Origin of the sequence: Sporosarcina sp. E16_3 (assembly GCF_017347125.1) — a bacterium.
Classification (GTDB): domain Bacteria; phylum Bacillota; class Bacilli; order Bacillales_A; family Planococcaceae; genus Sporosarcina.
Genome location: NZ_JADPRX010000006.1, coordinates 1 through 57,671 on the forward strand (window position 1 = coordinate 1; position 57,671 = coordinate 57,671).

Below are 57,671 nucleotides of genomic sequence, written 5' to 3' on the forward strand. Positions count from 1 at the left end.
CTTGCTAAAATTAGGGGCGAAGGAAGTTGAACGCTTGAAACAAGAAGCGCTCACTAATGAAGAGTGGGATGACCGTGAAAAGTCACTTCGCATCGTCGACAGCCTGATGATTGGGTGCCAGGAACTTGCGCCTGCGACTGTCCTTCTATACGCTCCACCGTATTATCCAGCCATTAACTCATCGGATAACCCACTTGTAATCGAGTCGATTAAGTTGATGAAGAAAGCGGCGGAAAAGTTCGACAATACAGTTGAGCAGATTCACTATTTCAATGGCATCTGCGATCTAAGCTATGTTAACTACGATGATGACGCAAATGGCTGGGCTGCATTTGAAAGTAACACGCCGGTATGGGGCGACACATATAGTATTCCGTTCGCTGAGATGGCTCAGTTGAAAGCACCGGTGCTTAATGTAGGGCCGTTTGGGAAGGATCCGCATCAACGGACAGAGCGTTTACACGTCGACAGCGCTTTCGTTGAAATGCCTGTCATGCTGGAAACGCTCGTGAAGAGCATGTATATCAAGAATGAAAGTCTGGAAACATGCACAGTCTAATGTAACTGAAAAGTGGGGACCTTCACAAATGGTGAAGGTCTCTATTTTTTGTCTGAATCTGTTAAAATGAAAGGAAATGTGGCAGGTGACTCGAATGAAAGAGCAAATCTTAATTATAGAAGACGAAGAAAATATCGCACGTGTTCTTCAGCTTGAACTTGAGTTCGAGGGATATGGAACGGGTATTGCCCACACAGGGCCTGATGGGCTTATTAAATATCGTGAACAACAATGGGATCTTGTTCTGTTAGATCTTATGTTACCTGGTTTGAATGGGTTAGACGTATTACGACGGATTCGAGCAACAGAAGCAGACACGCCTGTCATTTTATTGACAGCGAAAAGCGATGTTGAAGATAAGGTAGCGGGGCTTGACCTCGGGGCAAACGATTATGTGACGAAACCTTTTGAAATCGATGAATTACTCGCAAGGATTCGTTCGGCGCTCAGATTCTCGAAGCCTGCAGAGCCTGTAGAAACTAAGGACGAATACCTTCTCGAGTTCGCTGGATTGTCACTTCACGAACAGACACGTGACGTGACGAGAAATGGCCGTTCCATTGAATTAACACCGCGGGAGTATGATCTTTTACTTCATCTGCTGAAACACCCAAACCAAGTGTTGTCACGTGAACAGTTGCTAGACGCTGTTTGGGGATTCGATTATTACGGAGATACAAACGTCGTAGATGTGTATATCCGATATGTCCGTAAGAAAATCGAACAAGGGGAAAAAAGTACGCTTATTCAGACGGTAAGAGGTGTTGGTTATGTTTTAAAGGAGCAGAATAATGAAGCTTAAAACGAAAATCCACTTGTTTTCTACGCTTTTGATGCTCGTTATCTTAACGTTGACGAATACTGGAATCTATTTTGTGTACAAAAAATTGGCGTTTGACACAGAGTACCACCAACTGAATACGCAATCGCAAGATCTTATTGCTTCGCTCAGCCGAATGACCGGACAAACCGATCCAGCGACAGTGCTCCGCGCCTACATTCCGCCGCAAGGTGTAGTCCGTATTGTCGATCCAACTGGCAAGGTGAAGGTTGCAGTCCAATCGGCGGAAGGAATCGAGAACTACAGTCCTGAAATAATGCCAGGCGATCAATATTCAATTGGCCAATACTTAGGGACACCGGTGTTGACAATGCAGGTGCCGGTCATCTGGACAGACGGAAAAGTGGTAGAGCTGCAAATGATTCAACTACTGGGCGATGTAAAACATACCTTAGGTTTGCTTATGCTCATCCTATTAGGGGTGACTCTAATTGCCATGATTCCAATAGCGGCTTCTAGTATTGCGCTTGGTCGAATTGTAATTCAACCAATTGACAATCTCATTAAAACGATGTCCCAAAGTAGACAAACAGGCAAGTATGAAAAAATCGATGTCTTGGCTGAAGGGAAAGACGAAATGACACAGATGGGGCGCGAGTTCAATGATATGATGGGGCAACTTGAAAGTAACTATAAAAAACAAGAACAGTTCGTTTCCAACGCCTCGCATGAATTAAAAACACCGCTTACTGTCGTAGAAAGCTACGCCCGCCTCCTAACACGCCGCGGTTTCGATGATCGTTCGGTAGCGGAAGAGGCAGTTGGGGCAATTCTGGGTGAATCCATTAGGATGAAGGATATGATTGAGCAAATGCTCCATCTTGCAAGAAACCAGGAACAGGTCGCATTTAACTTTGTGGAAACTGATATCAATGCGTTTGTCGAAAAGACCTTGCAGCCAATGCGCCAAGCATATACAAGAAATTTTATTCATGAAGGGAATGGTTCTGCGGTCGCAATGACAGATACGGACAAGCTTAGGCAACTTCTATTTATTCTTCTCGATAATGCGCGAAAATACAGCGAGCGGGAAATTAGAACAACGATATCCAAAACTGAAACCGCAATTTCCATCGCCGTCACCGATTACGGAAATGGTATCCCAGAAGAAGCCCTCCCACATCTTTTCGATCGTTTCTACCGAGTCCATGAAGACCGAAACCGTAAAACAGGCGGAACAGGACTTGGACTTGCAATTGCAAAGGAACTTGCAGACGGTCTTGGGGCTGAATTGAAAATAGAAAGTATCGTTGGAATGGGGACAACCTTCCGGATTATCATTCCGAAAAGCCAGCTTCTCATCGATTTTTAATGTTTCCATCGTATGATGAACGAAAGGAGGCAACTACAATGCATTTTTTAAAAAAGCCATGGTTCATCCCGACCCTTTTTACTTTAATCATTCTAACTGTGGGTGGATTTTTTATAGGAAGTTTAATCAACAAGAAAGAGCCAATTGCGGCTGACGATATCCGGTCTCGGCTTGAAAGCATGTACGGCGGGACCGTTGACCGTATTTCACTAGCGGGGGGCGTATATAAAGCTGAAATGACGCGAGGTGGAGCGGATTATTCTGCTGAAATCGACGCGACGACGGGGAGCGTACTATCACTGTTTCAAACTGGTGAAGTTAAGAAAGAGATCCCAAATATACTTTCTGAAGCAAAGGTCAAGGAAATTATTGCAGGGAAATATAGTGGCATAGCTGAACGTATTTCATTGAATACAAGTGGGAAGACCCCTGTTTACGAAGTGAAAATGAAGAAAGACCCGAAATTCACAAATCTAACCATTGATGCAATCGGTGGAAAAATAATTTCTGAAACTGTGAAGGAAACAACGGGTAAAAATGCACTTATTACGCAAGAACAGGCAATTAAAATTGCGCTTGGGCAAATTAAACGTGAAATAGTAGATGAAGTAGACGACTTTTCTTACGTAAAGACGGATGATGGAGGCTATTACCTAATCGAAATAGATACAAAAGATAATCGCGAGGCAACCTTTCAAATCCATGCCATTTCAGGGAAAATAATGACTGTCTCCTGGGCCGGGGATTAATCTCTCATCAAATTCTAATAATCTTCACAATGTCCTCTCATGTTCGCCGAGTAATATGAAGGTAACAACAAAAGGAGGAGATGCAAGATGAAGAAATGGATGATGATTCCAGCATTAGCTGGCGTACTTATAATAGGTGGAGTTGCAGTGGCTGGGAACGCAGGACATAGTTTCGCGGCGACGTCAAAAGGTTTAGTGACGATGGATGAAGCAAAAGCAATTGCTGTGAAATCAGTAGGTGGAACAGTGACTGGCATTGAATTGGATCGTGAAGCGTCAGGTGACATTTATGAGGTTGAAGTTAAATCAAAGGGCTTTGAATATGATCTTGATATCGATGCGAAAACAGGTAAAATATTGCGCACGGATAAAGACGATAATGACGATGACGACTTTGATAACGATGATTCAGACGATAAAGTAATTGTTGCTGATGGGAAGTTTATTACAGAAAAAGCTGCTGTCGAAATTGCACTGAAACAAGCAAAAGGTACAGTGACGGAAGTGAAATTGGATGAAGATGATGGCCGCGTAGTCTATGAAATCGAAATTCAAGATGGCAAATATGACTACGACTTCGATATAGATGCAATTTCAGGTAAAGTGTTGAAGTTTGAAAAAGATCTCGATGATAACGATAATGATAACGATTAATTGAACAAGTAAATGGACTGTTCCGAAGAAGTATCGGGCAGTCCATTTTTTATATGAAAGAACGAGTGTGGAGGATAGAAACAGTATCTACCTATTAAGAAATTCCATATACTTTTCCTACTTTGGCGATTTCTACGGGGCCGTTATAGTTCTGCACAGCCGCTTCAAGAATTTCTTCAATATTTCCGTGCAAAGGCAAGTGGGTCAACACAAGCTGTCTCGCTCCCGCCAGTTGGGCCAGTCTTCCAGCTTCACTGCCGCCCATATGTCCTGGCGCTTTGCCAACATGTTTTTCGTACAAATTCGCTTCGCTAATTAAAAGATTCGCCTCGCTTGCGAAATCAATCAGTTCATCCCGCCATTCTGTATCTGCGGTGAGTACGATGGAATGGCCACCAACACTAAATTTCATTGCCAGGCAATAGACGGGATGTACCGTCCGGCAAAAAGTCACATTAAATGGACCGATTTGAACGACATCATCTTCTGAAATTGCGATGCCCACTGTTTGATCTTTATACGAGAGTTTCTCAAAATTCTCTTGATCCTTCGTATGTCCGTAAATTGGTAATGGACGAGCATGATTGCCTAAATAAAAATTAATAATCCTGCTAAATTGTAGACTTCCGACATCAGCAATATGGTCCGCATGATAATGGCTAATAACAACGGCATCTAGTTTTTCTAAAGATAAATAGTTTTGCAATGAGGATAGCACGCCACTGCCACAATCAATGAGGCAATGAAAGCCATCATGTTCAATTAAAAAGGATGATGTGGCACTATTTGCTTTTGGGTAACCACCCCAAATACCGATCGGTGTTATTTTCATTTAGATTTCCTCCATTACTACTCGGCACCGATTTCGTTCTGAGAAATGGGCACCGTTACTTTATTAACTTTTTCAAGAAACGCAAACTCAATATTTTCACGGATCATTTCTATCTTATATTGTTCATAGCCAAGGGACTTATACAGACGAATATTACCTGTGCTTAAAGCGCCAGTATACAGGTCAAAACGGTCACAGGTCGGGAAATATTCTTCGAGTCCCAGCATTAAGCTTTTGCCGATACCCTTTTTTTGAAAATCGGGGTGAACCATTAATCTTTGGACATAACAAATACCCTTTTCTTCATATCCCCTAACAGAACCAACTATTTTACCGTTAAAGACAGCTTTTAATACGGTCTTTTCCCCGAAATCTTTTCTCGCCTCATCAAGCGTTTCCAAGAGCGGGGCGATTTGATAATTATTATACGCTGCAGCCTCGCTCAAATAAGCTACTTTTTGAATGTCTAAAATCGTTTGTGCATCTTCTAGAATTGCTTTTAATACTTTCATGAAAACTCATATCCCCCTATAGATAACTTTTTTATGTTTTTAACTATCTTTACGCGCAAAACATACTATTAAGACTAACATATCTTAAGGAATTGGCTCCTATATAGGGACATGATTTTTTGGAACCCACCACCTATTCCGAAAAACTCATTAATTTGCACACGAAGTGTTGGTAGATGTGACTCGAAAGTAAGGAAAAAATGAAATCATAAACAAAAAACGCACCTCTTTTACCAACAAGAGGTGCGTTTCCGCATTTATTTCTTTTCAATTAACCCAGATTCGATAAGGAAGTCTTCCGCTACTTTTTCAACCATCATACCGTCATTGTCGACTTTAGCGTTCATCTTCTGCATCGCTTCTTCATTAATCATTCCTTCTAGCATAATGAGTACCTCTTCAATTTCAGGATACTCCACTAGTGTTTCTTTCCGCACAATCGGAAGTGCGTGGTACGGTGGGAAATAGGACTTATCATCCTCGAGGACACGCAAATCGTAATCTTGCAACTGACCGTCTGTCGTATATGAGTTGATAACGTCAACTTCTTTCGCACCAATGGAACGGTACATGATACCGTGGTCCATTCCTTTAACGTCTTTGAATTTCAGTCCGTATTCTTTCTGGAAGCCTGGCAATCCATCCGGACGGTCGATGAATTCGAAGACGGCACCTAGTATGAAGTCCTCAGAAACTTTAGCGAAGTCACTGAATGTCACAACACCGAGTTCTTCGGCTCTAGATTCATCAAGGGCGAGTGTATACGTATTGTTGAAACCAAACGTATTGAACGCAATCATGCCGTCAGCATCAACGAGTCGTTTCGTAGTTTCCAATGTTTCTTCAGCTGTGCCGGGATCTTCATGGTAATAGTTGACGACGATTGTTCCTGTATAGTCGGGGATAACGTCAATCAGGCCGTTTAACATTGCGTTCCAAACGACGTTTGAGCCACCAAGATTTTCTTTGTAAATGACTTCAATATCCGTTTTATCTTCTATCAATTGCCCCATGACGTGTGACAATATTATACTTTCGGTATTGTTCCGTGAACCAAGTGTCAGTGATTCTTTTTCGATGAAAATACAACCTGATAACATACTCGCGACAAGTACTGTCGAGATAAGAACGAGTAATTTCTTTTTCATACTTACTTCAATCCTTTCGGCGTTGTCCAGCGTTCAATCCCACTGAAGAGTGTTTCTAGGATAATCGCAAGGATTGCTGCCGGGATTGCCCCAAGTAAAATCAAACCATCAATTCCGCGAGTAATTCCTAGGAAGATGAAATCACCGAGCCCACCCGCCCCGATAAAGGCCGCAAGTGTTGCTGTACCGACGTTAATAACTGCCGCTGTACGAATACCGGCCATAATGACGGGAATCGCAAGCGGTAGCTCTACTTTAAACAGGACCTGCATGCTCGTCATACCCATGCCTTTTGCTGCCTCGGTCGTTGCTTTGTCGACGTCTTTAATACCTGTATACGTATTTCGGATAATCGGTAACAAAGAATAGAGGAATAGCGCAGCAATTGCTGTTTTTACACCGATTCCAAAAATCGGGATCATGAAACCGAGCAATGCAAGACTTGGAATTGTCTGCATGACGCCCGCGCCGCCAAGCACGATTGTCGTGAGCTTCGGAACGCGTGTAATAAGAATACCAAGACCAATGCCAAGAACAATCGCGATAAGCATTGAGAAAAAGACAAGTTGAATATGGACGGATGTCGCTTCAAGAACTTCTTTCCATCGCATTTGCGATTGTTGAGCAAGTTGTTGCCAAATCGTTAAGTTATTCATTAGATCTCCTCCGTTTCTGTCCACTGGCTGGACATGGCGGATAACAGTGAACCTCGTGTAACTACGCCTAATAATTTTTGAGTTTTATCAACAATCGGGATGATGCCGTAAGGTGCTTCATCCATCATGACAATAGCGTCTTTAGCCGTCGCAGTATCATAAAGGAATGGCTCTCGGGACATCATAATTTCTTCAATTGTTTTAATATTATCCAGTTTCTTAATCAAATCATATGCAGAAACGATTCCAATCAATTTTTTGTCGTCGTCGACAACAATCAAGTTCGTAATTTTTCGTTGGCGGATAAGCGTGAGCGCTTTCTCCGGAGACCATTGAGGGGTAGTGGTAATAACCGATTCTGACATAATATCGATAACGGGCATAAGTTCAGGGTTTTGGATAATCCGATGTTTCCCTATGAACTCCTCTACAAAGCCGTGGGCTGGTTCGTGAAGTAATTTTTCTGGGGTGTCCAACTGTAGTAGTTTACCGTCTTTCATAATAGCAATGCGATCGCCCATTTTTAGCGCTTCATCCATATCATGTGTAACGAAAACAATGGTTTTTTCCAACTTTTTGTGTAAGGTAAGCAATTCGTTTTGAAGTTGTTCCCGTGTAAGTGGATCGAGTGCGCTGAACGGTTCATCCATCAAAATAACGTCTGGATCTGCTGCAAGTGCTCTTGCGATACCGACACGCTGTTGTTGGCCACCGGAAAGTTCCTTTGGATAACGTGTTGCATAAATTTCAGGATCAAGACCGACTAATTCGAGAAGTTCATTGACGCGGGCTTTAATTTCTTTGTCATTCCAACCCTTAAGTTGGGGTACAATCGCTATGTTTTTTTCGATTGTATAGTGGGGGAAAAGGCCAATTTGTTGAATGACATACCCGATGTTCCGGCGTAATTCAGAGGCGTTGTAAGAGTTCGTATCTTTACCGTTGATTGTGATTTTACCACTTGTGTGTGGTTCCATCCTGTTAATCATTTTCATTGTTGTCGATTTCCCGGAACCACTTGGTCCAATTAGTACAAGAAATTCGCCTTTAGGAATATCAAAACTGACAGATTTCACTGCTTGGAATCCGCCATCGAACACTTTACTTACGTTTTCAAATTTTAGCATGTGTACCTCCCATGGTTTTTTTACAACGAATTTGTTTTCAAATAATAGATTAAAAAATCATTCGTAGTTAATAAAAAAGAAGACGTATTTGCATCCTGATTGTTCAGGCGCGAAGTCTCTCTCAAATAGTATACCATATTACGATTGAATTTGCAGGAATTAGGCGTTTTTATTTACTGAAGTGTCTGAATTACCTGCTCATTACGCGTTCCTTTAGAAAGGAAGGGACGGGGCTGTCGCAGTACGTGACAGGGAAATTGTACTGAATATGCATATGAAACAAACAGCCCCGGCCATCATCGCAGAACTTACTGGAGCGGAGCTTGATCATGTTTTGAGGATTATTGAATCGAATGTATATTGAATGCGTGTAGGCCTCCTTGTGCTAAAAAAGGTACATTTCACTGAACTGCAAAATTAATACCAGAACATAATGGTGAAACGCTGAACGTATATGTTTAGCGTTTTATTAATCGTATACATTATCTACTCTTGTAGATGTCTCCACGAAAAATAGGGCTAAAAACCAATATGGTTTTTAGCCCTATTTATAGACAGAAGACGTTTCCACCAAAGTAGGTGTCACTAGTACCCAATTACATCTCCTCAGGTGCCTTCATACCTAATAATCTCAGAGCCTCTTTCAAAACAATCGCGGTACTTGTGATCAGCGCAATTCTGTACGACAGATGATCTGCATCTGAAAGCACTTTGACATTACCATAAAATGAGCTGAATGTTTGAGAAAGGTCGATTGCGTACTTTGCTATAACGGAAGGGTCTAAGTCATCCGCAGCGCGCTTGACTGTCTGTGGGAATAGCTCCAATGCTTTAATGATTTCCCATTCAAAATCATTGACGTCATCCACGCTATACGGCTGTATGTCGCCAGCTTTTCTTAGCACTGATTTGGCCCGTGCGAAAGCATATTGGACGTAAGGACCGGTTTCCCCTTCAGTCTGGAGCATTATCTCTAAGTTGAATTCGATGTCGTGTTTGCGGTGCTGCTTTAGGTCGCCGAAAATAATGGCTCCGACGCCGACTGCTTCAGCAACTTTTGCTTTATTAGCCAAGTTTGGATTTTTCGCTTCAATTGTCGTCTGTGCGAGCGAAATCGCCTCATTCAGAACCTGTTCCAGCAAGACGATTTTTCCTTTGCGGGTCGACATCTTTTTTCCAGCTTTCAATATAAGCCCGAAAGGAATGTGTTGGATATCGTCTGCCCATCCGTAGCCCATTTTAGTAAGTACTTTTTTGAATTGTGCGAAGTGTAGGCTTTGTTCATTCCCAACGACGTAAAGGGATTTCACGAAATCATACGTTTCTTTTCTATCGATTGCAGCAGTTAAATCGCGTGTGGCATATAATGTTGCGCCATCTGACTTCATAATCAAACAAGGCGGCATATCTTCATCGAGTTCAACGACAAGCGCGCCATTCGATTCTTTTAAAAGTCCTTTATCCGCCAACTCTTTAACGATTGGTTCCATCTTGTCATTGTAGTAGGCCTCGCCGTTATAGGAATCAAAGGTAATACCCAGCAAATCATAAATGCGTTGAAATTCCTTGAGGGATTCGGTTTTGAACCACTTCCATAATGCTAGTGCTTCAGTATCTCCGTCTTCCAGGTCTTTGAATGCCGCTCTGCCTTCGTCGTTTAGCGAGTCGTTATGTTCCGCTTCTTCGTGGAAACGGATGTACAGCTTTAACAGCGTCTGGATTGGCGCTCGCCGCACTTCTTGTTCGTCGCCCCATTTCCGGTAGGCTGTCAGCAACTTGCCGAACTGCGTACCCCAATCGCCGATGTAATTGATTTTTGCTGTCTTGAAACCATTTTTTTCAAGAAGTAGTGCAATTGAATTCCCGATGACAGTGGAGCGCAGATGCCCCATGGAAAACGGTTTCGCAATATTGGGGGAGGACAAATCGATGGTGACAACCCCGTTATTACCTTCATTTGATGAACCATAGGATACTGATTGATCTAGAATTTTTTGCAGTAGGGCACTGGTAATCGTAGAACGATTCAGAAAGATATTCACATACCCGTTGACGGCTTCTGCTTTATGGATTAGCGGGTGATTGATTGTCAGGGCAATTTCATCGGCAATAACAACAGGTGATTTTCTAAGTTCTTTTGCGAACGGGAAGCATGGTAGAGCCAAATCGCCTAAATGAGCATGGACAGGCCTTTCAAGCATGTTTTCATTCAATGGAATCGAACTAAATTGTTGCAGTACTTGCAAGATATCCATTTTCATTGTCAACTCTCCTTTTGGTTGGTGGCATTAAAAAAAACGTAAAAAAAAGCCCTCATCTCAAATTAATGAGACGAAAGCTTACTTCCGCGGTACCACTCAAATTGCCCGTATAGGGGCCACTTCCTCATAACGGCGAGACACCGGCTTTTCCTAAAACGTTCAGAAAAGCATCTCCGAAGTGCGGTTCACAAGCATTCTTCACTGGGCTCCCACCGCCCCCAGTTCGCTGAAAAAGAATCGATTGCTACTCTCTTCATCACAGATATTGTAATTGAATGTAGCAAATGAAGGGTTAAGTGTCAACTGAAAGACAGATATTACTGGTGATTTAGAATAGTTCGGAAGTGTATTTATGTTTCTGTGTAGAACACATTATATAGTATTGAACGACATGATAGATCTGCTTGATCTATCGGAGAGGCATTATGCAAAAAAAATGGATTTTAAAAAACTGTTCATAACTTTCACGTCATCTGCAACAATGACGATGATGGCGGTCAAAGCGACTAGGGAGAATGACTGTGGATATGTGGATAAGCTGTTGATTGTCGAACAAGCGGATTTTCTACCTATTTACGTCTAGAACACAACATGTTAGGGTATACAGAGAGAAACAGACACAACATATAGTATTGAACGATAGAATGGTACCGATATTGGTTTAAAAGGGAATCCGGAAAAACCGGAGCTGCCCCCGCAACTGTAAGCGCCGACGACCGCCGTATGAGCCACTGTGGAAAACTCCATGGGAAGGCTAGGTGGGTAGATTGAAGCGCTAGCCAGGAGACCTGCCTTTCATCGTCAAGCAACACTTTCTTCGGGGGTTGAGAGTGGAAGCGAACGGGATACCGTCTACCTTTTTTACTCGAAGATTACCCGCGGCCCCATTTTGTTTCCGACAACTAACCCATGAGTGATGGCTCTACCGAAACAGGTGAAGCTATCACTCATTTATATTGAAAAACGTAAAATAGCTAGCGTCTGCACATGATTCATCTACATATGGGAGGAGACAATAATTATGACAACTACAACTATAAAGACTGGCATTGATCAGTTACTAGATAAACTACAAAATGAATTTGGAGCAAAGGAAATAATGCCCCTTATTACTGCAAGTGATCGCTGGCAGCAAAAACACGCTGAGGGGACTGAGTCGGAGTGGGCGAAGGCGATGACATTAGAATCGCTTAGCAATCTAGATGAGGCGACAACGTATTGGACGTTTGTTGCTGCACGTATCCACCTCTGGGACGTTTACAATCGTCAAGAAAAGCTTCGCGGTGCAAAAGTCTATACGGACTTTGCTGAAAACGTTGCACGTCTAGTCGAGCAGGGATTATACACACCCGTCTTGACGGAAAAGTATTCCCGCGAAGATCTTGTCACTCTCGGCAATCTAATTGAACCAGAACGGGACAAGCTATTCACATATATTGGACTAAAAACACTTATGGACCGTTATGTCGCTGTTGACTTTAGCAAACAATCGGTTGAACTTCCGCAAGAGCGCTGGCTTGTCATCGCGATGACATTGATGCAAGACGAGACAACTAACCGGCTTGAAAAAGTGGCGGAATCCTACTGGGCGATGAGCAGCCTCTATATGACGGTTGCAACACCGACGTTGTCGAATGCTGGAAAACCACATGGCCAGTTGTCAAGTTGCTTTATCGACACGGTCGACGATTCTTTGCAAGGCATCTATGACAGCAATACGGATATCGCTAACTTGTCGAAGTACGGTGGCGGCATTGGTGTTTACATGGGGAAAGTCCGCAGTCGTGGCTCGTCCATTCGTGGATTTAAAGGCGCATCAAGTGGTGTACTTCCATGGATTAAACAGTTGAACAACACAGCAGTAAGCGTTGACCAACTTGGTCAGCGACAAGGTGCGATTGCCGTTTATCTCGATGTTTGGCACAAAGATATTTTCACGTTCCTTGACCTGAAATTGAACAACGGAGACGACCGCTTGCGCGCACATGATATTTTCACGGGCGTCTGTCTTCCTGATATTTATATGGAACAAGTCGATGCACGTGGAGACTGGCATTTGTTCGATCCGCATGAAGTTCGGACAATCATGGGCTATTCACTAGAGGACTTTTACGATGAAACAAAAGGTGCGGGTTCGTTCCGTGAGAAATACGAAGAGTGTGTCAATAATCCGGAGCTCAGCCGTGAAATCGTTCCTGCAATCGATCTTATGAAACGGATTATGCGCAGCCAATTGGAAACGGGAACTCCGTACATGTTTTATCGTGATGAAGTAAACCGTGCGAATGCCAATAAACATGAAGGCATGATTTATTCGTCGAATCTTTGTACAGAAATTACTCAAAATATGAGCGCGACTGAATTCGAGTCTGTTACGCTCGAAGACGATATCGTTGTCACGCGTTCAAAACCAGGCGATTTCGTTGTCTGTAACTTATCATCTATCAACCTTGGACGAGCAGTTCCAGCAAGCGTTTTGGAAAGACTCATTACAATCCAAGTACGTATGCTTGATAACGTCATCGATCTTAATAAAATACCAGTCGTCCAAGCGCAGCGAACTAACGCGCGTTACCGTGGAATTGGTCTAGGGACATTTGGCTGGCACCATTTGCTTGCTCTGCAAAACATTCAATGGGAATCAAACGAAGCAGTGGATTACGCTGATAAATTATATGAGAAGATCGCTTATTTGACGATTAAAGCATCAATGGAACTAGCTTCGGAAAAAGGATCTTACCCATTATATGAAGGATCTGAATGGCAGTCCGGTGTTTATTTCGAAAACAAGAACTATGATTCCAAGGAATGGCGTGAACTGCGTATCGACGTTGCAACAAACGGTATGCGAAATGGCTATTTGATGGCAATTGCACCAAATAGCTCGACGTCTATTATCGCAGGATCAACTGCATCAATCGATCCGGTTTTCAAACCGTTTTATCATGAAGAAAAGAAAGATTATAAGCTTCCGGTAGTTGCACCTGATCTTAATCACAACACGTACGACGTTTACCGTCGTTCCGCTTATATCGTCGATCAACGTTGGTCAATCAAACAAAACGCAGCAAGACAGCGTCATATCGACCAAGCAATTTCATTCAACATCTATGTTCCGAATTCAATTCGCGCATCTGTACTGCTTGAACTTCATTTGCAAGCATGGAAGTCTGGCATGAAAACAACGTATTATACACGTTCAACTGCGACGGATATTGAAGAGTGTGAATGGTGTCATTCTTAATCGTCTACGCATCGTGGAGCGGAAACACGCAGGAAGTTGCTGAAATAATTGAAGAAACGCTAGTTGCAGAAAATATAGCTGTTACAACGTATCGAATTGGCGGCGGCGTCATTCCGAACCCCCGCAATTTTGATGCGATGATTTTCGGGTCATTCACGTGGGAGCAGGGTTCAACGCCTGACGAAGTAAAAGACTTTGTAGCGGATGTGGGGTATAAACCGGATAATGTCTACGTCTTTGGAACGGGTGATACCCAATTTGGCGGCGATGCATTATTCTGCCACGCAGCGGTGAAGTTAGCGCGGTTTTACGCATCCCCTTATGAGCCGCTTAAAATCGAACAAAGCCCACGTGGCATACAGCAAGAAAAAGTAATCGAATGGTCGAAGGGAGTCATCAGACATTGGAAAAACTTAAACGAGTGAAGGTCCTAGAACCTGCACATCCAAACAAATCAACGGCTATTTTCGGTGGGGAAGCGAGTGGTATCCTCAACTGGAACGACATCGCACATCCGCATTTCTATACACTACGTCAACAAATTCGTTCACTATTCTGGACGGCCAATGAAGTCGATATGACACAAGACGTCAAGCAATTCTCGTCGCTGACAAAGCCAGAACAAGACGCATTTCTTAAAATCATTGGCTTGCTCGCGACACTTGACGGACCACAGACGACAATCGCTTTGAAAATGGCAGATTACACAACCGATCCTTCTGTTAAATCAATTATGGCTACAATCGCCGATCAGGAAAGTGAACATAATCACAGTTATGCTTATGTACTTTCATCGGTTACAACACTTAATAAGCAAATGGCTTCCTTTGAAATGGGCCGCTCAGACGAAGTGCTGTTAAAACGGAATGAGCGCATTGTAGAAGTCTACAACGACTTCGCCGAGCGTCCGACAATTGAATCAGCATTGAAAGCGATGGTCTATACGACGCTGCTTGAAGGGCTATTTTTCTATAGTGGGTTTGCATTCTTCTACAATCTCGCACGCAATCAGAAAATGGTCGGTACTTCGACAATGATTTCGTATATTAATCGTGATGAATTGCAACATGGTAAAGCAATTAGTGACATATTCCGTGCAGCACTTGCAGAAAATCCTAATTATAATACAGATGAATTCACGGAATGGATTTACGATCAGTTCAAACATTCGGTTGAACAGGAAGTCATCTGGAGCCGTTATGTACTTGCAGATATTGAAGGTATCGACCTTGCCGAAATGGAAGGGTATGTGAAATATCGCGCGAACAAAATGCTTCGCATGCTCGGACTTAGTGAAATTTATCCCGAGTTCACTGACAACCCAATGAAATGGATTCGTGCATATGTCGACAGTTTCGACGATACAAAAACCGACTTCTTCGAACAATCTTCACGGCAGTATGTTAAAACAAGTGATTTAAATGGCTTTGATGATTTGTGAATAAAAAAAGCACACAACATGAGTTGTGTGCTTTTTTACGATTAATTAGTTTGAAATGAAGATTCCCTTCAAATCCTTAGTAGTATGGCGAAAAATGCATTGTACCATTTCCTGACACAATTTGTGCCCTTCGAATTGTGGCAGCAGCTGGTACCACATACCGATTTAAAAAGGACACACTAAACACTCTCCAGGGGAGTATAGGCACTAAAAAAGTAATCCCATCACTAGTGTGTTGTAATAAACACCATCAATTAACGTATCTTTTAAAATGAGGCCTTCTTTTTTAAATCCAAGTTTTTCATACAATTCAATAGCTAGATTATTATCTTCTCTAGTGACGAGACTAATTTTGTTAGTGACTCCGTTTGAGGCTGCCCACTGGATTAGTTGTTCCATCATTTTTCGGCCTAATCCTTGCCCGGTAAACTGTGCGCTAATAACAATACCTAACGTTCCGACATGCTTAATTCTATTCTTCTGGCTAGAGTTAATAGATGCAATGCTTATAATTTCATTATTTATGGTTGCTAGTAAAATAATGGAGTTTTGTTCCAGTCGTGTAGATTCTAGAAACACTTTATACGTTTCTGCTTCCTGATTAAATTCATTTTTCCCGAATGAAAGAAAGTCTGTTTCTCCGCCTACGACATTATAGAAATCAATCATATGTTGGGCATGTTCTGTAGTCGCCTCTGTTATCATTACTTCATCGCCATCTTTTAAATGGAATTTCATCATTACCCTCAGCTACTTTCTAGTTTGAATGGCTACCAAAGTTTGATAGTACCTCAAGTGAAACAATGGAGTCTACTTATTGAAAAAATCAATCTCTATATATTCGGCACTACTTATTTGGAGTTAACTGGGTCTCCCGTATAGCGAACAAATCTAGCGACTAAGCGGCATTGGAAGAACATTCTAGTTGTTAAGTGCCGACTATATAGTTTATCCAAAGACAGATTCCCCCCGAAATAGGGCAAACCCTACTACATACATTAATTCCTGTCTTGTATACTTTTACTGGGAATAGGTCCCGGTAAAATGGAGATTAGGAGGAAACTATAATGAGTCAATTAACACTTGATACACAAGTTTGCGATATCGTCACGGTGCTCCCTAAAAGTGCAGATTTATTTAGATGTCTGCGCATCGACTTTTGCTGTGGAGGAAAAATAGCTTTAAAAGATGCTGCAGAAGAACGAAAACTTAACCCAGAAGACGTTTTAAATAGCATCAAGGAAATGGAAAAGACATGGGGGAAACAGGGTGAAGTGGACCCGATATCATTCGATTCAAAAACGCTTGTTGCCTATATTCAAAGAAGGTATCACGGTGGACTGCGGGATGAGTTTTCACTCCTTGCACCGTACATTACGAAAGTTTCCCGTGTTCACGGGGAAAATCAACCGCATCTCCTTCGTGTCCAAGAAATCTTCAAAAAATTACGTAGCGAACTCCTTGACCATACGGCAGATGAAGACGAGATTGTCTTCCCGCTCATTCTAATATTTTTAGAGAATCCAACACTTGAACTAAAAGAGAAAGTTAAACCATATATTTTGGAACTCGAGAGAGAGCATGAGAATGCCGGGGAATTATTAGCTGAATTACGCGATCTCACAAATAACTTCATGCCTCCAGATGGTGCGTGCGGAACATATAGACTCGTATACGCACGTCTTGCACAACTCGAAAAAGATACATTTGATCATGTTCATCTCGAAAATAACAATTTATTTGACCGTGTGCGGGCCGCACTTTGATTTACTAAAGAATACGCTTTATAAAACCACCTCATGAGGTGGTTTTTTTGCATGGAACCATTCCACTATGTCCGTTATGATAGAAGAAAAGGGGTTTGGGATAAAATGAGACGACTCTTATTAGTTATTACCATCCTGCTTATGCTAATCCTTGCGTCATGCACAAAATCAGAGGCTGACGAAAAAATAGAAATCCTTGTGGCGGCAGCTTCAAGTATGACGCCGGCGCTAACTGAAATTGCAACTGAATTTGAAAAAGTCAACAAAGGTATTCAGGTCACGTTCACTTTCGGTTCGTCTGGTAAGCTTGCACAACAAATCAAAAATGGTGCACCCGTCGATGTTTTCATTTCCGCAAGTAGTTCGGACATGGACACGCTTGAAGTGGATAAAAAAATTGAATCGGACACGCGAATAGACATCACTAGCAATACGTTAGTTGTTATTCGCCAAAAAAATGGAGATAATTCACTGTTGAATGAAGAGAATCCGTTTACGTCCAAAATCGACCACTTTGCCATCGGTAACCCAGACACTGTTCCGGCAGGTGTTTACGCAAAAGAAGCGCTCACAAAACTTGGAGAATGGGAAACACTTGAACCGAAACTTGTCTTCGGCAAGGATGTCCGCCAAGTATTAACCTTTGTGGAGACAGGTAATGCCGAGATGGGCATAGTTTTCACAAGTGATGCCCACTCGTCTAATAAAGTAGAAGTTATCTCGGAAATAGATCCAAAATTGCATTCATCAGCTGTCTATCCCGGTGCACTAATCACCGCGACAAAACAGCCGAAAGCAGCTAGCGCTTTCCTTGACTATATGAAGACACCAGAAGTACAAAAAATACTAGTAGATTACGGATTTACAAACTAAAAGGAGGAACACCGCCAATGGGAGAAATCAGTTACGGGCCGCTCATACTATCTATTAAAGTTGCAGCCATAGCGACAATCATTGTTTTTCTCACAGGCACGTTCCTGGCACGCATATTTGCACGGAGAAATTTCTTTGGGAAGACAATCATTGAAGCGTTTTTCCTATTACCACTTGTATTACCGCCCACCGTCGTTGGATTCGGACTACTGATTTTATTCGGCAAGGATCAGCTACTTGGGAGATGGTTATATGAATACGCACATCTTCAAATCGTATTCTCCTGGATTGGAGCCGTTATCGCTTCGACCGTAGTCGCTTTTCCACTCATGTATCAAAGTGCGTCAGCTGCATTCAAACAAGTCGACGGAAAATTGGAGGCAGCGGCACATACACTAGGTGCTTCAAAATGGCGCGTCTTCCGCACAATCACATTACCGCTAGCCTGGCCGGGTTTACTTGCGGGCTTCGTCCTTACATTCGCCCGAGCACTCGGCGAGTTTGGAGCGACGCTGATGATTGCAGGCTATATCCCTGGTCGAACAGATACCATTCCCATGGCCATCTACTTTGCGGTTGAAGCCGGTGATATGCAAACAGCAACATTTTGGGTGTTTATTATCGTCGCACTTGGATTTTCCACAATTCTCTGGCTAAGTTGGTGGTCGAATCAGAACTTGCGGCGTTTCACTGTGAAAAGGAAAGGGGGAGCTCCTCGTAATGTTTGACGCACATCTTATTAAAGATTTGCCGGATTTTAAAATCGATGTGGCGATTAAAGCGGCTAAAGGGGAAGTGGGCGTCTTATTTGGACCATCCGGTTCTGGAAAGACTACATGTCTAGATATGATTGCTGGTCTTACTCTACCAAACTCAGGCCATATCCGTATGGGGGAAAACACTTACTTTTCATCCAACCAAAAGCCATGTCCAACTGAAAAACGAAGTGTTGGATATGTCATGCAGGACTATGCGTTATTCCCTCATATGACTACAGAAAAAAATGTTCAGTATGGTATGAAGTCTGTACAGAAATCCGAAAAAGCACTTGCGCTGCTCGATCAATTCGGAATAAGTCATCTGCGAAATGCCTATCCCCATGAAATGTCTGGAGGGGAAAAACAGCGAACTGCGATTGCACGTGCGCTTGCGACGGAGCCTGATATTCTTCTTCTTGATGAACCCCTATCGGCATTGGACGATAAAGCACGGCATGACGCGCTTACAGTCATTACGGATATTCAGCGTAATTTGAATATCCCGATTATCATGGTGACTCACAATTGGACAGAAGCGGAAAAAGTTGCGACCCGTATATATAAAATCGAAAAAGGCCGCTTTATCTAGTCCGTGTTGGATAGAAAAAGTGGTTATTTTGTATTGCTAAAAGAATTTCCACGTCTAGGCTCAGGGCGTTCCCTATATTTAATAGGAATATCCCTACTAGGAAGGCTCCTTAACTGAACGTACAATTAGTAGTATGTGAATCAATAATTTTCTGATTTTTGTCAATCCAAAAAGGTAGGGGGGGCTGTGTCGTTGAATTATGTCTGAGGAAGCCGTATTCTTTATATAAAGAACAGTTGGAATTAAATAGTAGGAAAGGGATAACCGCCTTTTTCTATATAAGGGGTAAAATTGATGAGTGGACAGAAAGATTTCAATTATCAACAGGAAATGGGCCGTCTGCGGGACCATTTTGATTTTGACTTTGTCGGGTTGGCACTTGTTCAATCGGTCGAGTTCCGGTTCGAGCTGAAATGGGTATTTACTATAGGAAATCGAAGTAACCGTTATCGAAGAATCGTTTTACAAACTGGTAAAGGTATTGTAGGTCATGTTTTTAAGACAGGCAAACCGCTCCTTGTGGAAGATGCGGAAAAAATGATTGGAAGAAAAGACCTGTATAATTATCCTATTATCGTAGCAGAAGGGTTGAAAAGTTTTGGCGCAATCGCGCTTTATGAATATAATCGAGTAAAAGGTGTGTTACTTGTAGGTTACCGTACCGAAGAGAAATTGACGCTAGAATGTTTTACGGAATTTAAACAGGTGGTTGGTCCGACGTTTGGCCAATTTTTTAATAAGGAGATGGTTGGAAATTGAAGAGTATGAGTGAATTTCAATTGACGGATCTGTTGATGAAAATGTATGGCAATTCTGCAGAGGCCATCTTCTTTTTTGACCGTACTGGAAAAGTACTCACAATGAATAGCGCTGCCGAACTCATTTTGAATGCGGAAGTACTCGATAGCATGGCGGCAGGCGATGCAGAGGCGATATGCATGTCCTGTAAAGGTTATACGAATGAACAAGAGCTTCAGACATGCATATCGTGTTATTTGAAGAGCCCAGATGAAGATTTCAGTTCGTTCCAAGTGTACTTGGACACCAAGGGCAAAGGGGTTATTCCTTATACGGCTAGTTATCAAACGATTGACGTGGAAAATGGGATCCGTGTATTCATGCTCCGTGATTTGACGAAACAATATAAAACACAGGAAATGCTCAACCAGAAAATGATTACGAAAAATATCATCAAAGCCCAGGAAGATGAGCGAAAACGGATTTCGAGGGAGTTGCACGATGGGGTGGCGCAGGAAGTGCTTAGTTCACTAGTTGAACTTCGAGTATTGAAATATATGAATGTCGATGCAGAAGTGTTAAAGAAAGTGCAGCAGACAGAAGGCTCACTCATGCGGTTATTGGACGATATCCGTCATCTATCCGTCGAACTAAGACCAGCGACACTTGATGATTTAGGGATGGAAGCTGCATTCAGAACACATTTCAAATGGATGGAAAAAAACTACGGACTTGTCGTCCATTTTACAGCGGAGCTGGACTCGAAAAGATACGAAGGTGAAATTGAAACAGTCGTTTACCGGGTTTGCCAGGAAGCGGTGTTTAATGCACTAAAATACGCAGGCACTGAGGATCTTACTGTTAGGCTATTTGAAGATGATGGGTATTTGAAGTTACATGTTATCGACGAAGGAATCGGATTTAATTTGAACGCGATTCATCCAAAAGGTACAGGTCTTGGTCTATATGGGATGAGGGAACGGGCAGAGTTGGTTGAAGGGCGAACGACTGTCCTTACTGAACCTGGAAAAGGGACGAGTGTACGATTGGAAATACCATTGTATGAAGGGGGGAAATACGCTTGAAAATTATAATTGCGGATGATCACGCGGTCGTTCGTAGCGGATTCATGCATATTTTGAACTTCCAACACGATATGGAGGTGATTGGGACCGCTGCAGATGGACTTGAGGCGTATGATCTGGTTGCAAAACTCCGTCCAGATCTTTTGCTTATGGATTTGAGCATGCCTCCGGGAGAAAGTGGACTAATTGCGACTGGGAAAGTATCAGAAGACTTTCCCGAAACGAAAATCCTTATACTGACGATGCATGATGACGAGGAGTATTTATTCCACGTTTTGAAGAATGGAGCATCTGGCTATGTGTTGAAAAATTCACCGGATGAGGAATTACTCGCCGCGATTCGTATTGTTTACGAGGGAGGGACATATATTCATCCCTCGATGACGACTTCGCTCGTTCGAGAATTCGTGAAAAAAGACACGGATAGTATTGAAACGGATCCATTTAAGATTTTATCGAAACGTGAAATTGAGGTACTACCACTAGTCGCAAAGGGATATGGCAATAAAGAAATTGCAGAGAAATTATATATCTCTGTTAAAACGGTAGAGGCACATAAATCAAAAATCATGGAAAAGCTTCAATTGAAGGGTAGACCTGAACTTGTCGAGTATGCACTTAGGAAAAAGTTTTTGAACTTTTAACATCGGGATCTCTGTACGATGACAGGGGGGTGGAAATTTGGAACACCGTTATTCAAGGCAAATATTGTTCAAACCTCTAGGCGAAATGGGACAAGGTAAGTTAAGTTCATCTCATGTAGTCATTATTGGCTGTGGAGCATTGGGTTCAGCAGTTTCGGAGACGCTTGTCCGTGCGGGAGTAAGAAAGCTGACGATTGCGGATCGGGATTATGTTGAGCCTTCCAATCTGCAAAGACAACAGCTTTTTACTGAACAAGATGCGCGGGATGGTGTACCGAAAGTGGTTGCTGCTGAAGTGCGATTAAGGATGATCCGCGAAGATATTGACATTGTAACTGTGCTAGATCATGTAGATGGTCCGCTTATGGAGCAGATTACTGAAGACGTTGATTTAATCATGGATGCGACGGATAATTTTGAAACGCGTCTGTTGATAAATGATTGCGCATGGAAAAAGAATATTCCATGGATCTATGGCGCATGTGTGGGAAGTTCGGGTACAGTTTTTCCGTTTGTGCCAGGCGAGTCAGCCTGTTTCCGCTGCTTGCTGCCGGTTTTACCGTCGGTTAATGAAACCTGCGATACGTCAGGAATTATTGCGCCTGCAGTTCAAATTACGGCGGCGCATCAAAGTGCGGAAGCGCTAAAGTGGTTAACAGGGAATAAGGATGCTATGCGCAAGAAGCTATTCCATTTTGACGTTTGGAACAATACGCATGTAGAAGCAGGTATTTCACGTCTGCGGAACGAAGTATGTGAGACATGCGGAAATGCGCCGACATATCCTGCACTGCACCGTGTAGAGGGGGCTGGATATGCGGTGCTATGCGGTCGGGATACCGTACAAATTATCCCGGGTGTAAGTCGTTTATTGACGATTGCGGATGGAGAAGCAGTCGCCAAAAGGTTGGGGGAGCCCTATAAGGTGACGCCGTTTTTCATGGAATTTCATGCGGAAGGCTATCGCTGTATTTTATTCGGCAATGGTCGTTTATTGATTCATGGATTAAAGGATCTAAAAATAGGCCGTAAATTGTACCATCAGTTTTTTGGGTGAATTGGAGGAATAGGCTTGTCGCACATCAATGAAACGGATAAAGGGGAAAAACTCATTTTTTGCGTGTTGACGACGAGTGATACGCGTACTGTATCGGATGACAAAAGTGGCTCGATAATCCGGCAAAAACTCGAATCGATGGGGCACACTGTTTTTGAATCACTGATATGTCGAGATGACAAAAGGGAAATTGAGTCAATCATCGAAGAATGGTTACGAAATAAGGCCGTTAATGCCATCATTTCAACGGGTGGGACTGGCATCGGTTTCCGTGACGTCACGATTGAAACTGTAGTGCCTTTTTTCACAAAAAGGATAGATGGATTTGGTGAATTGTTTCGATATTTGAGCTACACAGAAGATGTTGGATCGAAGGCATTATTAAGCAGAGCGGCAGCGGGTGTAATTGAAGAGAAGGCGTTTTTCGCACTTCCGGGATCTGTGAAAGCCGTTGAACTAGCGATGGACAAGTTGATTTTACCTGAAATCCATCATATTACTCATGAGCTGACAAAGCACTTGAAGGGATGAAAAACGCAAAGATGCGTTAAGCGTCTCTGCGTTGAAAATCACCGTTTTTCCCACCGGTTTTCCGAAGGAGCATTGTCGGACCGATAACAATTTCTTTACCGGCTGCTTTGCACATATCGTAAATGGTGAGTGCAGCAACGGAAGCGGCAGTAAGTGCCTCCATTTCAACGCCAGTCACGCCTTTCGTCTTCACTTCAGCTTCGATTACTACTTCATAATGGGCAGCTGATTCATCGATGTTCCATTGAAACCGAATATTGACACCTGTTAGTGGAATTGGGTGGCACATGGGAATGATGGACGATGTGCTTTTTGCTGCCATAATAGCCGCGACTTGGGCAACTGCGAATACATCGCCTTTTTTATTGGACCCTTCTGTTACTTGTGAATGAATTAGTTCATTGACGATGATGGATGACGTTGCGATTGCTGTCCGAACTGTTTCTGCTTTATGGGAAACGTCGACCATTTTCGCACGGCCCTGTTCGTTGAAATGTGTGAGCTCTGACAATGGAGTCATTCCTTTCATATCGTACATAATAATTTCAGTATAGCAGAATGGGGGGGATTGACATGGTAGAAATGAGAACGCCTATCTTGGTATCTGAGGCCGTCAGATTGGTTATGGAGCATGTCCATGTAACCGGAATGGAAACGATTCCGCTCGAACATACATATGGCAGAATTCTTGCCGAACAGATTAACGCAAAACATGATGTACCGTCTTTTGATAGATCATCCTACGATGGGTTCGCAGTTCGTGCAGAAGACACAGTGGGGGCTTCAGGAGATAACCGCATTCCGTTCACTGTAATTGGTGAAATTGGCGCGGGGCATGTAGCAGACCGCGGCGTCGGACGAGGCGAAGCGTACCGGATTATGACGGGTGCACCGATTCCAGGAAACGCTGACGCAGTTATTATGCTGGAGCAGACGACAGAAGGAAAAGGCAGCTTCACAGTACGAAAAACATTTAGCCCAGGTGAGAATATTTCTTTCAAAGGCGAAGACGCAAAAGAGGGGGAACGTCTGATTGAGGCAGGGACATTTATCCATCCAGGCACAATTGCGCTCCTTGCAACGTTTGGCTATGCGGAAGTTAACGTCGCGAAACGACCTGTTGTAGGTATTCTATCAACGGGTACGGAATTGCTAGAGGTAGCAGACGAACTTGTTCCAGGAAAGATTCGGAACTCAAACGGGCCGATGATTGCTGCGCAATTAACCCGAATGGGAATCGGCTATAAATCATACGGGGTGCAGGTAGATGATCTCGATGCATGTACGGAAATAGTTGAAAAAGCACTTTCTGAAACGGACTTGCTTATTACAACAGGCGGCGTTTCTGTCGGTGATTATGATTATTTACCCGCAATCTATGAGCGTTTAGGTGCCAAGGTTTTATTCAACAAAGTTGCGATGCGTCCGGGAAGTGTGACGACGGTCGCGGTGCTTGGCGAAAAGCTTTTGTTTGGATTATCGGGCAATCCGTCTGCCTGCTTTACCGGTTTTGAATTGTTTACAAGACCTGCAATTCTAGGCATGCAGGGCGCAATTACACCGTATATACCGCGCATGCAAGCGAAGCTTGGGGAAGATTTTACGAAGCCAAACCCTTTCACCCGCTTCATCCGAGCCTTCTGGGAAATGACGTCGGACGGGATTATTGCGGTGCCAGCAGGTTTTAATAAATCCAATGCGGTTTCTTCGATTGCACGGGGGAACTGCCTGATTGTCTTGCCAAGCGGAACGCGCGGTTACGCGGCTGGTATGAATGTCGATATGCTGTTACTTGGAGCTGAGCAAGGCGTAGGTGAATGGATATTATGAAGACGCTCCATGTCGTAGGCTATAAAAATAGCGGCAAGACGACACTTATTACGAGATGGGTTCGTTTATTGAAAAAAAGAGGTTTTTCGGTTGCTGTACTAAAGCATCATGGGCATGGGGGACAGCCAGCCATGCCGGATTCCAAAACAGATACGATGCAGTTTTTGGGTAGTGGTGCTGACGTTTCGATTGTTGCGGGCGGCGGCGCTGTTCAATTACTGTTGAATGAAGAGCCGGAATTCACTGAGCTCAAGTTACTAGCGACAATAGGTAAGCCGGATTTTTTACTCATTGAAGGGTATAAGAATGAACAAGGTGAGAAAATTGTCCTCCTTAGGGATGCGGAAGATTGGGAGTCGCTGAGCAAATTGGATAGCATTCAGCTCATCGTTGGGATTACAGAAACTCCAACTGGTATGTCACAGATAAAATCTAGATTGAATGTTGAACAGCTGGATTCGTGGCTACTTGACTGGGTTGAAAAGGAGGATGGCGATGAAACCATTTGAAATTGTTGAAACACCGATTGAACCGGGAAAATACACGGAGTATGTTCTCCATGCTGGTGCCGGCGCTGTCACTGTATTCACAGGGCATGTCCGAGAGTGGACGCAAGGAGTTCGCACACTATATCTGGCTTATGAAGCCTACGTCCCGATGGCGGAAAAGAAACTAGCACAAATTGGCGCGGAAATGGAAGGGCAATGGCCAGGCGTCAAAGTGGCAATCGCTCATCGAATCGGAGAAATGCACATTTCAGATATTGCCGTAATTATCGCGGTTTCATCACCCCACCGTAAAGCTGCATATGAGGCGAATGAATATGCCATTGAACGCATTAAGGAGATCGTGCCCATTTGGAAAAAAGAAATTTGGGAAGATGGCGAAGAATGGATCGGCGGTCAGAAAAAGTATCCTGAAAAGGGGATTGAGCAGAAGTGATCAAAGTAAGCTATTTTGCAAGGTTGCGTGAACTGACAGGTAAGTCGGACGAGACGATTGAACAACAATCGATGACTGTCCGCGAATTGCTAGAGTGGGCAGAAATGACGTATCCGGGTTTTGGAAAAGATACCGTACACGTCGCGGTAAATGAAGAATACGCCTTAAAGGAAGATGTTATCCAATCGGGTGATAGCTGTGCTTTTATCCCACCAGTGAGTGGCGGATGACAAGGACGGTTGGCATCATTTTAGCGGGTGGGTTATCGCAGCGGTTCGGTTCTCCGAAAGCGTTTGCGAAACTAGGCGAGCAGTACTTTTATGAAAGGGCAATGGATGCTTTGGTTCCATGCTGTGCCGAAGTTTTTGTGGTAACGCGGCTGGAACATATGCAGTGCTTTCCCAGTAGCGTGAACGTGATGACCGATTCAATTAGATACGCGGGGCTCGGTCCGCTTGCAGGGATCCTGTCTGTGATGGAATTCGTGGAAGCGGACCGCTATGCCGTGTTGCCGTGCGATATGCCGTTTGTAGATAGTAGGGCCATGTCGAAATTGTTGGAACACCACGACAAAGGTCTTACTGCAGTTGTTTCGGATGGGCGGTATCATCCGCTCGTTTCCATTTGGGACAGAAAATTGATGGGTGCAGTGAGAGAAGCGCTAGAAAACGACCAACTACGTGTAATGAAAATACTCGCCCAAAGTAATGCCGTTTGGGTGGATGGTAGTACTTTGACTGACGATGAAAAACGGATGTTCATGAACGTGAATACACCGGGAGCCCTGGAAAGGGGATGACGTTTTGGACGCAATCATAGATAAGCTTGGACGACCGATTCGGGATCTCCGGATATCGGTGACGGATCGCTGTAATTTTAGATGTGCCTATTGCATGCCGAAAGAAGTTTTTGGTGATGATTATGTGTTTCTGCCAAAAAACGAATTGCTGTCGTTTGAAGAGATTGAACGGTTTGCCAAGTTGTTTGCATTACTCGGCGTGAAAAAGCTCCGTTTGACGGGTGGAGAACCGCTTATGCGCCGTGAGCTTCCGAAACTGGTTGAAAAGTTGATGACGATTGAGGGAATTGAAGATATTGGTTTGACGACGAATGGTGTGTTGCTTAAACAGTACGCACAGCCGCTTTATGATGCAGGTCTCCGTCGGTTGAACATGAGCCTTGATGCGCTAGATCCGTCTATTTTCGGCAAACTGAATGGGCGGGGAATAAAACCGCAATTGATTCTATCCAATATCGACTACGCTCAAAAAATCGGCTTTACAATCAAAGTAAATATGGTTGTTCAAAAAGGCGTCAACGAGGGAGAAATCCTTCCAATGGCCGCTTATTTCAAGGAACGTGGTATTACGCTACGGTTCATCGAATTTATGGATGTCGGTAATGACAATGGATGGAGCTTTGAAAAGGTTGTTACGAAAAAAGAGATTTACGACATGATTTCTGCTGTCCACGGGATTGAACCGGCGGAAGAGGATTATTATGGTGAAGTTGCGAAGAGATACCGTTACGTGGGTAATGGGGCGCAAGTTGGGTTCATCACTTCCGTTTCAGAGTCGTTTTGCTCGACGTGTACACGGTCCAGGTTGTCGTCGGATGGCAAACTGTTTACATGTTTGTTTGCGTCAGAAGGGTTTGACCTGCGCGAATTGATCCGCAGTGGAATGACAGATGCGGAACTACTTGAAGCGATTACAGGTGTATGGCAGCGTCGCGGCGACCGCTATTCGGATGAGCGAACTGAACAGACGGCGAAAAATCGCAAGAAGATTGGTATGAGCTATATAGGTGGCTGAGGAAGGCGCTTATTTTATGGGGAATGACGTATGGGATGCGAGTGCGTTGTTTGTCTCCCTTATAAATTGAAAATTGGATTGCCTTTATTAAGGCAATCCAATTTTCATTCAACCTTCTTCTTCCACAATAACTGTGCGTCCTTTGAGTTTCAATAGCATTGGGATAAGAAGCCATGCCGCAGCAGCAATGATAAAAACGAGCGATAGCGGCTTTGTGAAGAATATGCTGAATTCACCATTTGAAATAGTCAGTGCTCGTCGCATATTATTTTCAATCATCGGACCTAATACAAGTGCCAACACTAATGGAGCTACCGGGAAATCGTTTTTTGATAATAAATAGCCGGCTACACCGCATCCAAGCAACAGATATAAATCAAAAGTTGTATATTGCACTGCGTATACTCCGAAAAATGAAATGGCCACAATGATTGGTAACAAATACTTCTTAGGCGTTTGAATGATTTTGGCAAACACTCGAACGAGTGGCATGTTCAACACTAACAGCATCAAGTTGCCAATAAACATACTCGCTATAAGTCCCCATGCGACTTCCGGATGTTCGTCAAAGAGAAGGGGACCTGGCTGGATGTTGTACATGATAAGTGCGCCCATAAGAATCGCAGTTGTACCGGAGCCGGGGATACCCAATGTTAGTAAGGGAATCATCGCACCACCGGAAGCAGCGTTATTCGCCGATTCCGGGCCCGCCACTCCAGCGATGTTACCTTTCCCAAAGCTTTCAGGATTTTTGCTGAATTTCTTTTCCGTCATATAGGAGAAGAAGGAAGCTAGTGTCGCACCAGCACCTGGAAGGACCCCGATGAAAAAACCAAGCAAGGAACCACGTACAATAGGGACGGCGCTATCTTTCATATCTTGTTTTGTCGGGAGAATACGGTTGATTTTTGCTATCGCACCGTCTTCATGGTCACGTTCTAAAACCGTCTTGAATACCTCACCGAGTGCGAACAATCCGACTGCAATTGTAAGGAACTCTAATCCGGAAAATAGAATGGGTTGATTGTATGTAAAACGGGCGATTCCCGAAACGGCATCAATACCGATTGTTCCTAACATGAGCCCAAAGACAGTCATCATTAAAGCTTTCGTCATTGATTTACCAGCTAGCCCGCTTACGGCGGCTAGACCTAACAGCATCAAGGAGAAATACTCCGCTGGTCCGAATTTGATTGCGATATTGGAAAGTGGTTCCGCTAATAGCACAAGACCGATTAGCGAAATGATGCCGGCAACAAATGAACCTATAGCCGAGATAGCCAAAGCTGCTCCGGCACGCCCTTGTCTAGCCATCTGATAACCGTCAAGTGTGGTGACAACAGAGGAAGATTCACCAGGAGTGTTCAATAAAATAGACGTTGTGGAACCCCCATACATTGCCCCGTAATAGACACCCGCGAGTAAAATGATTGAACTGGCAGCCGCTGCATCTGTTGGCATTCCTGAAGTAATCGTTGCTGTAACGGGGATGAGAAGGGCGACCCCGCTCATAGGCCCAATTCCAGGCAATACGCCGACTGCTGTCCCAATTATGACCCCAACAAATGCAAATAATAAATTATGCCATTGAAAGGCGATACCGAATCCATCGGCTAAAAAATGTAAAGTGCTCATAACTTGACTCCTTTCGTGCTAGAATACAGGGAATCCGGGCAATGATCCGCCGAGAAATTCTGCAAATAAATAATAGATACTTAGTGAAAATACGGCCGCAATAATGACAGAAGGCAATAATCGTCCACGTTCCATCGTCTGAAAAGCGATAAGTAAAAAAAGGAACGTTGAGATGACGTAGCCGACTTTTTCCAATAGAAATGCATATAAAACTGCGCTAATAAGGATAATAATGAATTTCTTATATTGCAGCTTTGATTCAGATGCTGTTTTAGTTTTGTATTTAAATGTTTCGTATAATAGACGCAAGCTTAATAGAATTAAAATAACACCAAGCCACATTGGGAAAATTTTCGGTCCAACTGTCGATCCGTAGGCACTGTCTGAAATTTTTTGACTTTCGATTACAAACAATAGACCAACTAGTAAAAAGACGATGCTACTGTATCGGTCGAACGTTTTACTCATAGTCTTTGATACCTCCCAAAAGAAAAGGCGGCTGCTGAAGCCGCCCGAATAATGTTACTTTTGCATTCCAAGTGCTGTTAGTAATTCTACAATCACTTTGTCCTGATCTTCTAAATAGGTAGTGAAATCTTCGGCATTACGGTATTCGCTTTCCCAACCATTTTTCTCTAATTCAGCTTTCCACTCATCTGTTTCTACCATCTTCTCTAGCTTTTCAGACCAGTAGTCATAGGCCGTATCAGACATTTCTTTTGGACCGAAGAGACCGCGCCAAATTGTGAATTCTGCGTCAATCCCTTCTTCTTGAAATGTAGGAACTTCCGCCAATTCACCCCCAAGACGATCCGATGAGCTAACTGCAAGGACACGGACATCTCCGGATTTCAGGTACGCGCCAATAGCAGAGGCATCCGTTGCAATAACATCGGCATTCCCTCCAAGCAATGCCGCGACAGCTTCTCCGCCGCCGTCATACGATACATATTTTACTGTTTTCGGGTCAATACCGTATTTGAATGCAGGTAAGACGCCGACAAGATGGTCCATCGATCCTGGAGCAGAACCGCCGGCAAGTGTCACCGATTTAGGATCTTTCTTGATTGTTTCCAGCACATCTTTCAATGTTTTGAAATCTGAATCCGCTTTGACAACAATTGCTCCGTAGTCACGCGTTAGTTGTGCTAAAGGTTTAGTATCTTTAAAGCCGTAAGGACTGTTTCCTTCCGCCTTATTGTTGTTGATTAAGATTGGCGGAGATTTAACAAGAAGGGCGTAATCATTTTTTACTTCTTTTGTTGCAAACTCTGCCATGTAAACAGCACCGCCACCACCAGGCTTGTTTTCAACTACAATCGATTTATCAATTAGCTTCGTATCGCTCATCGTTTTTACAATTGCTCTAGCGGTCAAATCCCATCCGCCACCTGCCCCGGAAGGAGCAACGATTGTTATGTTTTTCTCGGGATATTTCGATGATGCGCTTTCAGCGTCGTTTGCAGAACATGCTGCAAGGCTTAGCGCTAACATACTTGCTAGGGTAACCGTCGTAAGTTTCTTCCACATTTTCTTATAATCCCCCTTATAATAAAAAGATGACAGCGTTTTCATCCGCTGTCATCAATCTATCAGAATCTTGATAAAATTAAGAGTTATCGTTTATAAGTTCGATAATGAAGTTAAACGTCATTTTGTTCATATTGTTCACCGTTCTTTGATGAAATACCTTCTTTCCGGACGGCCGACAGAACCATATAGAAGTTCTGTAAATGCACGTTTTTCTGACACAAGGTATTCTAGATAACGTCTTGCGGTCGAACGACTTACGCCAATTTCCAATCCAAGTGTTTCGGCAGTAATGCCGCCTTCTATACTTTTAATATGGCTGACTACCTTCTCCTTGGTCATTGGGTCAATCCCTTTTGGCGGGATTGAATCAGGGGCTGATGTAGTTGATGGTGTTTTATTCCAAAGGGATTTGATGGTGTCTTCTTGCATAAGCCCTTCCCCGGAAAGCGTTTCTCTTTTATCCTTATAAGAGAGGAGGCTATCCCTAAATCGATCGAATGTGAGCGGTTTTAAGATGTAGTCGATAACTCCGTGGCGGAATGCTCTTTTTACAATATCAATTTCTGACGCGGCGGTTATGAAAATAATATCTGTTTCCGGACTATTTTCATGAATGAACCCCATTAGATCCGTGCCGTGCGCGTCAGGTAAATAGACATCGAGCAATACGAGGTCTGGCAACAATGCTGAAATCCAATCTTTCGCTTCATCACTGGTATGCGCGAAACCCACGACAGTGAAGCCATCTATTTTCTCGATGAACCGTTTGTGGATGTCAGCAATTCGCAAATCATCTTCAATAATTAAGACTTCAATCAGATCTGTCATATGAAAAACCTCCTTTCGGGATAGAAATGATGAACAGTGCACCGCCTAAATCTCCTTTTTCCAGCGTAATGGAACCTCCGAGATCATTCACGTTTTCCGCAACTTTCATGAGTCCATATCCATGGTCCCCTTGTTCTTTTGTTGATACCTTTTCTTGGAATAGAACATCCAGTACTTCATCAGCTATCCCAAGTCCCGAATCTTCTATTTCGATTAAAATTTCTTGTCCGTTATCCAAAATGAAGATACGAACCATTCGCTGTTCTTCGGGATAGGACTCAACAGCTTCAAAAGCATTTGTTACTAGATTTCCTATGATAGAAACGAAGTGATTTTTTTCCAAGTGTTTCGGAAGTGTCTGCAAGAAACTATCTTCATCAAGAAGGAACCGGACTTTCAATTCTTTCGCACGGTTGAAGAAACCGATGACAATCCCTCCGAGAAACGGGTCTTGCAATCGCTTTGTTACGAACTGGATGAGTGATTGATGTTCAGCTGTCTCGTCATGAATAAGGCTTAGTGCTTCGTCGTATGAATTAAGCTGAATAAGACCTGAAATGGTGTACAAAAAATTAGTGTATTCATGGGTTTGTGCTCGAAGTGCTTCGGTATACCGTTTGACTTGCGATAATTCCATTGCCAGTTGGTCAATATCTGATTGTAGTCGGAAAGTTGAAACTGCACCGACGATCTGCTCGCCGACACGAATCGGAATACGGTTTACAATTACCTTTTTCCCGTGAATCTCCATCGGTCGATCGAGATGCCTTTCTCCAGTTTCAAGTACCTTTGGAAGGAGGGTGTTCGGAAGTACTTCCTGAATTGTCCGTCCGATTAGTTCAGTCTGCCCTGGCAGGGAAAGTGTTTCATATGCGGCCATATTCACCGTCGTAATGATGCCTTTGGCGTCGACCATAATGATTCCTTCGCGTACAGACTCGATAAGTGCATTTCGTTCGGTGAATAAATTCGCTATTTCTGCAGGCTCTAAGTTGAACAGTTCCTTTTTAATGTTGTGGGCTAGAACGCTTGAACCAATAACACCCAGGATAATTGCGATAAGCACGATGTAGGAAATGTTATCGACATACTGAAAAAAGATAGAGGAAATATCCTCTTTTAAAAAACCGACGGAAACGATACCGATTATTTCACCGTACTCGTTAAATACGGGTGTTTTTCCGCGTAAAGCGGCCCCAAGTGTCCCGGTTGCCTCGGAAATATAGGATTCCCCTAGTAGGAGCGCACGTTCATTATCATCGCCAACCATTTTTTGGCCAATCCGTTCAGCAACAGGATGCGCATACCGGATACCTTCACTGTTTCCGATAACGACATATTCAGCTCCTGTTTTAAGTCGCACTGCTTCGGCAATCGGCTGCAATGCTTCCGATGGATTAACCTGTCCAAATCCTGCACGGACATCGGGACGATCCGCCGTCGTCCTGGCTATACTTAGTGCGCGGTCTCCGATCTGCTGCTCAATGCCTTGTGACATCGTGAAGTAGAAGGAAATGCCGATAATAATTGCCACTAGGGAAACAAAGAGGGCGCCATATGAGAATATGCGTGACTGTAAGGAAACGGGTTTCATCGAGATCATCTCTCTATCTTTAAGGAATCTAGATGCAGCAAAACCACTAGTGACCTGCTTGAAGTTTGCCACAGGTCAAATGCTACTCTTTATATGCTACACTATTGTCAATTGTGGGAATAGGGGGATTCGAATGAAACCAAGAATTTTCATTACAAGAAAGCTAGAGGAGGAAGCGGTCGCGCCGCTCAGAGAGAAATTTGATGTACGGATGTGGGAGGAGGAAGGTGTAGCAGTTCCGCGCGCTATTTTATTAACAGAAGTGGCAGAAGCAGATGCACTATGGTCGGTTTTGGCGGATAGCATCAATAGCGAGGTTTTTGAAGCAGGAACAAAGCTTAAAATCGTTGCCAATATGGCGGTTGGTTATAATAATATTGACCTAGTAGCGGCAAAGGTACATGACGTAATCGTGACGAATACGCCAGGTGTTTTGACGGAAACTACGGCGGATCTTGCTTTCGCTTTGCTTCTTGCAACAGCACGCAAACTAATCTCAGCAGAAAATGAAATTAGAAAAGGCAATTGGAATTCGTGGGCTCCGATGAAATTTACGGGAATGGATGTTGCCGGTGCAACACTAGGAATCATTGGTATGGGAAGGATTGGCGAAGCAGTTGCGCGTCGGGCAAAAGGCTTTGATATGACAGTTCTTTATCATAATCGCAGTCGTAAACTGGATGCGGAAGCCGAGAACGGTTTTGAATTCAGAGAGTTGGATGCACTGCTGAAAGAGGCGGATTTCGTTATTATCTTAGCACCGTTTACACCTGAGACCGCTGGAATGATTGGTGCGCGGGAACTCGGCCTTATGAAAAATACGGGCGTTCTCATAAACGTTGCTCGTGGTGGAATTGTTGATGAGGCGGCCCTTTACGAAGCATTGAAAAACGATACGATTTGGGCGGCGGGGCTTGACGTGTTTGAAACAGAACCCGTTTCACTCGATCATCCGCTTCTTACACTTCCGAATGTGACGGTACTACCACATATCGGCAGTGCCAGCATTAAAACACGACTTGCGATGATGAATTTGAACGCGCAGGCAATTACGGATGTCCTTGAAGGGCGCGACCCAGAAAATCGTGTCATTTAAAAGGATTCGAATGAAATATTGTCGAATTAACCATACATCTAGTTCAATTTAAGGAGGAATAAACGTCATGAAAGGTGCAATCACACCATACTTAACGTTTTACGGAGAAGGAAATGAAGCGGCTGAATTTTATACAAACTTATTAGGACTTGAGAGAATCAGAATGCAGAAATATGCAGACGCTGATTTGCCACATCCACCCGAAGCAGCTGATTATCTTCTTCATTGCCACTTGAAAAAAGGTGATTTTCAGATTATGCTTGCCGATTCTGTGGACAAGCCAGCTGAAAATAACAAACTAGGTGTTACCCTTCTTATCGACTGTGAAAGTGAGGAAGAGGCGAAGCGATTATACGACGGCCTACGCGAAGAAGGCAAGGTACTAATGGAATTGCAAGATATGTTCTGGGGTGCTAAGTATGGGAAAGTGAAAGACAAGTTTGGTTTTACATGGGATTTGAACTTTGAGGAAAAAAGCTAAGTATAGGATGAAAAAACGAGAAATCTATCCCGTCTAAGGTGATAAATTTCTCGTTTTTCTATAAATAAATGCCTAATTATGTCGACTTACAGCCTCTTACGGTTTCTGAATTTGCCATGATTATTTAGCGGATCGCAAAACAGTTACTCAGAGTGGTTTGTAAATAAATTAAATACACCCAGTGCATCAAGGAAGACAATAATAATTGCAATAGGGGCTAAATATTTTAACAAATAGTACCAAACAGTAAAGAAAAGGTTGCCGATTTTCGAACCTTGCTTCATCTCATCAAATAAATCTGTTTTAGATATCTTTAATGGGATGAAAATAGAAATTAATAATGCGCCAAGTGGCAGCAATACATTACTTACTGCAAAATCGACTAAATCAAATACCGTTTTATCGAAAAACTTTACATCAGCCATTACTCCATATGATAAACAAGATGGAATTCCAACGATGAAAATCGCAATTCCGATTATCCAAGTGAACTTTTTCCGTTTTGAAGGATCATTTTTCGTCATAGTTGCAACGATAATTTCAATCATTGAGAATGCGGAGGTTAAAGCCGCGAATAGGAATAAAAGCAAAAATGCAATGAAGAAGTACATACCAAAGGGCATTTGATTGAATACAGCTGGTAATACTGAAAAGATTAATGTCGGTCCTGCGTCTGGTTCAAGCCCAAATGAAAACACGCCTGGGAAAATCGCTAGCCCAGCTAACAGAACGATGACAATATTCATAGCAATGATTGACATCGCTGAGCCCGGTAGATTTTGCGTTTTAGGAAGATAAGAAGCGTACGTAACCATGACGGAAGCTCCTAATGTCAATGTGAAAAACGCTTGTCCCAGGGCAAATAAAATTGTTTCGGATGTCAGTTTAGTAAAATCAGGTACGAGTAGAAACTTTACACCCTCCATTGCCCCATCCAAGCTAAGAGAACGGATGACGATGATGACAAACAAAATAAAAAGGGCGGGCATCATAATCTTACTTGCCTTCTCAATTCCCTTTTGAACACCTTGGGCTACAACAATAATTGTCAGCACCAAAAAGAGTAATTGACCTGTTAAAGTAGAGTACGGGTTCGAAATAATTTCTCCGAATAGTGGCCCGAACTGATCTTGCGAAAGTCCTGCAAGGCCCCCGGTCATAGCTTTAACTAAGTAGAGGATAATCCATCCTCCAACAACACTGTAAAATGACAAAACGAGAAAACTCGTAACAACACCAATAATCCCTGTTATATGCCAACCTGAATTGGGTGCAATCTTTTTATAGGTCGTAATAGCGTCACTTTGGCTTTTTCGCCCGAGAATGAATTCTCCGATTAGCAGAGGGAATCCAAGTAATAGTGTGAATAACAAGAAGATAAGTAAGAAGGCACCACCACCGCCAGTTCCGGCTACATAAGGGAATTTCCAAATGGCCCCTAACCCAATTGCTGAACCGGCAGCTGCTAACACAAACCCGATTTTTGATTTCCAATGTTCTTGTTGAGGCATATGGTCAATCCTTTCGATGAAACGAATATGTACTTATTAATAAAATAGAGGGTAGTTGTATAATGGTAGCGTATTTCACGGGGACTGTCACTAAAACAACAAATTTCCGAGCATTGAATGTATACGTCCTAAAGAACAAAAAAAGCTTCCCACATAGAAAACATAATGTGGGAAGCTTTTCGACATCAATTGAATAGATTTATGGTCGTAATAATGATTGGCATTGCAAACACGTCAATAAGGAACGCACCGACAATCGGTACGACTAGGTATGCTTTTGTCGAAGGACCGTACCTTGCTGTGACAGCTGCCATATTTGCCATTGCATTAGGTGTAGCTCCGAGACCATGCCCTGTAAAACCGGCTACCATTATAGCTGCGTCATAGTCTTTACCGAGTAGACGGAACAAGACGAAAATCCCGAAAAGGACGATGAAGACAACTTGGACAAAGACAATAACAAGTAGTGGAAGAGCCAAATTGGCAACTTCCCACAGTTTGATGCTCATTAATGCCATTGAGAGGAAGATTCCTAGTGTAACGTCGCTGATCAAGCCAATGCTCTTCATATCGATTGCTGTTGGATTGATTTTGTCGACGATATTCCGAGCAAGAACGGCAACAAACATGGCGCCTACATAGCCTGGTAGAACGAATCCTGTTGCAGTTGAAAACAATTCGCCCAAATACGTACCAAGCGCCATACAAAGTGTGATAAGGAAAATTTGCGTAAAAAATGAATCTGTTTGAATCGGCTTTTCTATCTCTGCAATAGGGCTACCAATCCCAATCTCCGTTTCAGTAGGCTTGAGATTGTGTTTGGTAATGAGATATTTAACGGTGGGACCACCAATAAGACCGCCTGCAACAAGTCCAAATGTAGCCGCTGCAACTCCGATTGAAAGGGCTGAGTTTATACCCATGTCTTCAAGTGTTTGGCCGAATGCAGTGGCGGCTCCGTGTCCGCCCTCCATTGAAACTGCCCCAGCCATCATCCCGATAAGTGGGTGTAAGTCGAATAAATAAGCCATCGAGACTCCAATTGTGTTTTGTGCAAGCGCTAAAAATCCACATGCCAGCCAGTAGATGACAAGAACCTTCCCGCCAAGTTTAATAAGTTTAAAGCTTGCTCCTAAACCGATTGTCGTAAAGAATGTAAGCATGAATAAACTTTGTAGGGATGTATCAAGTGTGATTTCTAGCCATCCGAGAGATTTGAGAATGGTCGCTAAAGTGGCGAATAATAATCCACCAACAACGGGAGCAGGTATACAGAACTTTCGTAAAAAACCAACCTTTTTAATTAAAACCATTCCGAAGGTTAGTAATGCGATGGCAAGGAAAATTGTGGAGACTTGATTAAGAACTAGCGTCATGAATTTTCCCTCCTAAAAAAGTTGTAATAGCTTCATTTATTAAGTATGCTCCAATTTTTACTGTTCGATTATTTTCATCCAAAAGAGGATTTACTTCCGAAATGTCAAACGACAGTGTTTTTTTGTGAGAGGTGACTGTTCGAATAATTGAACGGACAACGGAAGGATCTAATCCAAATGGTGAAGGGGCACTGACACCTGGCGCGAAGGCGGCATTCAGTACATCCGTGCATAAGGTAAGAAAAATAAAGTCATGTTGGTTAATAAATTGTTCAAGAGCTACCGTTAATTTGTTTATATTTCCGATATGCATATTCTCTTCGTATTCATATTTGACGCCGAGCCTATCGGCTGTATCAAACAGTTCTTGCGTGTTACCGTATCGCTGAATTCCGACGACGAAGTAGCTGCTCTTTTTATCATGCTCAAGTATTTGTTTGAACATCGTGCCGGATGACGGTTGTTCGTCGTATGAGCGTAAGTCGAAGTGGGCATCTATGTTAATAATCCCAAGAGAAGCGTCTTCTCCGATTGATTTTCGGATTCCAAGATAATGACCGTAAGCGGTTTCATGACCGCCACCAAGAATGATTGGTGTCATTTTTTGCTCTAGTGCTTTTGCAATTGTGTCGCCCAGTTGTTGTTGGGCTTTTTCTAGGTCAGTACCCATGTATTGAATATTTCCAACATCGACAAGACGTTTACTTTCCGGGGATTTCCACGGCAGTTTGGCTAGTTCACTACGCAATGCATCTGGCGCTTGTGCTGCGCCAAGTTGTCCTTTGTTGCGGCGGACCCCTTCCTCGCTTTCAAAACCGATAATTGCACATGTATCGGGTGATGATGAAAAATCTTCCACACCGATAACTTCAACGACTTGGTGATAGCGAAAACTCGTTCTATTTTCAATGTGATCTGTACGTCCTGACCATATATGAGTATCTACTTTAGTAAGCAATTGTTTCACCCTTTCCGAACTTTCTGATACAGCGTTATTCGTTTATTATAAAGTATTTGATTTATAACTTCTAATATGTAATTACTATATATTTATATCCAAAAACTATAACTCGGGGGGAGTGACAATCAGTATGGACTTAAAACAGTTAAACTATTTCGTTTCAGTCGTCGATCATATGAGTTTTTCCAAAGCGGCAGAGAAGTTACATATCTCTCAACCGTCATTAAGCAACGCCATAAAAAACTTAGAACGGGATTTGGGGTTTCAAATTATTGAACGTAACACAAGGAATAGTAGACTAACGGAAGCGGGAGAGGTTTTATACGAAAGAGCGATTCATCTTTTATCAGAAATGTCGATTGTAAAGAAGGAAATGGAAGAGGTAAGGCTCATTGGAAAAGGGGAACTCCAAATCGGCATGATTGAATCGGTGAAGTATTGGATTCCAAAAGTGATCTCTCGATACAATGAGCATTTTTCCGGGATGCACATTCGATTAATGGAAGTATTAGGTGGTGACGATGTAAAGAATTCGTTGAGGAAATATGAAACACATGCCATCATTACGAACCAGCAAATTAAAGAAGAGGATATTGAAGCGGTCCCATTGTACAAGGAAAAACTTGTATTGGTCCTTCATGAAAGTCACCTAATGGCGGGAAGGGAATCAATAACGTTAAAAGAGTTGGAGCGTGAGCAATTCATCATTAGTACCGAGGGGTTTCAGACAAGGGAAGACATATTACGTGCTTTTGCATTGGACAATACGGCGCCTACAATTAAATACGAAATTGAGCGTTTCGAAACGGCATTAAGTTTAGTCAGTGAAAATTTAGGCATTGCACTTATTCCCGAAAATTACTTACAAGGACCACATGACTTTTCAATCGTCAGTAAAGTCATCGATTCTTCTGCGCTGGAGAGAACCGTGTATTTGACGTACATGAAAGATCGGTATTTATCACCGTCGATAAAAGCATTTATAACGGAAGTTGAAAACTTCTTTTTATACAAGGACGCGTCTGTTGATTAACCATTTATTTGCATAAAAGACTGGTGAGAAGGGTTTGATGACCTTCGTTTTCACTAGACCATTTTCGGCCCGCTTGCGGCTAACTATTCATGATAAATTTACTGTGGGCCCTAGTGTGGCAAGAGTGACTCCATCACTCTAGCCACACTCTTTTCAGTAATACTATTGTTAATCGTTGCCTGTCGCGTTCCTAGAATGTTCAAGTGAAAAATACGGTTGGTTTGGAAGAAAAGAATTGATGACTTTCTATAGAGAGGGTAAGTGCCCGAAGATGCAATTTCGGGCACTCTTGCACATTGTACAATGTGTTCCTTGCTTACTTTTAGTAAAGGGTATACATCTAATCATTCGATGCCTTATAGAAAGTGACATTTCTCTACTAGTAAAAAAGAGCAAACTTAATAGAAAGATTCAGCCGCCAAAATTACATCTTTGGCGGCTTTTCTCCAGGTTGTTGCCCTCTATTCTTTCGTCCCAAAAGGCTCAAGCACTACATGTATTCATGAATTTGGAGCGCGACGGATGAAGGACCATCATACGATTACCGAAAAAAATGTGTAGAGATGCGACAAAGTCGCATTCCTACACATCCAGACATCTCGATAATGGTATAGAAGTCATTCAATCCGAAGCAATCCAAATGCAACTATACAAGTTGCACCCAGTGTGTGATCAAGTTATTTCCCACCTAGCAAATTGAACAAACCGCCTGCAATACTACCTTCATCACGTGAACCTCCACCAGGTGTTTGCGGTGCAGCTGCAAAGACACGGCTAGCGAGTCTAGAGAATGGAAGTGATTGAATCCAAACAGTTCCAGGTCCCTTTAGTGTCGCAAAAAAGAGTCCTTCACCGCCAAATAATGCCGTTTTTACACCTTTCACCATTTCGATGTTGTAATTCACGTTATGCGTCATCGCCACGAGACATCCCGTGTCAACACGTAATATTTCGCCTGGTCGCAACCTTTTTTCGATAATCGTACCTCCAGCGTGGATGAACGTCATACCATCGCCTTCGAGTTTTTGCATGATGAACCCTTCACCACCGAAAAAGCCGGTACCCAATTTCCGTTGAAATTCAATTCCAACAGACACGCCTTTTGCCGCAGCAAGAAAGGCATCTTTTTGGCAGATGATTTTGCCGTTATGCTCACTTAAATCCATCGGAATGATTTTCCCGGGGTAAGGAGATGCGAAAGAGACATGCTTTTTGCCTGCCCCCGTATTTGTGAATGTTGTCATGAATAAACTTTCTCCAGTCAACATTCGTTTTCCAGCGCCCATCAGTTTCCCCATAATTCCCCCACCTGAAGTGCCGGATCCGTCACCGAAGATTGTTTCCATTTCGATACCGTCCTCCATCATCATCAGAGCCCCTGCTTCTGCCACTACCGTCTCTTTAGGATCAAGCTCGACTTCTACAAACTGCATATCATCGCCATGTATTTTGTAATCAATTTCATGATTGTTCATCTTATCTCGTTCCTCCCTAAGAAAAAAAATTCTGCTACTCAATCATACGAAATAGAGTGGAGAAAGTTTCAAAAAAGTGAAGAGGAAATCTAACTATTCGAGTGTGTCCACATAACGCCAAACTTTGTAAGCGAGCTCGTGAGCTTCGGGTTCGTGAGAGAATCCTTTGAAAGCCTCCCGGAACGAGCGGACGATGGACTCGAGTACGAATATTCGTGGACACTCAGAGCGAAGTTCTTCCAATAGAAATTGAACATATTGTTTGCCAGCGGGAAGAGCATCGTCTCCGAGCAGTTCCGAAAACCCTGTAAGGCGTTCGAGCAATTGTTCCTTTGTCTCTGCTTGTTCTCCTACATCACTATTTAACTTGAAAAATACATCTTCAGTGAAAAAAGCATCTTTTGTACTAATCATACCCGGCATGATGGAATCGATTCTACGTAGTAAGAAAGTGACGAGCTTCAAGGAGTCCATTTCCTCTTTGGATACGGCTGACCAAGCATGAAGTATTTGCTGCATCATTCCGAATAGCATAACGGCGCAATCAGCAGCGTAGGGCTCTGCATCTTTGCCATAGACATCCACCAGTCTTCTTGTTAACCAAGAAAATTCAGCTAAAAGCATGTTCTTGATGAAACCTCGCAAGTCGCTATCCCCTGAATGAAAGACTGCCTCAAAAATGGGCAGCAAGTTTTGTTCACGATTCAAGTGCATACGAATCAAAATTTGTTCAACCAAAATGTTCTTATCGGACAAGTCTTGTCCAATAAGCAATTCATGCCTTCTTACAGTCGTCTCATCGTGTGCATGTTTGAGTATCGCTTTAAGACATTCATTCTTGGAAGAGAAGTAATTATAGAATGTTCCTTTCGAAATACAGGACTCTTCTAATATGTCTTGAACAGACGTAGTGGAAAACCCTTTATCTATAAAAAGTCGTTGTGCTGTCAATAAAACCTGGCGTTTACGATCGTTCATATAATCACCTTTATTCTGTATTTTGTTGAGATTTTCAAGAAGAGATAAAATCGATTTGTACTAGTGGTACATTTATATGGTATCTCTAAAGTCTTGTTATATCAATGATATGAATTTTTTTATATGAAAGCGTTTACGGAGGTTGCATGTTTTGGACTATCGGTATAATATATTGAACATGATGTACTTGTGGTACAAATTCTATACGTTACGTATTAATAGGGGGAAGTAATATGGATATTAAAAAAATGCAAGAAAAACCGCCCTATGGCATGATAGCCATCCTGTTCATAGGCGCATTTGTCGCTTTATTAAATAATACATTGTTGAATGTTGCATTGCCGACAATTATGGTTGAGTTCGATGTAAAACCATCAGTTGTCCAATGGCTAACGACTGGATATATGCTTATTAACGGTATTTTAATCCCGGCAAGTGCATTCTTTATACAAAAGTTCACAAATAGGAGATTGTTCTTAACAGCTATGGTGCTGTTTACTTTAGGGACGATTCTTGCAATGCTTGCACCATCATTTGGTGTACTTGTTGCTGCTCGGATGATTCAAGCGTGTGGATCCGCCATGATGATGCCGCTCCTTATGAACGTTATGCTGACGGCATTTCCAATTGAGCGCAGGGGAACTGCGATGGGGATTTTTGGTCTTGTAATGATTACAGCGCCCGCGATAGGTCCAACTTTGTCGGGGTGGGTAATTGAACATTACACATGGCGTACACTTTTCGGTATCGTTTTACCATTTTCCATTTTGACACTCATTTATGCGTTCTTTAATTTGCGTAACATTACACCGAACCGTGACATGAAATTAGATGTATTTTCGCTAGTTTTGTCTAGTGTTGGTTTCGGCGGGCTCCTTTACGGATTCAGTTCGGCGGGAGATAAGGGATGGGATTCGCTACTTGTCTATGGAACGATCATTGTCGGTACGATCGCACTTGTAGCGTTTATCGTGCGTCAACTTCGTATGGAAGACCCAATGTTGGATTTCAAGATTTACAAACATCCAATGTTCGCCTTATCGTCTGCCATCTCAATCGTACTATCGATTGCAATGTTTTCCGGCATGATTCTTACGCCCCTCTATGTCCAGACAATACGGGGAATTTCACCGTTCCATTCAGGATTACTTATGCTTCCGGGTGCGATTGTAATGGGGCTTATGTCACCGATTACAGGTCGCTTATTCGATAAGTACGGTGCAAGGATTTTGGCGATAATCGGCCTTACAATCACAGTCATTTCGACATTCTATTTAAGTAGACTTGGCATGGACTCTGGCTATTATTATATTATGATGATTTATACGATTCGTATGTTAGGGATTTCAATGGTAATGATGCCTGTTATGACGAACGGGTTGAATCAATTACCGATGATCTCTAATCCGCACGGAACGGCGATGAATAACACGTTGCAGCAAGTGTCCGGTGCAATTGGGTCTGCGATACTGTTAACGATTATGACGAAGCGAATGGAGTCAACCGGTGCGGAGTTATTTGCAGAAGTCCAGGCATCAGGGAATGCTCCGTCAACAGCTGAGGGGCTTGCAAAACTAAAGGAGCAATTGGAAGCACAAGCGATGCTTGACGGAATTAGTTTCTCGTTTTTCATCTCGACAATTGTCGCGATTGTTGCCTTGGCTCTATCGTTTTTCATGAAACGTGTAGCGCTACCAACTAACGACAAATCATTTACTAAGTCAGAGGAAAGTAAAAAATAAGCAAAAGATTAAAGAGTGCTCTGCATGGGTATATATATATACCACTGCGGAGTTTTTTGGTTTCTGTTACTATTGAGTGAGAGGTAAATATTAATAACGTATAATTGTAAGGACGTGGGAAAATGGTAGGAAGAAACGATCCGTGTCCATGTGGGAGCGGTAAGAAATATAAAAAGTGTTGTGCTGAGAAAAATGAATCACCTTTAGAGACACTTATTGATGAGGAACTTGAGCGTATCGTCTTTGGTGCATATGAACAAGCTACAGCCCCAGCGGATATATCAGAGTACGAAAGCCATAGAAGACACTGGAAGAGTAAACTTGAAAAACTGATGGGACCGGATGACGTAGAAGAGGCTGTTAGTGAATATTTCTTATTCGTTGCGCGGCGTGATTTGTGGAAGCGTCATCTCCTCAGAGTTTTGAATAGCCCGTTAAGAGGTACAGTTCGATCCGTTCTGGAATTATGGAAAGAGCCTATTGTTTTGTTTGCTAAGGTCAAAGAGGAGAAGGAAGGATATGTTGTTGTCCAAGAAATACTTGGCGAGGGCATGTTCAAACTGGAAAAGAAAGAAGGGATGCTACTGGAAGAGCATTCATTCGTTTTCGGTATTGTTTTGCCGGATAATCGGGACCAGAATAATGATATCTACGTAATCTCTTCCCTCATGTTCATTAATGATTGGAATGGTTCACTCGAAAAACAGATAGTTGAACTTGCGGAGTCAAGCGGATTCGATAAGAGTCTTGCGTTCTATAATGAGCATATGACAGACGTCTACGAAATTTTGCTTGCCAGGGATTCACGAACAGTGGATGAACTCATAGAGCATGATTTTACTCCGGTTCAGCAAGAAGTAATCGAGAGCCTTGATGAAGTACTTGAGTTAAGAAATACGCCTAAAGAAGCGCGTGAATTACTAAGAAATATTGTCGTAACGTATTTCTTGAAAGAGCGCCCCAATTTCCGAAAACCTGGTGTTATCGCCGCTGCAGTATTTTTTGTAGCAATTGATTTGGGAATTATGGAAGATGAAGAATTGACGAATGCTGAAATTGCGAAGTTGTTCGTTGTATCGACAAGTTCGATGATGAAACATGCAGATAATATCCGTGAATTTGTCATTGAAATGTACGAACGGAGTCGTCAGCAAGTAGAGGAATAACTCTGTACATGGAATGATTAGCAATTGAAATGAATAGGATAGAAGTGGATTAACCCTGGACGGGCATTAAATCGTCCGGGGTTTTTCATTTTCGGTAAAATTAAAGGGATATGTAAGGGAATGTCGAATAAATAGTTTATGTAAGCGTTTTCAAAATGGTGCGTTAGAGAAAGGGGCATGTTGCAATGCGACTGAACAATTATATCGGGGGTTCATGGCAGGAAGCTGGTGGGGCAGATTATACGGCAGTCTTGAATCCGGCAAATGGTATGGAGCTGGCACAAGTAAGATTATCGACTAAAGAAGATGTGAGTCTTGCGGTAAAGTCGGCGAAAGAGGCTCAGAAAAAATGGGCACTCGTCCCCGCACCGAAACGTGCTGACTTTTTATATGAAATTGGACGGCTTATGAAAGAGAAGAAAGAGCATTTATCGCAAGTATTGACGAAAGAAATGGGGAAAGTCATCGAAGAGGCACGCGGTGAAGTGCAGGAGGGCATTGATATGGCACTCTACATGGCGGGAGAAGGACGCCGCATGTTCGGGGAGACAGTACCTTCAGAGCTTCAAGACAAGTTCGCAATGAGTGTCCGTGCGCCAATCGGAGTTGTCGGGCTCATCACGCCATGGAATTTCCCAGTGGCGATTGCGACGTGGAAATCGTTCCCGGCAATTGTCGCGGGCAATACATTCATCTGGAAACCAGCAACGGAAACACCTATGATGGCGTACGAAATGGCACTTATATTTGAAGAAGCAGGGCTCCCTGCAGGTGTTGCGAATATCGTTTTCGGGTCGGGAGTAGAAGTTGGAACAGCGATGATTGAACACCCCGATGTTCGCGTCATTTCATTCACAGGGTCGACTGAAACGGGTCGTCATGTTGCGGAAACAGGTGGGCGCCATTTGAAAAAAGTGTCGCTTGAAATGGGTGGTAAAAATGCGGTCATCGTTATGGAAGACGCGGATATTGAACTGGCAGTGGAAGGGATTCTTTGGAGTGCATTCGGTACAGCGGGTCAGCGTTGTACAGCATGTAGCCGCGTCATCGTGCATACAGATGTAAAGGTAGAACTCGAGCAAAAACTTGTGGAAGCGATGAAAGTATTATCGATTGGCGATGGACTGGATGAATCAGTAAAAATCGGTCCAGTCATCAATAAAAAAGCGCTCGATAAAATTCACGGCTATGTCGGAATTGGCAAGGATGAAGGCGCGAAACTTCTTGCGGGTGGAAATATATTGACGGATGGAAAACTTGCGGATGGCCATTATTACGAACCAACTTTATTCACAGATGTGAAATGGGATAGCCGCCTTGCGCAAGAAGAAATTTTCGGGCCTGTCGTTTCGCTTATTGAAGTTTCAAGTCTAGATGAAGCGATTGAGGTCAATAACAGTGTGAAGTTTGGACTTTCAAGTTCAATTTTCTCGCGCGATGTCAATAAAGTGTTCCGGGCACAACGTGATCTTGATACAGGTATTGTCTACGTGAATGCTGGAACGACAGGTGCCGAAATCCATCTGCCATTTGGCGGAACAAAAGGGACGGGCAACGGGCACCGCGATTCTGGTGTTGCCGCACTCGATGTATTCACTGAATGGAAGAGTATTTATATAGACTTTAGCGGGAAATTGCAACGTGCGCAGATTGACACAGACTAATACCTAACGTTAGGGGATGGTGAAATGAAGGTTGTCATACTTGGAGCAGGTTTAATGGGGAAAGAGGCGGCACGCGATCTAGTGAAAAGTGATGACGTAGAAAGAGTTTATTTGACTGATCTGAACGTCAAGCAGGCGGAAGACTTTGCGGAGGAGCTCATGTCTGACAAGTTAAACGTTTTACCACTGGATGCGAAAAATGATCAGCAATTAAGCGAAGTGATGGCACTAGGCGACGTGGTTATCAATGCGCTATTCTATACGTTTAATGAAAAGGTTGCTCGAATCGCAGTAGATCTTGGTGTTCATTCAATTGATCTTGGCGGTCATATCGGCGGTGCAACGGATGCGGTGCTCGGTCTGGCGGACGAGGCGATTGCGAAAGGTGTGACAATCATTCCAGATCTAGGGGTAGCTCCTGGAATGATTAATATTCTTGCTGGTTATGGGGCGGGGAAACTCGATAAGGTTAACTCTATTAAACTGTATGTCGGGGGAATTCCGGTGAAACCGGAGCCGCCACTTAATTATAATGTCGTCTTTTCATTGGAGGGCGTGTTTGATCATTACACTGATCCTTCTCACGTTATTCGTAATGGACAACTGTTGGAAGTTCCATCATTGTCCGAAATCGAAACAATCCATTTTGATAAATACGGCGAACTTGAAGCGTTTCATACATCAGGCGGCACGTCGACACTGACGAAATCGTTCCCGAACGTGGAGACACTCGAATACAAGACGATTCGATACAAAGGGCATGCGGAGAAATTTCAGCTATTTGTTGATTTAGGCTTGCTGTCACGGGACAATGAAGTGACTGTTGACGGTCATAAAGTGAAAGTCCGCGATGTCATGAGGGAGCATCTGTCACCGCAACTTCGCCTTGGTGAGAAATCGGACGCGGTGTTGCTGCGCGTCATTGTAAGCGGTGAAAAAAGCGATATGCCGGTAACATACGAGTACGATCTTATTACGGAAAAGGATACGGCGGTAAATGAGACTGCAATGGCGCGTGCGACGGCAAATACGATTTCCATTGTGGCGCAAATGATTGGCAATGGCACCATTGCGAAACGTGGCGTTCATCCACCTGAAAATATCGTGCCTGGTGAATTGTATATTGAAGAGATGAAAAAGCGCGGTGTTGTTATTGAAGAAAGTATCGAGTCGAATGAAGCGCATGTTTAATAAGAAAAGCGGAAGGCGCCGCACAGCTCCGACAGGCATAAGTCAATAGAAGAAGGCAGTCTAAGATCGCGACTTCCTGTCGCAACGACTGCATACCTGCATCCTTGCAGGCATGGCGTACTTTGCCACGTAGTTGGATTGCTAATGACCCAAGGAGTTGGCGCCTGTAGCTAGACAATTAGAAAAGTGGAAGGCACCTAAAAGGAACGCAGCTTAAGTGCGCCACTTCCTGTGGCAACAGCTGCATGACCTACTTCCTGTAGGCCCGCACAGGCATAAGGCGGACCAACGGCGCGGTGAACTTCCGCATAGTTGGGCTGACTATCAAGGAACCCTGCCTAAGTGCGCCGCGTCCTGCGGCAACGGCTGCGTAACTCACATCCTGTGAGCCTCCGAGCGGCTGGTGCCTAGAGCTAGACACTGTTCCATGTTGAAAACGTATAGTTTCTAATCTGATTAACGGCATAGTGGTTTGTGAAAGGGGATGGAGAAGTGGACTTCGGATTTACGGAAGAACAAAAAATGTTAAGGAAAACGGCGCGCCAGTTCGTCGATGCAGAAATTATGCCTCATATCCAGAAATGGGATGCACAAGGCGGATTCGATCAGGCAATTTGGAAGAAGCTTGCGGATCTTGGCTTCATGGGCGTGTGTATCCCCGAACAATATGGTGGCAGCGGCATGGATTACAATTCGCTTGCGATATTGTGTGAAGAATTGGAGCGTGGAGATACGGCGTTTCGCACGGCGGTTTCGGTTCATATTGGATTGAACTCAATGAGTCTTATGCAGTGGGGCAATGAAGAACAGAAGCAAAAGTACCTTGTGCCGCAAGCACAGGGCGAAAAAATAGGTGCATTCGGTCTAACGGAACCGGGTGCAGGTTCAGATGTTGCGGCAATGTCGACAACAGCCGTACGTGACGGAGATGACTACGTATTAAACGGTCAAAAAACGTGGATCTCCCTTTGCGATGTCGCGGATCATTTCCTTGTTTTCGCGTATACGGATAAAGCGAAGAAACACCATGGTATAAGCGCATTTATCGTCGAACGGACGACACCAGGTTTTTCATCGAAAGCAATTAAGGGGAAGTATGGCATTCGTGCAGGCAATACTGGCGAACTGTTTTTCGAGGATATGCGTATTCCGGCTGCGAACTTATTAGGTGAAGAAGGCGACGGATTTAAAATTGCCATGGCGTCACTTGATAATGGGCGTTTCACTGTCGCAGCGGGGGCGGTTGGCTTAATCATGGGTTGCCTCGAAGAAAGTGTAAAGTATTGTCATGCACGGGAAACGTTCGGTAAGGAAATCGGTAGACACCAACTCGTTCAGCAAATGATTGCTAACATGGAAGCGGGCTATCAGATGAGTCGCCTTCTTGTCTATCGAGCTGGTGAAATGAAAAATAAAGGATTGCGTAATACGCGCGAGACGTCGCTTGCGAAATGGCAGGCATGCGATTTTGCCAATAAAGCAGCGGATGATGCATTCCAGATTCACGGCGCTTATGGTTATTCGGATGAATACCCAGTCGCTCGATTCCTGCGAAACTCAAAGGCGCCTGTTATCTATGAAGGAACGCGTGAAATCCATACGGTAATGCAGGCAGAATATGTGCTTGGGTACCGGGAAGATAAGAAATTGAGTAATCGGCTACCTGAGTGGCCTTTTGAGTGAACTCGAAAAACCTGATGTGAAATTCGCATTAGGTTTTTTCGCCTTCCTTAACATCTTTCTCAATAGTGTTGAATTTTATGGTAAACTAATCCTTAAAATTACTTTTTCATAAATAAGGAGTGCTGTCGTATGAAAGTCGAGTCTTCATTTAGAATAAAGCCATCTGCAAAAATGTCTATTTTTTCACCAGCTATTTTCGGAGACTTAAAAGCAGCGGCCGAAGCGAAAAAAGCGACGGGCGCTGAAGTAATTGATTTAAGTCTTGGTAGTCCGGATCTTCCTCCTGACGAAAAAGTGAGGCGTGAGTTATCAGAAAAAAGCGCTCTAGCGAATACATACGGCTATACACTTGGCGGAACAAATCGATTTAACGAAGCCGTAGCCAATTATTATGAACGACGTTCCGGTGTCGTGATAAATCCTGAAACGGAAATCATTCAAACAATGGGTTCTCAAGAAGGACTTGTCCATCTGCCACTTGCTTTTTGTAATGAAGGGGACTTTGTTTTGACAACTAATCCTGCTTACGTAGCTTATGAAGCTGGCATCAAGCTTGCGGGTGCAGTTCCTTATGAAATGCCGTTGCTAGCGGAAAATGGATTTTTACCAGACTTGGATGTGATTCCTGAAGAGGTTTCACAAAACGCTAAATTACTTATTTTGAATTTACCGGGTAATCCAGTACCAGCGATGCCGAGCACAGCATTTTTTGAGAAAGTAGTAGCCTTCGCCAAGAAATATAATGTTATCGTGCTGCATGACGCTGCCTATTCCGAATACTATTTCACAGGTGATTCTCCGATCAGTTTCTTATCGACACCGGGTGCAATGGAAGTCGGAATGGAGATTAATTCATTATCTAAAAGCTTTAGCCTTGCCGGTGCCCGTATTGCGTATATTGCCGGTAATGCCGAGATGGTTCACATTTTGAGACAACTGAAATCGAATTTGGATTATGGCACATTTGGTCCGATACAGGAAGCAGCTGTAGTTGCACTTGATAATGCGGAAGAGATTACGGATCGTCTGCGGACAGAGTTTTCTGCGCGCCATAGGGTGTTAATGAAAGGCATGGAGGAAATTGGTTGGTCTGCTACTCCTTCAAACGGCGGCATGTTCGTTTGGGCAAAATACCCGTTTGACATGGATGATAAGGAATTTGTGTTTAAAGTAATTGAACAATGTGGTGTTGTCATGGTTCCGGGCAGTATCTTCGGTTCTGAAGGCGCCGGATTCGTTCGGTTAGCGCTTATTCAGAAAGTGGATGTACTGCAGAAAGCCGTCGACCGATTGCGGGATTTAGTAATTACTCGATGAAGTAAATAAGGGTTATGAAAATGGAGTTAGGAAGTAAAAAAGAGAGTTCTTAAAAGAAATACGCTCATTTTTTGAGTGATAAAACTTATTTTCTTAAAAGGGGAATAAAACTCATTATTGATATGGTTATTTCGATTATTAATATTATCTAATTAATTTATTGATAATGTTAATTCGTTGTTTAATACTACTAAGTTTCTGTATTAATATTATTGATTCGATACGATATGATGAATACAAATGAGAGGAGGGAACTAAAGTTTATCCTTTTTCAAAAGAAGACTCCGACTTCAATCGTGTCACGGGCATAGCCCAACGATAAGTGGGAGATGAATTTCGGTTAGGCATAAGCCTAAAATAATTGCCTCCCGGGAATGTATGTTCTATAATCAGGGTAGAAACTATGCTGAAGCGAGGTGTACGTCAATGCTCGTCAACAAAGCGTACAAGTTCCGAATCTATCCCACGAAAGCACAAAAAATCCTCATTGCCAAAACAATTGGCTGTTCACGTTTTGTGTTCAATCACTTTTTAGCCAAATGGAATGAAACCTACAAAGAAACTGGTAAAGGTCTTACTTACAACATCTGTTCTTCCCAATTACCCCAGCTTAAAAGCGAGCTCGATTGGCTAAAAGAAGTCGACAGCATTGCCCTTCAATCCTCATTAAAAAATCTTGCTGATTCTTATTCACGATTCTTTAAGAAACAAAATCAAGCACCCCGATTTAAAAGTAAGAAAAACAATGTCCAATCCTATACGACGAAACATACCAACGGAAATATTGCGATCGCCGGTAATCATCTTAAGCTCCCAAAACTTGGCCTCGTTAAAATCTCAAAGAGTCGTGAAGTAGTAGGGAGAATTATGAATGCAACCATCAGACGCAACTCAAGTGGAAAGTACTTCGCATCCATCCTGGTCGAAACCGAGGTGGAGGAAAAACTAAAAACTGGGTCTGTTGTCGGGATAGATGTCGGATTAAAAGACTTCGCCATTCTTTCAGATGGAGCAGTATACGAAAATCCGAAATTCTTTCGTTCACTTGAAAAGAAGCTGGCAAAAGAACAACGGATTCTTTCAAGACGTAAAGAACAAGCACTGAAACAACATAAACCGCTATACGAAGCAAAAAACTACCAAAAACAACGAATCAAAGTAGCTCGTATTCAGGAAATAATTACCAATAAAAGAGCTGATTTCTTGCATAAACTCTCTACTGAAATCGTCAAAAACCACGACGTCATCGGTATCGAGGATCTGCAAGTCGCTAATATGCTCAAAAACCATACTTTAGCAAAGGCAATCAGTGAAGTCAGTTGGTCACAATTTCGGACACTGCTTGAATACAAGGCGAAATGGTACGGAAAACAGGTTGTCGTTGTCGCAAAAAACTTTCCCTCCAGCCAGCTCTGTTCAAGTTGTGGTTACCGAAACAAAGACGTTAAGCATCTCGCATTGCGTGAATGGGAATGTCCAACATGCAATACGCACCACAACCGAGATAGGAACGCAAGTATAAATTTGAAAAAAGAAGCGCTAAGACTTCTAACCGCAGGAACTGCGGGGCTAGCCTAACTTATAACTGACGGTTACGTCGGTGATCTTAGGAATCTCCTACTTCTAAACGAAGTGAAAGTGGGGGTAGTTCAATATGGCCTATCAAGTTATTAGTCACTGTCCTGTTTGTAGCGAAACACTAAAAATCACTAAGTTGCATTGCTCCCACTGTCACACAACCATCGAAAATGAATTCGAATTATCCAAATTGGCATCACTATCGAATGATCAACTTCGCTTCGTTGAAGTTTTTCTAACGTGTAGGGGAAACATTAAAGAAGTTGAAAAAGAACTGGGAATTTCCTATCCTACGGTTCGTGGCAAATTAAATGAAGTTGTTAGCTCCCTTGGATTTGAAACGAAGAAGAAAAATGAAGTAGATGAGAAAAAGGTAGTTGCAATGTTGGAAAGCGGAGAAATATCTGCGGAAGAAGCCATTAGGCTATTAAAAGATGAATAGGGGGATTCAGCTTTGAGTGCAGAAATTGAAAAGATAATCACAATGGTGCAAGAAGGTAAAGTTGATGCAGCAAAAGCGTCAGAACTTATCCGAGTATTGAAAGATCGGGAATCGGGGAGTAATCTTTCTTCCAAGTCACCCGTATATGCTGATAAAATGCTGAAAGTCCGTATTGTATCTGCGGAAAATGACAATGTTTCGGTCAATGTGCCAATTAAACTTGTAAAAGTTGTATTGTTAGCCGGACATAACATCGCTGCAAGCATCCCACAATCGGAAAAGTATGTAAAAGATATCGACATCAGCTTACTTCTAGAGGCGATTGAGAATGAATTGGATGGTCAAATTGTAGATATTAAATCTGCGAATGGCGATACAATTTCAGTCGCGATTGCATAGGGTGACAGTATGCTAAACGTCAAGGTGAGAGCGGGAGCAGTACGGTTCTCCATTCCAGTTCCTTATGTGCTTCTCAACATAGGTATTGCTGTAATTTCTTCAGAACTCATCAATCGACTTGTTAATAAGTGGGTGAAGGAATCCATGAAGGAAAAAGAACAAACATTCACGATGCCGCCATTAAACAAACAAGAACTCAAATGTATTGTGAGCGAATTGAAAAAACATAAAGGACTTGGGTTAGTTAATGTCAAAGCAAAGGATGGTACAGAAGTTGTTATTAAGTTATAAGTGGCTTGATAACCTGAATGTACTGTCCTATAAGTAAGATTGAGGCGCCTTTATTGTCCACAAATACCAATTGATCAAGTAATCAATATACCTTTAGGCCGCTGTCTAATTTCTGAAGTTCTATCTAACTCGAGAACTTGAATGGTCTTCTCAGCGGTCTTTTTGTTGTAAAAATAAGCCGTAAAATTTATATATTTCGGGCGATAAAACGAAGTTTGTTGATATTGGGTTTACATACATCTACTATGATAAACTTATCAAATAAAGATTCAACAGAATGGAGTTAAAAACTATGGATAAGAAAAAAGTCGGCTTAAAGCCGTTTTTCTCTCTAATATTATCAACAGGGATCCCGAAGTTAGCTTTAACTGTCGGCTTGACGGCTGGCGTGTTGACAACACTTGCCGGTTTGGTTGTCCCTTTGCTAACGAAAAATTTAGTGGATGGCTTTTCAGTTGCCTCACTAAGTGTTCCGCTAATGATTGCTATTGGGGTAGCATTTATTGTTCAAGCGGTAATTGATGGGGTATCCATTTATTTACTGAGTTATGTAGGACAAAAAGTAGTTGCGAGATTACGTGAACGCATGTGGACAAAGCTGATTCGTTTGCCTGTCAGTCACTTTGACAAGGAATCTAGCGGTGAAACGGTGAGCCGTGTCATCAATGATACGGGAATCGTGAAAGAATTGATTACACAACATTTCCCGCAATTCATTACGGGTATTATTTCGATTATAGGTGCGGTGACGATTCTACTCATTATGGATTGGAAAATGACACTTATCATGCTGATTGCTGTTCCAATTACAGTGGGAATCATGATTCCACTTGGCACCAAAATGGCGAAGATTTCACGGGGACTACAAGATGAAACAGCTATATTCACAGGCAATATTCAACAAACACTAGGCGAGATTCGTTTAATGAAAGCTTCTAATGCCGAACAGAATGAAGAGGCGAGTGGGAAAGCTGGAATCGGAAAATTACTCGGTTTTGGCTTGAAAGAAGCTCGTATTACTGCTCTTATTGCTCCCTTTATGTATCTAGTAGTTATGGTGGTCATCGTTATGATCATTGGATATGGCGGTATGCGTGTTGCGAACGGCACAATGTCGACGGGTTCACTTGTTGCATTCCTCCTGTATCTATTCCAAATTATTTTTCCAATTACATCATTTGCAATGTTCTTCACACAATTGCAGAAAGCGAAAGGCGCAACAGAGCGTATTATCGATATTTTAGAATTGCCATTGGAAGAAGGACAAGATGGCTTGGTGATGGATATTGCGAACAAACCAATTCAAGTTATGGACGTATCGTTTGCTTATGAAGACAATGAGCCGGTGATTGGCAACGTGAGCTTTGAGGCCCAGCCTGGTGAAATGATAGCATTCGCCGGACCAAGTGGTGGTGGGAAAACGACTATGTTCGGATTACTTGAGCGTTTTTACGAACCGACAGCGGGTGAAATTCAAATCGGCGGCACACCAATAAAAGAGTTGTCGATGGCGTCGTGGCGTAGTCAAATCGGTTACGTTTCACAAGAGAGTGCCATGATGGCAGGGACAATACGTGAAAACTTATGCTACGGATTAGAAAATGGGGAAAGTATTCCGGATCAAAGGCTTTGGGAAGTTGCTGAAATGGCGTATGCCGACGAATTTGTTAAAACATTTTCGAAGGGCTTGGACACCGAAGTCGGAGAACGAGGTGTAAAACTTTCTGGAGGGCAAAGGCAGCGTATCGCCATCGCACGTGCTTTTTTACGGGATCCGAAAATATTGATGATGGACGAAGCAACCGCGAGCCTAGATAGTCAATCGGAAGGCGTCGTTCAAGATGCGCTGACACGATTGATGGAAGGGCGCACTACGTTCGTCATCGCCCACAGGTTATCAACAATAGTCGATGCGGATAAAATCATTTTCATTGAAAATGGGCAAGTGACAGGCAGTGGAACCCATAAAGAATTGATACAATCACATGCGTTGTATCGTGAATTTGCCGAACAGCAATTGGCGTAGGGGAAAAAACTCCTTATGCCGGTAATAAACAAGGTGTTGTCCACAAGTCAAAGCTTTAACGACTAATAGGGCAACGCCTTTTTTTACTAGGGTCATTATGTGGGAATTGTCTAGGTGACTGACACTTGAGTTTATGTTATACTATTCTTACTATTAGTGAGCGGAGGTGAGGAATGATGTTAGACACGGTGTATGCACGTGAAAGTCTATTGGGATATTTAGCCACTTCATGTGCGATTACTCATGAAATTACAGTCAACGGGATGAGTCTGTCCTTTTCTAGACAATTTCAGTAATCACACAGCTGTTTAGCATGCATTCCTTACGATATTTTTTCAAGAGGGAAGGCCGCTTACACGCGGTCTTTTTTTGTTGTCTAGACTCAGGGCGCCCAGCGCTTTTCGTAAGATGCTTCCAGCTGTGAATACAGAACGAAGGGAAGCGGAAAATAATGATATGTACAATTCAACAAATAAGCAAAATGCTCGGTGGCAACATGATTTTTGAGAACCTTTCATTAGAGATTAAAACAGGCGATAGATTAGGTGTTGTCGGGCGAAATGGTAGCGGAAAAACTACGTTGTTTAAGTTGATTTCCGGAGCGGAGCAACCAGACAGTGGGGCAATTCATTTTAAAAAGGGAACGAAAATAGGGTATTTAGCGCAAATCCCTTTATTTGAAAAAGAAACGACCGGCTACGATGTGCTCAACAGTGCATTTGTAGAACTAAAAGAAATGCAGGCGAAAATGTCGGAGTTAGAGGCAGAGCTAGCCAATGTCGGAAACGCGGACATGGATAAGTTGCTTCGGGTATACGGAGATTTGCAGGAAGAATTCGCCAATCGTGATGGCTATGCCGTAGACTCCGAAATTGAGAAAGTCATTAATGGATTGCAATTGAAACCATTTGTCGGACGTTCCTTTGGGCAATTGAGCGGTGGCGAACAGACGAAGATAATGCTAGGGAAGCTATTATTGACGAAACCTGAATTGCTGTTATTGGATGAACCGACGAATCACTTGGACTTATTTGCAGTCGAATGGTTGGAAGCGTATTTAACGGATTACTCGGGAACAGTTGTCATCATTTCGCATGACCGTTACTTTTTGGATTGTGTCGTGACGAAGGTCGCGGATCTTGAAGAAGGGGAGATTCATCTTTATTACGGGAATTATTCTGCCTTTATTCTTGAAAAAGAAGCGCGTCTTATGAGGGAGTTTCAGGATTACGAAGAGCAACAAAAGAAGATTAAAAAAATGAAAGAGGCCATTAAACGGCTCCACCAATGGGCAAATGAAGCCAATCCTCCGAATCCAGGATTACACCGACAAGCGCGCAATATGGAACGAGCGCTTGAACGGATGGAAAAAGTAAGGAAGCCACTTATCGATCCTAAGAAAATGACCTTGTCGTTTGAAGCTGCACCGCGAAGTGGTAAGGAAGTTGTTGTAATGGAAGGAATCACAAAATCATTTGGTCAACAGGAGCTATTGAAGGGGGCCGACTTCCATGTCTATTGGAAGGATCGGACAGCGATTGTTGGGCGGAATGGATGCGGGAAATCAACCGTACTAAGAATTCTTTTAGGCGAGCTTTCGATTGACACTGGATTGAGTAAAGTAGGAAGTAACGTCAAGATTGGGTTCTTGTCACAGCACTTTGAAATCAAGGATCCGAAGGCGCGTCTGATAGATGTCTTTCGTGAT

57 protein-coding genes, 1 pseudogene, 1 riboswitch and 1 other annotated feature (1 of these 60 running past the window's edge) are annotated in these 57,671 nt (G+C 43.0%); of the genes and pseudogenes, 40 read left to right on the forward strand and 18 right to left on the reverse strand.

Features of this window, described 5'->3' with window-relative positions:
• The 5 genes and pseudogenes from I2483_RS05980 to I2483_RS06000 form a co-directional block, all read left to right on the forward strand.
• A pseudogene (locus I2483_RS05980) lies at nucleotides 1–559 on the forward strand (amino acid degradation protein); the annotation flags it as partial.
• A 94-nt stretch (nucleotides 560–653) separates the two neighbouring features.
• Complete coding sequence (locus tag I2483_RS05985; RefSeq protein WP_207174429.1) at nucleotides 654–1,361, forward strand: response regulator transcription factor; 708 nt, start codon at nucleotides 654–656, stop codon at nucleotides 1,359–1,361.
• A complete protein-coding gene (locus tag I2483_RS05990) occupies nucleotides 1,351–2,712 on the forward strand; it encodes a sensor histidine kinase (protein WP_207174431.1) in 1,362 nt (453 codons plus the stop codon). The genes I2483_RS05985 and I2483_RS05990 overlap by 11 nt, the downstream gene beginning before the upstream one ends.
• Nucleotides 2,713–2,750: 38 nt before the next feature.
• On the forward strand, nucleotides 2,751–3,461 hold the full coding sequence (locus I2483_RS05995; RefSeq protein ID WP_207174433.1) for a PepSY domain-containing protein: 711 nt from the start codon (nucleotides 2,751–2,753) through the stop codon (nucleotides 3,459–3,461).
• Nucleotides 3,462–3,548: 87 nt separating this feature from the next.
• A complete protein-coding gene (locus I2483_RS06000; protein ID WP_207174435.1) occupies nucleotides 3,549–4,115 on the forward strand; it encodes a PepSY domain-containing protein in 567 nt (188 codons plus the stop codon).
• A 94-nt stretch (nucleotides 4,116–4,209) separates the two neighbouring features.
• On the opposite strand, the gene I2483_RS06005 is transcribed toward I2483_RS06000, so the two are convergent.
• From I2483_RS06005 to argS, 6 genes are all read right to left on the reverse strand, one after another.
• On the reverse strand, nucleotides 4,210–4,947 hold the full coding sequence (locus I2483_RS06005; RefSeq protein WP_207174437.1) for an MBL fold metallo-hydrolase: 738 nt from the start codon (nucleotides 4,945–4,947) through the stop codon (nucleotides 4,210–4,212).
• 17 nt (nucleotides 4,948–4,964) lie between these two features.
• Nucleotides 4,965–5,459: a GNAT family N-acetyltransferase gene (locus tag I2483_RS06010; RefSeq protein ID WP_207174438.1), complete on the reverse strand. Its 495-nt coding sequence runs from the start codon at nucleotides 5,457–5,459 to the stop codon at nucleotides 4,965–4,967.
• Between the two features lie 257 nt (nucleotides 5,460–5,716).
• Nucleotides 5,717–6,607 (reverse strand): glycine betaine ABC transporter substrate-binding protein, encoded by an 891-nt coding sequence (locus tag I2483_RS06015; protein ID WP_207174439.1) that lies wholly within the window; start codon nucleotides 6,605–6,607, stop codon nucleotides 5,717–5,719.
• A 2-nt stretch (nucleotides 6,608–6,609) separates the two neighbouring features.
• Nucleotides 6,610–7,263, reverse strand: coding sequence for an ABC transporter permease (locus tag I2483_RS06020; RefSeq protein WP_207174441.1), 654 nt, complete (start codon nucleotides 7,261–7,263; stop codon nucleotides 6,610–6,612).
• Nucleotides 7,263–8,390 carry a betaine/proline/choline family ABC transporter ATP-binding protein gene (locus I2483_RS06025; protein ID WP_207174442.1) on the reverse strand — a complete coding sequence of 376 codons (1,128 nt, stop codon included), beginning with the start codon at nucleotides 8,388–8,390 and terminating at the stop codon, nucleotides 7,263–7,265. Before I2483_RS06025 ends, I2483_RS06020 begins: the two co-directional genes overlap by 1 nt.
• A gap of 596 nt (nucleotides 8,391–8,986) precedes the next feature.
• A complete protein-coding gene (gene argS, locus I2483_RS06030; protein WP_207174443.1) occupies nucleotides 8,987–10,651 on the reverse strand; it encodes an arginine--tRNA ligase in 1,665 nt (554 codons plus the stop codon).
• Between the two features lie 63 nt (nucleotides 10,652–10,714).
• Nucleotides 10,715–10,920, reverse strand: a binding site (T-box leader).
• 83 nt (nucleotides 10,921–11,003) lie between these two features.
• Here argS and I2483_RS06035 point away from each other — a divergent pair.
• The 4 genes from I2483_RS06035 to I2483_RS06050 all read left to right on the forward strand — a co-directional run bounded on the left by I2483_RS06035 (nucleotide 11,004) and on the right by I2483_RS06050 (nucleotide 15,336).
• Nucleotides 11,004–11,234, forward strand: coding sequence for a hypothetical protein (locus I2483_RS06035; protein ID WP_207174445.1), 231 nt, complete (start codon nucleotides 11,004–11,006; stop codon nucleotides 11,232–11,234).
• A gap of 44 nt (nucleotides 11,235–11,278) precedes the next feature.
• Nucleotides 11,279–11,461: riboswitch (cobalamin riboswitch) on the forward strand.
• A 211-nt stretch (nucleotides 11,462–11,672) separates the two neighbouring features.
• Nucleotides 11,673–13,895: a ribonucleoside-diphosphate reductase subunit alpha gene (locus I2483_RS06040; protein WP_207174447.1), complete on the forward strand. Its 2,223-nt coding sequence runs from the start codon at nucleotides 11,673–11,675 to the stop codon at nucleotides 13,893–13,895.
• Nucleotides 13,880–14,320 (forward strand): flavodoxin, encoded by a 441-nt coding sequence (locus tag I2483_RS06045; protein ID WP_207174449.1) that lies wholly within the window; start codon nucleotides 13,880–13,882, stop codon nucleotides 14,318–14,320. Before I2483_RS06040 ends, I2483_RS06045 begins: the two co-directional genes overlap by 16 nt.
• Nucleotides 14,275–15,336 carry a ribonucleotide-diphosphate reductase subunit beta gene (locus I2483_RS06050; RefSeq protein ID WP_481886317.1) on the forward strand — a complete coding sequence of 354 codons (1,062 nt, stop codon included), beginning with the start codon at nucleotides 14,275–14,277 and terminating at the stop codon, nucleotides 15,334–15,336. The genes I2483_RS06045 and I2483_RS06050 overlap by 46 nt, the downstream gene beginning before the upstream one ends.
• Before the next feature lie 207 nt (nucleotides 15,337–15,543).
• Here the strand turns inward: I2483_RS06050 and I2483_RS06055 are convergent, their stop codons facing one another.
• Entirely contained in the window at nucleotides 15,544–16,077 is a 534-nt protein-coding gene (locus tag I2483_RS06055; protein WP_207174453.1) for a GNAT family N-acetyltransferase, read from the reverse strand.
• Nucleotides 16,078–16,403: 326 nt separating this feature from the next.
• Here I2483_RS06055 and ric point away from each other — a divergent pair, with 326 nt between their 5' ends.
• The 9 genes from ric to I2483_RS06100 all read left to right on the forward strand — a co-directional run bounded on the left by ric (nucleotide 16,404) and on the right by I2483_RS06100 (nucleotide 23,377).
• Complete coding sequence (gene ric / locus I2483_RS06060) at nucleotides 16,404–17,102, forward strand: iron-sulfur cluster repair di-iron protein (RefSeq protein WP_207174455.1); 699 nt, start codon at nucleotides 16,404–16,406, stop codon at nucleotides 17,100–17,102.
• A gap of 51 nt (nucleotides 17,103–17,153) precedes the next feature.
• The gene (gene modA / locus I2483_RS06065; RefSeq protein ID WP_207174457.1) at nucleotides 17,154–17,975 is read left to right on the forward strand and encodes a molybdate ABC transporter substrate-binding protein; all 822 of its coding nucleotides are present in this window, start codon (nucleotides 17,154–17,156) and stop codon (nucleotides 17,973–17,975) included.
• 17 nt (nucleotides 17,976–17,992) lie between these two features.
• The gene (gene modB, locus I2483_RS06070) at nucleotides 17,993–18,703 is read left to right on the forward strand and encodes a molybdate ABC transporter permease subunit (RefSeq protein ID WP_207174459.1); all 711 of its coding nucleotides are present in this window, start codon (nucleotides 17,993–17,995) and stop codon (nucleotides 18,701–18,703) included.
• Nucleotides 18,696–19,322 carry an ATP-binding cassette domain-containing protein gene (locus I2483_RS06075; protein WP_207174461.1) on the forward strand — a complete coding sequence of 209 codons (627 nt, stop codon included), beginning with the start codon at nucleotides 18,696–18,698 and terminating at the stop codon, nucleotides 19,320–19,322. The genes modB and I2483_RS06075 overlap by 8 nt, the downstream gene beginning before the upstream one ends.
• 294 nt (nucleotides 19,323–19,616) lie before the next feature.
• Nucleotides 19,617–20,081, forward strand: a complete 465-nt coding sequence (locus tag I2483_RS06080) for a GAF domain-containing protein (protein WP_207174463.1) — start codon at nucleotides 19,617–19,619, stop codon at nucleotides 20,079–20,081.
• Entirely contained in the window at nucleotides 20,078–21,145 is a 1,068-nt protein-coding gene (locus I2483_RS06085) for a sensor histidine kinase (RefSeq protein WP_370569573.1), read from the forward strand. The genes I2483_RS06080 and I2483_RS06085 overlap by 4 nt, the downstream gene beginning before the upstream one ends.
• A complete protein-coding gene (locus I2483_RS06090; RefSeq protein ID WP_207174465.1) occupies nucleotides 21,142–21,789 on the forward strand; it encodes a response regulator in 648 nt (215 codons plus the stop codon). The genes I2483_RS06085 and I2483_RS06090 overlap by 4 nt, the downstream gene beginning before the upstream one ends.
• 37 nt (nucleotides 21,790–21,826) lie before the next feature.
• Nucleotides 21,827–22,846, forward strand: coding sequence for a ThiF family adenylyltransferase (locus tag I2483_RS06095; protein WP_207174467.1), 1,020 nt, complete (start codon nucleotides 21,827–21,829; stop codon nucleotides 22,844–22,846).
• Between the two features lie 15 nt (nucleotides 22,847–22,861).
• Nucleotides 22,862–23,377, forward strand: a complete 516-nt coding sequence (locus I2483_RS06100) for a MogA/MoaB family molybdenum cofactor biosynthesis protein (protein ID WP_207174469.1) — start codon at nucleotides 22,862–22,864, stop codon at nucleotides 23,375–23,377.
• A 16-nt stretch (nucleotides 23,378–23,393) separates the two neighbouring features.
• Here I2483_RS06100 and moaC read toward each other — a convergent pair whose 3' ends face one another.
• Entirely contained in the window at nucleotides 23,394–23,888 is a 495-nt protein-coding gene (moaC, locus tag I2483_RS06105; protein ID WP_207174471.1) for a cyclic pyranopterin monophosphate synthase MoaC, read from the reverse strand.
• A gap of 62 nt (nucleotides 23,889–23,950) precedes the next feature.
• On the opposite strand from moaC, the gene I2483_RS06110 reads away from it, so the two are divergent.
• From I2483_RS06110 to moaA, 6 genes are read left to right on the forward strand one after another with little or no spacing between them, the layout of a single operon-like run.
• On the forward strand, nucleotides 23,951–25,207 hold the full coding sequence (locus I2483_RS06110; protein ID WP_207174473.1) for a molybdopterin molybdotransferase MoeA: 1,257 nt from the start codon (nucleotides 23,951–23,953) through the stop codon (nucleotides 25,205–25,207).
• Nucleotides 25,195–25,716 carry a molybdopterin-guanine dinucleotide biosynthesis protein B gene (gene mobB / locus I2483_RS06115; protein ID WP_207174476.1) on the forward strand — a complete coding sequence of 174 codons (522 nt, stop codon included), beginning with the start codon at nucleotides 25,195–25,197 and terminating at the stop codon, nucleotides 25,714–25,716. Before I2483_RS06110 ends, mobB begins: the two co-directional genes overlap by 13 nt.
• Nucleotides 25,703–26,149, forward strand: a complete 447-nt coding sequence (locus tag I2483_RS06120; RefSeq protein WP_207174478.1) for a molybdenum cofactor biosynthesis protein MoaE — start codon at nucleotides 25,703–25,705, stop codon at nucleotides 26,147–26,149. Before mobB ends, I2483_RS06120 begins: the two co-directional genes overlap by 14 nt.
• On the forward strand, nucleotides 26,146–26,379 hold the full coding sequence (moaD, locus tag I2483_RS06125; RefSeq protein ID WP_207174481.1) for a molybdopterin converting factor subunit 1: 234 nt from the start codon (nucleotides 26,146–26,148) through the stop codon (nucleotides 26,377–26,379). The genes I2483_RS06120 and moaD overlap by 4 nt, the downstream gene beginning before the upstream one ends.
• Entirely contained in the window at nucleotides 26,376–26,948 is a 573-nt protein-coding gene (gene mobA / locus I2483_RS06130; protein WP_207174483.1) for a molybdenum cofactor guanylyltransferase, read from the forward strand. Before moaD ends, mobA begins: the two co-directional genes overlap by 4 nt.
• A 4-nt stretch (nucleotides 26,949–26,952) precedes the next feature.
• Nucleotides 26,953–27,963, forward strand: a complete 1,011-nt coding sequence (moaA, locus tag I2483_RS06135; protein ID WP_207174485.1) for a GTP 3',8-cyclase MoaA — start codon at nucleotides 26,953–26,955, stop codon at nucleotides 27,961–27,963.
• A 108-nt stretch (nucleotides 27,964–28,071) separates the two neighbouring features.
• Here the strand turns inward: moaA and I2483_RS06140 are convergent, their stop codons facing one another.
• From I2483_RS06140 to I2483_RS06160, 5 genes are all read right to left on the reverse strand, one after another.
• Nucleotides 28,072–29,598, reverse strand: coding sequence for a tripartite tricarboxylate transporter permease (locus tag I2483_RS06140; RefSeq protein ID WP_207174487.1), 1,527 nt, complete (start codon nucleotides 29,596–29,598; stop codon nucleotides 28,072–28,074).
• 18 nt (nucleotides 29,599–29,616) lie between these two features.
• Nucleotides 29,617–30,066 (reverse strand): tripartite tricarboxylate transporter TctB family protein, encoded by a 450-nt coding sequence (locus I2483_RS06145; protein WP_207174489.1) that lies wholly within the window; start codon nucleotides 30,064–30,066, stop codon nucleotides 29,617–29,619.
• Nucleotides 30,067–30,120: 54 nt separating this feature from the next.
• The gene (locus I2483_RS06150; protein WP_207174491.1) at nucleotides 30,121–31,128 is read right to left on the reverse strand and encodes a Bug family tripartite tricarboxylate transporter substrate binding protein; all 1,008 of its coding nucleotides are present in this window, start codon (nucleotides 31,126–31,128) and stop codon (nucleotides 30,121–30,123) included.
• 138 nt (nucleotides 31,129–31,266) lie between these two features.
• Nucleotides 31,267–31,959 carry a response regulator gene (locus I2483_RS06155; RefSeq protein ID WP_207174493.1) on the reverse strand — a complete coding sequence of 231 codons (693 nt, stop codon included), beginning with the start codon at nucleotides 31,957–31,959 and terminating at the stop codon, nucleotides 31,267–31,269.
• A complete protein-coding gene (locus I2483_RS06160; protein WP_481886318.1) occupies nucleotides 31,943–33,562 on the reverse strand; it encodes an ATP-binding protein in 1,620 nt (539 codons plus the stop codon). Before I2483_RS06160 ends, I2483_RS06155 begins: the two co-directional genes overlap by 17 nt.
• A gap of 124 nt (nucleotides 33,563–33,686) precedes the next feature.
• On the opposite strand from I2483_RS06160, the gene I2483_RS06165 reads away from it, so the two are divergent.
• Both I2483_RS06165 and I2483_RS06170 read left to right on the forward strand, forming a co-directional pair.
• Nucleotides 33,687–34,649, forward strand: a complete 963-nt coding sequence (locus I2483_RS06165; protein ID WP_207174495.1) for a 2-hydroxyacid dehydrogenase — start codon at nucleotides 33,687–33,689, stop codon at nucleotides 34,647–34,649.
• Nucleotides 34,650–34,716: 67 nt separating this feature from the next.
• Nucleotides 34,717–35,130 (forward strand): VOC family protein, encoded by a 414-nt coding sequence (locus I2483_RS06170; RefSeq protein ID WP_207174497.1) that lies wholly within the window; start codon nucleotides 34,717–34,719, stop codon nucleotides 35,128–35,130.
• Nucleotides 35,131–35,273: 143 nt separating this feature from the next.
• Here I2483_RS06170 and I2483_RS06175 read toward each other — a convergent pair whose 3' ends face one another.
• The 3 genes from I2483_RS06175 to hutG form a co-directional block, all read right to left on the reverse strand.
• Nucleotides 35,274–36,641, reverse strand: coding sequence for a sodium-dependent transporter (locus I2483_RS06175; RefSeq protein ID WP_207174499.1), 1,368 nt, complete (start codon nucleotides 36,639–36,641; stop codon nucleotides 35,274–35,276).
• Nucleotides 36,642–36,826: 185 nt separating this feature from the next.
• Nucleotides 36,827–38,017, reverse strand: coding sequence for a sodium/glutamate symporter (gltS, locus tag I2483_RS06180; protein ID WP_207174501.1), 1,191 nt, complete (start codon nucleotides 38,015–38,017; stop codon nucleotides 36,827–36,829).
• Entirely contained in the window at nucleotides 38,001–38,975 is a 975-nt protein-coding gene (gene hutG, locus I2483_RS06185) for a formimidoylglutamase (protein ID WP_218624876.1), read from the reverse strand. The genes gltS and hutG overlap by 17 nt, the downstream gene beginning before the upstream one ends.
• 133 nt (nucleotides 38,976–39,108) lie before the next feature.
• On the opposite strand from hutG, the gene I2483_RS06190 reads away from it, so the two are divergent.
• Nucleotides 39,109–40,011, forward strand: a complete 903-nt coding sequence (locus I2483_RS06190) for a LysR family transcriptional regulator (RefSeq protein WP_207174505.1) — start codon at nucleotides 39,109–39,111, stop codon at nucleotides 40,009–40,011.
• A 677-nt stretch (nucleotides 40,012–40,688) separates the two neighbouring features.
• Here the strand turns inward: I2483_RS06190 and I2483_RS06195 are convergent.
• Both I2483_RS06195 and I2483_RS06200 read right to left on the reverse strand, forming a co-directional pair.
• Entirely contained in the window at nucleotides 40,689–41,486 is a 798-nt protein-coding gene (locus I2483_RS06195) for a TIGR00266 family protein (RefSeq protein ID WP_186668092.1), read from the reverse strand.
• 93 nt (nucleotides 41,487–41,579) lie between these two features.
• Nucleotides 41,580–42,464 (reverse strand): TetR/AcrR family transcriptional regulator, encoded by an 885-nt coding sequence (locus tag I2483_RS06200; protein WP_207174507.1) that lies wholly within the window; start codon nucleotides 42,462–42,464, stop codon nucleotides 41,580–41,582.
• A gap of 233 nt (nucleotides 42,465–42,697) precedes the next feature.
• Between I2483_RS06200 and I2483_RS06205 the strand changes: the two genes are divergently transcribed.
• From I2483_RS06205 to abc-f, 13 genes are all read left to right on the forward strand, one after another.
• On the forward strand, nucleotides 42,698–44,206 hold the full coding sequence (locus I2483_RS06205; protein ID WP_207174509.1) for a DHA2 family efflux MFS transporter permease subunit: 1,509 nt from the start codon (nucleotides 42,698–42,700) through the stop codon (nucleotides 44,204–44,206).
• A gap of 122 nt (nucleotides 44,207–44,328) precedes the next feature.
• Entirely contained in the window at nucleotides 44,329–45,372 is a 1,044-nt protein-coding gene (locus I2483_RS06210; RefSeq protein ID WP_207174511.1) for an SEC-C metal-binding domain-containing protein, read from the forward strand.
• Between the two features lie 185 nt (nucleotides 45,373–45,557).
• Nucleotides 45,558–47,036, forward strand: a complete 1,479-nt coding sequence (locus I2483_RS06215) for an aldehyde dehydrogenase family protein (RefSeq protein WP_207174513.1) — start codon at nucleotides 45,558–45,560, stop codon at nucleotides 47,034–47,036.
• A 24-nt stretch (nucleotides 47,037–47,060) separates the two neighbouring features.
• A complete protein-coding gene (locus I2483_RS06220; RefSeq protein ID WP_207174515.1) occupies nucleotides 47,061–48,227 on the forward strand; it encodes a saccharopine dehydrogenase family protein in 1,167 nt (388 codons plus the stop codon).
• A gap of 492 nt (nucleotides 48,228–48,719) precedes the next feature.
• Nucleotides 48,720–49,910, forward strand: a complete 1,191-nt coding sequence (locus I2483_RS06225) for an acyl-CoA dehydrogenase family protein (RefSeq protein ID WP_207174517.1) — start codon at nucleotides 48,720–48,722, stop codon at nucleotides 49,908–49,910.
• 129 nt (nucleotides 49,911–50,039) lie between these two features.
• Complete coding sequence (locus tag I2483_RS06230; protein ID WP_255550294.1) at nucleotides 50,040–51,227, forward strand: aminotransferase class I/II-fold pyridoxal phosphate-dependent enzyme; 1,188 nt, start codon at nucleotides 50,040–50,042, stop codon at nucleotides 51,225–51,227.
• A 426-nt stretch (nucleotides 51,228–51,653) separates the two neighbouring features.
• Complete coding sequence (gene tnpB, locus I2483_RS06235) at nucleotides 51,654–52,805, forward strand: IS200/IS605 family element RNA-guided endonuclease TnpB (protein ID WP_207174526.1); 1,152 nt, start codon at nucleotides 51,654–51,656, stop codon at nucleotides 52,803–52,805.
• 76 nt (nucleotides 52,806–52,881) lie between these two features.
• The gene (locus I2483_RS06240; RefSeq protein ID WP_207174528.1) at nucleotides 52,882–53,247 is read left to right on the forward strand and encodes a DUF2089 domain-containing protein; all 366 of its coding nucleotides are present in this window, start codon (nucleotides 52,882–52,884) and stop codon (nucleotides 53,245–53,247) included.
• A gap of 12 nt (nucleotides 53,248–53,259) precedes the next feature.
• Nucleotides 53,260–53,646 carry a hypothetical protein gene (locus I2483_RS06245; RefSeq protein WP_207174530.1) on the forward strand — a complete coding sequence of 129 codons (387 nt, stop codon included), beginning with the start codon at nucleotides 53,260–53,262 and terminating at the stop codon, nucleotides 53,644–53,646.
• A 9-nt stretch (nucleotides 53,647–53,655) separates the two neighbouring features.
• Nucleotides 53,656–53,937 carry a hypothetical protein gene (locus tag I2483_RS06250; protein WP_207174531.1) on the forward strand — a complete coding sequence of 94 codons (282 nt, stop codon included), beginning with the start codon at nucleotides 53,656–53,658 and terminating at the stop codon, nucleotides 53,935–53,937.
• Between the two features lie 292 nt (nucleotides 53,938–54,229).
• Nucleotides 54,230–55,963, forward strand: a complete 1,734-nt coding sequence (locus I2483_RS06255; protein WP_207174533.1) for an ABC transporter ATP-binding protein — start codon at nucleotides 54,230–54,232, stop codon at nucleotides 55,961–55,963.
• A 176-nt stretch (nucleotides 55,964–56,139) separates the two neighbouring features.
• Complete coding sequence (locus I2483_RS19640) at nucleotides 56,140–56,259, forward strand: RAxF-45 family protein (RefSeq protein ID WP_346267704.1); 120 nt, start codon at nucleotides 56,140–56,142, stop codon at nucleotides 56,257–56,259.
• 155 nt (nucleotides 56,260–56,414) lie between these two features.
• A protein-coding gene (gene abc-f, locus I2483_RS06260; protein WP_207174535.1) for a ribosomal protection-like ABC-F family protein crosses the window boundary here: on the forward strand, nucleotides 56,415–57,671 show its 5' portion. It continues 615 nt past the right edge of the window; only the first 1,257 of its 1,872 coding nucleotides appear in the window; its start codon is at nucleotides 56,415–56,417; the stop codon falls past the right edge of the window.

Coding starts and splice junctions, on each gene's coding strand:
- I2483_RS06040 (WP_207174447.1), top strand. CDS start 11,673: ATGACAACTACAACTATAAAGACTGGCATTGATCAGTTACTAGATAAA.
- I2483_RS06000 (WP_207174435.1), top strand. CDS start 3,549: ATGAAGAAATGGATGATGATTCCAGCATTAGCTGGCGTACTTATAATA.
- I2483_RS06205 (WP_207174509.1), top strand. CDS start 42,698: ATGGATATTAAAAAAATGCAAGAAAAACCGCCCTATGGCATGATAGCC.
- I2483_RS06170 (WP_207174497.1), top strand. CDS start 34,717: ATGAAAGGTGCAATCACACCATACTTAACGTTTTACGGAGAAGGAAAT.
- I2483_RS06215 (WP_207174513.1), top strand. CDS start 45,558: ATGCGACTGAACAATTATATCGGGGGTTCATGGCAGGAAGCTGGTGGG.
- I2483_RS06200 (WP_207174507.1), bottom strand. CDS start 42,464: ATGAACGATCGTAAACGCCAGGTTTTATTGACAGCACAACGACTTTTT.
- I2483_RS06080 (WP_207174463.1), top strand. CDS start 19,617: ATGAGTGGACAGAAAGATTTCAATTATCAACAGGAAATGGGCCGTCTG.
- mobB (WP_207174476.1), top strand. CDS start 25,195: ATGGATATTATGAAGACGCTCCATGTCGTAGGCTATAAAAATAGCGGC.
- I2483_RS06045 (WP_207174449.1), top strand. CDS start 13,880: ATGGTGTCATTCTTAATCGTCTACGCATCGTGGAGCGGAAACACGCAG.
- I2483_RS06240 (WP_207174528.1), top strand. CDS start 52,882: ATGGCCTATCAAGTTATTAGTCACTGTCCTGTTTGTAGCGAAACACTA.
- I2483_RS05985 (WP_207174429.1), top strand. CDS start 654: ATGAAAGAGCAAATCTTAATTATAGAAGACGAAGAAAATATCGCACGT.
- tnpB (WP_207174526.1), top strand. CDS start 51,654: ATGCTCGTCAACAAAGCGTACAAGTTCCGAATCTATCCCACGAAAGCA.
- I2483_RS06230 (WP_255550294.1), top strand. CDS start 50,040: ATGAAAGTCGAGTCTTCATTTAGAATAAAGCCATCTGCAAAAATGTCT.
- I2483_RS06050 (WP_481886317.1), top strand. CDS start 14,275: ATGGTCGAAGGGAGTCATCAGACATTGGAAAAACTTAAACGAGTGAAG.
- I2483_RS19640 (WP_346267704.1), top strand. CDS start 56,140: ATGTTAGACACGGTGTATGCACGTGAAAGTCTATTGGGATATTTAGCC.
- I2483_RS06015 (WP_207174439.1), bottom strand. CDS start 6,607: ATGAAAAAGAAATTACTCGTTCTTATCTCGACAGTACTTGTCGCGAGT.
- I2483_RS06140 (WP_207174487.1), bottom strand. CDS start 29,598: ATGAGCACTTTACATTTTTTAGCCGATGGATTCGGTATCGCCTTTCAA.
- I2483_RS05995 (WP_207174433.1), top strand. CDS start 2,751: ATGCATTTTTTAAAAAAGCCATGGTTCATCCCGACCCTTTTTACTTTA.
- I2483_RS06020 (WP_207174441.1), bottom strand. CDS start 7,263: ATGAATAACTTAACGATTTGGCAACAACTTGCTCAACAATCGCAAATG.
- I2483_RS06025 (WP_207174442.1), bottom strand. CDS start 8,390: ATGCTAAAATTTGAAAACGTAAGTAAAGTGTTCGATGGCGGATTCCAA.
- I2483_RS06005 (WP_207174437.1), bottom strand. CDS start 4,947: ATGAAAATAACACCGATCGGTATTTGGGGTGGTTACCCAAAAGCAAAT.
- I2483_RS06150 (WP_207174491.1), bottom strand. CDS start 31,128: ATGTGGAAGAAACTTACGACGGTTACCCTAGCAAGTATGTTAGCGCTA.
- argS (WP_207174443.1), bottom strand. CDS start 10,651: ATGAAAATGGATATCTTGCAAGTACTGCAACAATTTAGTTCGATTCCA.
- I2483_RS06110 (WP_207174473.1), top strand. CDS start 23,951: ATGGTAGAAATGAGAACGCCTATCTTGGTATCTGAGGCCGTCAGATTG.
- I2483_RS05990 (WP_207174431.1), top strand. CDS start 1,351: ATGAAGCTTAAAACGAAAATCCACTTGTTTTCTACGCTTTTGATGCTC.
- I2483_RS06250 (WP_207174531.1), top strand. CDS start 53,656: ATGCTAAACGTCAAGGTGAGAGCGGGAGCAGTACGGTTCTCCATTCCA.
- I2483_RS06120 (WP_207174478.1), top strand. CDS start 25,703: ATGAAACCATTTGAAATTGTTGAAACACCGATTGAACCGGGAAAATAC.
- I2483_RS06220 (WP_207174515.1), top strand. CDS start 47,061: ATGAAGGTTGTCATACTTGGAGCAGGTTTAATGGGGAAAGAGGCGGCA.
- I2483_RS06145 (WP_207174489.1), bottom strand. CDS start 30,066: ATGAGTAAAACGTTCGACCGATACAGTAGCATCGTCTTTTTACTAGTT.
- I2483_RS06155 (WP_207174493.1), bottom strand. CDS start 31,959: ATGACAGATCTGATTGAAGTCTTAATTATTGAAGATGATTTGCGAATT.
- I2483_RS06055 (WP_207174453.1), bottom strand. CDS start 16,077: ATGATGAAATTCCATTTAAAAGATGGCGATGAAGTAATGATAACAGAG.
- I2483_RS06035 (WP_207174445.1), top strand. CDS start 11,004: ATGTTTCTGTGTAGAACACATTATATAGTATTGAACGACATGATAGAT.
- I2483_RS06165 (WP_207174495.1), top strand. CDS start 33,687: ATGAAACCAAGAATTTTCATTACAAGAAAGCTAGAGGAGGAAGCGGTC.
- modB (WP_207174459.1), top strand. CDS start 17,993: ATGGGAGAAATCAGTTACGGGCCGCTCATACTATCTATTAAAGTTGCA.
- gltS (WP_207174501.1), bottom strand. CDS start 38,017: ATGACGCTAGTTCTTAATCAAGTCTCCACAATTTTCCTTGCCATCGCA.
- mobA (WP_207174483.1), top strand. CDS start 26,376: ATGACAAGGACGGTTGGCATCATTTTAGCGGGTGGGTTATCGCAGCGG.
- I2483_RS06075 (WP_207174461.1), top strand. CDS start 18,696: ATGTTTGACGCACATCTTATTAAAGATTTGCCGGATTTTAAAATCGAT.
- I2483_RS06255 (WP_207174533.1), top strand. CDS start 54,230: ATGGATAAGAAAAAAGTCGGCTTAAAGCCGTTTTTCTCTCTAATATTA.
- I2483_RS06175 (WP_207174499.1), bottom strand. CDS start 36,641: ATGCCTCAACAAGAACATTGGAAATCAAAAATCGGGTTTGTGTTAGCA.
- I2483_RS06160 (WP_481886318.1), bottom strand. CDS start 33,562: ATGATCTCGATGAAACCCGTTTCCTTACAGTCACGCATATTCTCATAT.
- I2483_RS06190 (WP_207174505.1), top strand. CDS start 39,109: ATGGACTTAAAACAGTTAAACTATTTCGTTTCAGTCGTCGATCATATG.
- I2483_RS06010 (WP_207174438.1), bottom strand. CDS start 5,459: ATGAAAGTATTAAAAGCAATTCTAGAAGATGCACAAACGATTTTAGAC.
- I2483_RS06210 (WP_207174511.1), top strand. CDS start 44,329: ATGGTAGGAAGAAACGATCCGTGTCCATGTGGGAGCGGTAAGAAATAT.
- ric (WP_207174455.1), top strand. CDS start 16,404: ATGAGTCAATTAACACTTGATACACAAGTTTGCGATATCGTCACGGTG.
- I2483_RS06195 (WP_186668092.1), bottom strand. CDS start 41,486: ATGAACAATCATGAAATTGATTACAAAATACATGGCGATGATATGCAG.
- modA (WP_207174457.1), top strand. CDS start 17,154: ATGGAACCATTCCACTATGTCCGTTATGATAGAAGAAAAGGGGTTTGG.